The organism is Steroidobacter denitrificans, assembly GCF_001579945.1.
GTDB classification, from domain to species: Bacteria; Pseudomonadota; Gammaproteobacteria; order Steroidobacterales; family Steroidobacteraceae; genus Steroidobacter; species Steroidobacter denitrificans.
In genome coordinates, this window is record NZ_CP011971.1 from 2,434,770 (window position 1) to 2,492,440 (window position 57,671).

Here is a 57,671-nt window from a genome sequence, read left to right on the forward strand (position 1 = left end):
ATATTCACGTGCGCGCGGCGGCAGGGTCGCATGAAACGCCGTATCGAAAACCGCCACATGGGGCAACTCCGGCAGCAGTTCACGGCAGATACGAATCGCCGCCGCCGCGGGCGGATTGTGCAAGGGCGCAAGTGCGGCTATCGAATCCAGCGTACTCAGCGAAGTTTCGTCGATCAGCGTCGGCCGCACCAGTTCGCCGCCCCCATGCACGACCCGGTGGGCGACCGCCTGCACCGTATCGCGTATGCGCGCGCGCCCGCCGGCCTGTTCCAGCAACTCGCTCACCGCGGCGCGCAGCGACAAACCCTCACACTCACGAATCTCGCCATCGCGGGTATGCACGCGGCACGATGCTCCGCCCATACCCTCTACGCGGGCATCGAACATCCGCCGCGCATGCGCACCGACCGACCTCGGCTCGACCTCGATCAACGCCATTTTCACCGATGAACTGCCGCAATTCAGCGCGAGAACGAGCATAGTGTCTCCATGATGCAAACCGAAGGCCGAACCGCGTCGTCAGGTCGGACGTCGGTCGCACTGCACCGCCAGGTCGTGCTGCCTCGCGGACACCTTGACCGGAGAATGACAGCCTCGTTCCAGCCCCCGCAGCACCAGCGGCAGGCTTGCGAGTTCCTCGGCGCAGTGCCGCCGCACCTGCTTCAACGAGGGAGAGGGAGTGGTACGCCGACCGTTCACCATGACTTCCCGCAGCAAGGCCCTGCCTTCCATGACTTCATCGGCGCAGGCCAGAACATCCATGCCGATACGGCCACGAGGATCGTATTGCCGATAGACCTGGCGGGGGCCCGGCCAGCTCTCCTTCCATTGAGAGCGCTTGCGGGAAGGCCGGTCTGCGTACTGTTGCAGCGTGTAGACGCAGTCAAGCGCGGGTGCGTCCATCGAGACGCTCAAGCGGGTTCCGACGTAATAGGCATCGATCGGCGCACGGGCCGCCTGCAGTGTTTCGATGGCGTGCTCATCGAGATCACCGCTGACGAATATGCGCACATCGCTGCATTCGTTGCGATCCAGGATCTCGCGCACCCGCCGGGTCTCCAGCGCCAGTTCGCCGCTGTCGATACGCACAGCCTCGACACGCCCTCCCGCGGCACGCAATTCGCGCGCCAACGCCGCCGCACGCAGTGCGCCACGCGTGATGTCATAGGTATCGATGAGCACGACCAGATCCTGCGGCCGATACGCGGTAAAGTTACGGAAAGCCTGCGCTTCCAGGTCATGCGCCTGCACGAAGGAATGCGCCATGGTGCTCGAAATCGGTATGCCGAACAGTCGCGCAGCCTCGACGTTCGAGGTGGCATCGAAGCCGGCGATATAGCTGGCACGGCTCCCATGGATCGCAGCTTGCGCACCATGCGAGCGCCGCAGTCCGAAGTCGATCAGCATGCTGTGCGGTGCCGCCAGCCGGCAGCGGGCCGCTTTGGAGGCGACCAGTATCGGATGATGCATCAAATTGATGATGCGGCTTTCCACGAATTGCGCCTCAGGCAGCGGCGCCACGATCCGCAATAACGGTTCGCTGGCGAAAAATACCGTTCCCTCCGGCATGGCGAATACATTGCCCGTGAAGCGAAAGTGCTCCAGGCGGGCCAGCAGCTCATCGCTGAAGCGTTGCGTGGAGGCCAGCCAGTCGAGTTCCTGCGGTGTGAAGCGCAACGACTCCAGATAATCGAGCGCCAGCTCCAGGCCCGCGGCAACCATGAAATTCCGGGTATCGCGCTGGCGTCTGACAAAGAACTCGAAAACGCCGATCCGCTCCATGCCCAGCCGATAATAGGCATCCAGCATGGTGAGCTGGTACAAATCGGTGAGCAATGCGCCGACCCCGGATGTCTGCGTGCGGACCGGTTCGCGTCTCGTCGCTGATCGCCGGCTCATGCGCCTGACCCTCGAATTGCCATGTGTCCGACGAGGCCGCCAGGCCGACCCGCATCGGTATCGCATCGGGCAGGTGCCGCCTGCCCGGTGCGAAGGACGCTCACTTGACTTCGATAGAGACCGGCTTTCGCTGGGTCGGCTCCTTTTTGGGAATGCGCACCCGCAGTACGCCGTCCTTGGATTCGGCCTGAATGCCCTCGGTATCGATATCATCCGGCAGGGCAAAGCTGCGCGAAAACTTCCCATAGGAAGTTTCGACACGAATCTCGTTCTCTTCCTTGTACTCTTTTTCGCGACGGCGCTCCCCGGTGACGGTGATCACCCCGTTATCCAGGGAAATCTTCACATCCTCCTTCTTGACCTCCGGCAGATCAGCCTTGATCACATATTCCTTGTCCGTTTCACTGATATCGGCCAGCGGCGTCCAATCCATTCCATAGGCGCCACGGCGCAGGCCACGACCACGGCCGAAGAAGGGAGAATAGTCCCGCAGCATCTGATCGAACTCACGAAACGGTTCCCAACGCGTAACGTTCATTGCGCTCTCCTGAATCGGTTGATCGACGGTGAAGTACTCCACAAGTGTTCACCAGTTCGGCCCGGACAACCATTCGGGGAAGGCCGTAATCGATTCCCGGCTTCACCGGATGCCCTGTCGGATGCCGGGAGCGGCGCTGTCGCGGCAACCCCGCCCCCCTTCTGCACGGCACCGTTCCTTCATTCCCCGCGCGAACGTGCGCCGTTGTGCGTATGTGCCCGAAGGCCCCGGCGCGTCAATATCTCCCAGGCTTCCTCGGCGGATTCGGCGAAGTCGAACAACGCCAGATCAGCGGCTGAAACCATGCCTTCTTCGACCAGGACGTCGAAATTGACCAGACTGCGCCAATAAGCCTGGTCGACGAGCACGATGGGAACGGACGGCGCCTTGCTGGTCTGGCACAAGGTCAGGATTTCGAACAATTCATCCATGGTGCCGAAGCCGCCCGGAAAAATGGCCAGCGCATTGGCCCGCATCGCCAGGTGCATTTTGCGCATCGCGAAATAATGAAACTGGAAAGTCAATGCCGGCGTACTGTAGGCATTCGGAATCTGCTCCTGGGGCAGAGTGATATTGAAACCGATCGTGGGGGCGCCCGCCTCCCGTGCGCCGCGATTGGCTGCTTCCATGATGCCGGGGCCGCCCCCGGTGGCGATCACGTTGTCGCGCCAGCGGTGCTGAGGCGCAAGCGCGCCGCCGCGCTCGGAAGCGATCCGCCCGAACTCCCGTGCCGCCTCGTACCAACGTGCCTGGCGTTGCCAGCGGGCGGCGATTTTCCGTTCCTGTTCGTCACGGGCTGCCGCGACCGCTGCCTGCGCCTCTTGCTGGCTGCGTACGCGCGCGCTGCCGAACACGATGATGGTCGAGCGTATGCCCCAGTCTTTCAGCAGGAGATCGGCCTTGGCGTACTCCAGCGCAAAGCGCGTCGCCCGCATTTCGTCGCGCAGCAGAAATTCGGTGTCCTGCACCGGCAGCAAGTAGCTGGGCGAGCACAGCTGCTGACGGCTATCGGGCGGCGTTCCCATCGCCAACGGCTCGGCGCAAACGCCCTGAGCGCCGGCGCCGTGATCGACGCCTGCCTTGCCGAAAAACGACTGTCCGCCAGGCTGCTCCGGGTCAAGTAATTCCTGAGCAGGCTGCCCCTGAACGGATTGATCCTGGACAGATTGATTCCGATCAGGCGCTCGGGTATCCGGATGCTGCGGGGAAACGGGTCGAGTGGGTCTCTGGCTCATCGTGATCCATTGAAAAACAGGCGCTCTTCGCCCGACGCAAAGTGTAAGTGCTGCGATGACATCGCGCAGCGCTCCGCGTGTCCGCAGCGTCCGCTCGAACAGGCCGGAACCCAGACCAGGCTTCGCCCACCCCCTGGCCCCGGGCCACGCCGTGGTGCAGTTCATCGGAATACGCCTAACGGCCACGGGGTTTCTCGGATGGAGCAGGGCGGATCCGCGACTCATCCTTGGCTCAAGCTCATTTTTCCCACCCGCGTACCTTAGGAGTCGAGCGCCCCGATGCAAAGCCCTCTACGCCTTACGTTTCGTCACGTGGACCGCTCGCCGGCTCTGGAAGCCCGGGTACATGATTTGATCGGTCGCCTGGAAAAATTTCATGATCGCATCACTGCCTGTCATGTCGTCATAGAAGCGCCCAATGCGCGCCCGGGCAAGGGGCGCCCCTTCGATGTCAGCATCGAACTGGCGATTCCCGGCGGCTTCATTCACGCCCATGGCACCCACGGCAATGCGAACGAAGGCCACGCGGACGTCTATGCTGCATTGAGCGACGCTTTCGACAGCGCCAGGCGGCAATTGCAAAACGCCGACCCGACGCACTGACGAATCGGTCTGCGGATATGGACCTCACCTCCCAGGTTTCATGCCCGCAGTGATCATCCTGGCGAACCGTCCTTGGATCCGCGGGCAGCCCGCTTCCCAGAGCCCCGCTCGATGGCCGGCTATCGGTTTGCGGGATTGCGTTCGGCCGCGGGTCCGAGCACGACCGAATCGCGATATTCCGGAACGCTGACGGACCAGCCCAACTCCCGCTTGATGCGCACCCGCAATGCCTCGCTGGCCGAAGGTTCCCCATGGGTGATGAACGTATGTTTCGGGGCCCGCGGCAGCTTGCGCATCCAGGCGATGAGTTCATCGGCGTCCGCATGCCCCGACATGGAGCTCAATTGCATGACCTGGGCGTTGATCGGCACGTCCTGGCCATGGATGCGGATCGTTTTCGCCCCGCCGATCATGGCTGCGCCGCGCGTGCCGCCCGCCTGATAGCCGGCGAACAGAATCAGGTTGTTCGCATCCGGTGCGAACACCTTCAGATGATGGATGACCCGGCCGCCGGTCGCCATGCCGCTGCCCGCCAGGATGATCATGGGACCGCCTCGCCGATCCAGCGCCTTGGACTGCTCCACGCTGCGCACCATCCGGGTCGCCCTGAACACCTGCGCGCACTCCTCGTGGGACAATCGATGTTCGTCCGCGAACACCCGATACAGCTGCGTCGCGTCGGTCGCCATGGGACTATCCAGGTAAATCGGCACGTCCTGAAGCGCGCCCGCCGCCTTGAGGCGGGCGATGAGCAGCATCAACAGCTGGGCCCGCCCCACTGCAAAGGTGGGAACCACCACGACGGCGCCGCGGGCGATGGCAGTCCGTAAAATCACACCCAACTGCGCCTGTAGATCGAGCACCTCGTGCCGGCGATCCCCGTAGGTCGATTCGATCACCAGGCAGTCCGCCGCGGGGGGAGACTGCGGCGCGTTCATGAGCGGATCGCCGCTGCGGCCCAGATCACCCGAAAAAATGATCGAATCCTGGCCGTTTTCCAGGTGTACGCTGGCTGCGCCCAGCAAGTGTCCCGCATGACAGAACCGTGCCGTCAGGCCCGCCAGCGGCTGGAACGCCTTGCCGAACCTCACGGTCTCGAATAGCTCCAGGCAGGCTTCGGCATCGGCCCGGGTATACAGCGGCAGCGCCGGCTTGTGGATCGAGTAGCCGTGACGATTAAGAAACCGCGCCTGCTCTTCCTGCAGAAAGGCACTGTCGGGCAACAGGATCCGGCACAGCTCGAAGGTCGCAGGTGTGGCAAAAATACGGCCGCGAAATCCCCGCCGCAGCAGCGCCGGAAGAAAACCGCTGTGGTCGATATGTGCATGCGTCAGCACCACAGCCTCGATGGAGGATGCTGCGAACGGCAGTTCCGACCAGTTTTTCAGGCGTAGCTGCTTGTAGCCCTGATATAGGCCGCAATCGACCAGCATCCGCCGTTCATCGCATTCCAGCAGATAGCGCGAGCCGGTCACCGTGCCCGTAGCCCCGAAGAATCCCAGCCTCATCGTTCGACCTCGCATAAAAAAGAACCCCCCGTGCCTGGGCGCGGAGGGTCGATGGGGATCCATGAAGTCACGAGCGCGAATGCTCATCGGAACAAAACGGGGCGTATGGCGCCATGCGAATTGCCCGTAGCCCGACCCCGGTATTCACCACGATCGCTATCGTACCAGGGCGTTGCCTGCGGATCCGAATATGTCTAGCATGCATGTGAAGGCCCACCGGTTGCGCCCCTTCCGCCGGCAGACACGCCGCAGCTGCTGCTGATCCAGATCATGGCGAAGGAAACGCATCGCAATGCATACTGGGTCATGAGCGTCTTTCCCTCCCCTTCATTCGACTCGGAGCTGTTGCGCCGTTACGATCGACCGGGGCCGCGCTATACCTCCTATCCGGCCGCACCCCGATTTCGAACGGATTTCAGCGAAGCCGACCTGCGCGAACATGCCGGCCGCAGCAACGCCGATCCCATTCCACGCCAGCTGTCGCTGTATCTGCATATCCCCTACTGTCTCAGCCCCTGTTTCTACTGCGGCTGCAACCGCATCATCACCCGCGATCGGACCAAGGGCAGCCGGTACGTGGAACGCCTGATCCGCGAAGTCGAAGCAATGGGCAAGCTATTCGACCGTGATCGCGACGTCATCCAGGTGCACCTGGGCGGCGGCACCCCCAATTTCCTGGGCGTGGATGAACTGCGGGAACTGCTCGAGAGCGCCGGCCGGCACTTTCATTTCAGCCTGGCGCCAAACCGGGATTTCTCCATCGAGATCGATCCGCGGTTCGTCACGCCGGAGGACATCGCCGGCTATGCGCAACTCGGCCTGAACCGCGCCAGCCTGGGCGTGCAGGACTTCGACCCGCAGGTACAAGAAGCGGTCAATCGTATCCAGAGCGTCGAGCAGACTCTGCAGGTCATCGAGGCCTGCCGTGCGAACGGACTGCGCTCCATCAACGTGGACTTGATCTACGGGCTGCCCAAGCAGACCCTCGAAGGATTCGGCCGCACCCTGGACACCGTGATCGAAGCGCGGCCGGACCGCCTGGCCGTGTACGGCTATGCCCATCTCCCGGAGCTGTTCAAGCCGCAGCAGCGCATCGACGCCGCCGAACTGCCGACGCCGGATACGCGCCTGCGGCTGCTGCAGCTGGCCATCGACAAGCTCTCCGCCGCCGGTTATCACTACATCGGGATGGATCATTTCGCGCTGCCCGGTGACGATCTGGCGCAGGCTCAGGAGGCCGGCACCCTGCATCGTAATTTCATGGGCTATACGACCCATGCCGACAGCGATCTGATTGCCATGGGCATGAGCGCCATCAGCCATATCGGTGACAGCTTCAGTCAGAACCCTCGCGATCTGGCCGGCTGGGAAATCGCCCTGGATCACGGACGGCTGCCCGTCTGGCGTGGTCTGCATCTGGATGCCGACGACCTGTTGCGAGCCGACATCATCCAGCAGCTCATGTGCCAGGGCACGATCGACATCGCCGCGATCGAAAAACGTCATGGTATCGATTTCCAGGACTATTTCAGCGAATCTCTCGCACAATTGCACGGTCCCATCGACGACGGGCTGGTCGAGATGGATCGGCAGAGGATCACCGCCACTTCGCGCGGCAGGCTGCTGTTGCGTATCATTGCCATGTGCTTCGACCGCTATCTCACCCAGACGCCCCCCCCCGACGCCGTGAAACCGCGATTCTCGCGCGTCATCTGACCGCCGCCGGGAATGCCCGGCAGCACCACACGGCGGCGCCCGGCATCCGCATGCGGCGTCATCTGTACCTGGATCACCACATAGGGAGTCTCGCATGAGGGCGCTGCCCAGCCGCCTGTCGCGCATACCTGCCGTCGGGAGCGACGAGCCGATGCCTGCGGATGGAAACGAGTACAACTTTTGCGACACCTGCACCTTCTCGCGTACCTGCCTGCAAAGCGGCTACGACAAGGGCCGGCTGCGCGATCTGCATGTATTGATCGACCACGTAGGTCCTTTCCGGGAAGGCGAACACCTGTTCCGGGAAGGCGATCCTTTCACCGCCATCGCCGCCGTGCGCGCCGGTGTAGTCAAGACCTACGTCAACGATGCCGATGGGCGCGAACAGGTACAGGGATTCTTTCTGCCCGGCGAGATCGTCGGCCTGAGCGCCATCTCGCATGACCGCTATCCCTGCAATGCGGTGGCCCTGGATACCGTCCAGCTGTGCCGCTTCTCGTTTCCGGACATCGCCGCGCTGGCGACCCGCATACCCAGCCTGCAGCAACAGCTGTTCCGGCTGCTCAGCCAGGATATCGGCAAGGCGACGCTGCTGGCCGGCAACTATTCCGCCGACGAGCGCATGGCGGCATTCCTGGTGTCGCTCTCGCGCCGCTACGCCGCCCGCGGCGGCAACCCCGACCGCTTTCACCTGGTGATGACCCGCACCGACATCGCCAACTACCTGCGGCTTGCCTCCGAAACCGTCAGCCGCGTTTTTCGGCGCTTCCAGGACGAAGGACTCATTCAGGTCGACCGGCGCGATCTAAGATTGCTGAACCTGTCCCGGCTGGAAACCCTGGCGCGCAGCGTGCTGAGGGAATGATCCCCGCTGACCTGGATCAGGGTGGCACCGGAATACCGGTGGCAGGATCGCCGGCACCGCCTGGCGCATGAATTCGTCCGCACGCGACGCTGACGCGCCGCCGAATCAGGAGCCCTCGATGTCCGCCCCCGATGCCGCCTTGCCCGCCTTACCCGCCGGCGTCTTGCGTCAAGTGGCTGCCGCGCCGCATCGTCTGTTGTTTTTCGTGGGGGCTACGAATGTATTGCTGGCCATGTGCTGGTGGGCCGTATGGCTCGCCGGTATGCGCTGGCTGCCGGCCGGCGTAGTGCAACCACCGGTTCCTGCGGGCTGGTTGCATGCGATGTTGATGCAGTATCAGGTACTGCCGGCATTCATGTTCGGATTTCTGCTGACCGTCTTTCCCCGCTGGATGAATCAGCCGGAGCTCGGCCGCCGGCACTATATGCCGGTCGCTGTGGGCATGCTGGGAGGCCAGGTGCTGACGCTGGCGGGCCTGTTCGGCGGTATGACGCTGCTGCAACTCGGCGCCGCGTCCACGACGGCCGGCTGGGCGATCGGAACCTTCATCCTGGCACGCCTGGTATGGATCGACCAGGGCCGTACCTGGCATGCGGTGAGCTGTCTGGCCGCACTCATTTTCGGCCTGCTCGGCCTGGGGCTGTACAACACCTACCTGCTGAATCTCGATGCGCGCTCTTTGTTCACCGCCATCAAGCTCGGCAGCATGGTCGTACTGCTGCCGATCTTCCTGACCATATGCCATCGCATGATACCCTTCTTCGCCAGCATGGCGCTCCAGGGCGGCTACCGTGTCGTGCGGCCGATGTGGGTCCTGGCCGCAGCATGGGCCCTGCTGCTGACCCATACCTGGATGGAACTGCGGCATGCCTACGCCTGGCTATGGTGGGTCGATCTGCCGTTTGCGGTGCTGAGCGGCGGACTTTTATGGGCATGGTGGCCACGCAGGCAGGCCATGCCGGCACTGTTGCGCGTGCTGTTCGTCGGCTTCACCTGGCTGCCGATCGCATTCTTGCTGTACAGCGCCCAAAGTCTATGGTTCTGGCTGAACGGCGAATTCATCCTGGGACGCGCGCCGGCACATGCCTTGTTCGTAGGCTGCTTCGGCAGCCTGCTCGTGGCGATGGTCACCCGGGTCACACAGGGTCATGCAGGCCGGCCGCTGATCCTGGGGAATATCGCCGCGTTCACCTTCATTTTCATTCAGGCAGTGGTGCTGGTGCGCATGCTCGGCGAGATCCTGCCCGACGCAATGGCATGGCAGGCGATGGCGGCTTGGGGCTGGGTCCTGGCGTTCTTGCCGTGGGTGCTGCGTTCAGCCTGGCTTTATCTGACCCCGCGCGCCGACGGCCGCCCCGGCTAAGAATCTCCGGCTGAGAATCCTTTGGAGGATATGCATGGCGTTGATCGAGTTCTATCCACACATCCGCAGCGTGCACATCGCCTCGATCCTGGCCAGCGGCGCACTGTTTCTGGTGCGCGGGGCAGCACTGCAAGCCGGCGCTCGTTGGGTGATGGTCGCGCCGTTACGCTATCTCAGCTATGCGATCGACACGGTGCTGCTCGCCAGCGCCATTGTACTGTGCGTGATCCTGGGGCAATACCCGATCGCACAAGACTGGCTGACCGCCAAAGTAGTACTGATGCTGGCCTACATCGTCCTTGGCAGCTACGGGCTCAAGCGCGGCCGCACGCGCGCCACACGCATGGGATTTTGGCTGGCTGCGCTGGCCGTCTATGCCTTGATCATCAGTATCGCCCGCACCCGCAATCCCCTGGGTGTGTTCGCGATGTAACCGCCGCCTTTATGCCCTGGCCCGCACCGCAATCCTTTCCTTGGGTCGTGCCCTGCGGACGGCAGGATTTCCCAAGCTATGGTTTCACGGTCTTGCGGTCCGATGATGCCTCCGCCTGCAGATTCACGATCCTCGCCGCCACGCGCGCCGCGGCCCCGGGGGCACGCGTATCGACCTCGATGACGGCCCCCCGCTCGAACTCGGCGAACGGCTCCCAGGCATGTACCTGCCGGAGCATCACCGCCTCATCGGCTTCCGAGGCATCCTTGCCCGCGCGCTGACGCGCCGATAGCCGCCGGCCGAGTTCCTCCGCCGGCGCCACGCAATGCAGCAATACCAGGGGCACATCGAGTTCGTCCGCGAGCGCGCTGAATCGGTGCCGCTCGGCCTGCTTCAAAAACGCGGCGTCGACGATGACGCTCTGGCCGGCACGCAACTGCTCGCCGGCCAGATGCAGCAGGCGTTCATAGACACGATCATTGAACGCCGAAGTATAGATATCGATCCCCGCCTGTAGCGACGACTGGTCGGCCTGCAATCCCGCCATACGCTTTCGTTCCACGTCGGAGCGGATGCGGATCGCGCCCGCTGCGGCCATCACCCGTTCGCTCAGCCACGTTTTCCCGGAGCCCGACAGGCCGCAGGTCAACACCAGAACCGCGCGCGAGCCCTGGACCAAGATCCGTGCCGCGTCCAGGTAGCGGCGAGCTTCGCCCGGCTCGCCGCCCAATAACAGCACCTTGACCCGCACCAGCGCACGATGCACGAAAAAATAGCCCAGCAGCCCGATCGCCTCATAATCGCCGGCCCTCTCGAGCCAGCCGTTCAGGAATGCATAAGCCAGATCACGACGGCCCCGGGCGACCAGATCCATGAACAAAAAGGCGGCGTCATCCAGCACATCGATACGCCGCAGGGAAATATCGAATTCCAGGCAATCGAAGGCGGTCAGGCGTCCCTCGAAGCGCACCACATTCCCGACATGCAGGTCACCATGACACTCACGGACACGACCCAGTGCCGCCCGCCGCTCCAGCGCGGCGGCGCAGCCCGCTGCCCAATCCCGCAGCCACCGCGCCACCTCGGCCAGCGGTTGCAGTCCACCAGGATCCTCGGGACGAGCGCTTGTTTCGGCGAGCAGCTCATCCAGATTCGCCGCCACGGTCGCCTGACTGCGCTGCGCCATGCCAGCCGTGCTATACACCGGACAGCCTTCCTGCAACTGCGCCAGTTGCTGTCCGAACACGTTCAGCTCCTCGCACGTCACCGCGTCGCGCGCCAGCAGCGCACCGAGTTCCTGTTCGGTGTCGAACCGGTGCAGCCGGACGGCATACTCGATCGGCGCGCTCCGCGGCTCGAAAATAGGCCGCGCTGCCGTACCGTGGATGGCGACGACGTCCACGTACAAGGTCGGTGCGAATCGGCGGTTCAGTCGTAATTCATCCTCGCAAGCCTGCCGGCGCCGCTCCAGGGTGGAAAAATCGACGAAACCGAAGCGCACCGGCTTCTTGATCTTGTACGCGTACGTCCCGGCCAGCAGCACCCAGGAAATATGGGTCTGCTTCACGACCACGGACGCCACCGGATGCGGATAGCATGCGGGTTCCCGCAGCGCCTCGATAAGCTCGCTCACGGTGCCGGGCCGGGAAACCGGGAAAATTCCCGCGCAATCGGCTGGCCAAGCAGGGTTATTGACCGCATCATGAACGGTATCATAGGCCGTATCATAGGCCTGCATGCCCGGGATATTCGCGGGCGGCATGGAGAACGCATTGGCATTGATTGACGTCACCGGGACCGACGTCACCGGTATCGGCGACGAATCGACTCGTTCGCCGGCGCGGCGACGGGATGAGGATAGCTGCGTGAGCGCCACCGCAGCAACGTCCTGCTTTCATTGCGGCGAGCCCCTCGGAGGCTCGACCTTGACGGCGCACATCGGCGCCGATGTGCGCCCCGTATGCTGCAACGGTTGCCTCGCCGTGGCCGAATTGATCGCCGGCACCGGCCTGGGCGATTTCTATCGCTTCCGCAAGACCCCCTCCGCACGACCTGCCGAGATGACCGAAGACGTATGGGCCGGCTTTGCACACCCGGATGTTGCAGCGCAATTCGTCCGGCATGCGAATGGGCGGGATTCGGTCATCCTGATCCTCGACGGGTTGCGCTGTTCGGCCTGCGGCTGGCTGGTGGAGCAGATTCTACGCCGCACGCCGGGCGTGCACGAAGCCAGTGCCAATACCACGACAGGACGGGCACACATCGTCTGGGATCCTGCACGCGCCAATCTCGCCGATATCATGCGAACCATCGCGCAGCTGGGCTACCAGCCTCATGCGCTGAACGATACCGACCGCGTCCGCCTGCAACAGCAGGAACATCGCAATGCGCTCAAGCGCCTGGCCGTCGCCGGCTTCGGCATGATGCAAGTCATGATGTTCGCAGTGTCGGTCTACGCCGCCGATCTCACCGGCGAAGTCATGGACGCAAGCCTGCTGCATTTTTTCCGCATCATCAGCCTGTTGATCTCCACACCGGTGATGTTCTATGCCGGTGCGCCGATTTTCGCGGGTGCCTGGAGCAGTCTGCGGCTGCGCACCGTCGGCATGGATGTCCCGGTAAGCATCGCACTGGTTCTCGCCTATGCAGCCAGCGTCTGGAACACGCTGCAAAACCACGGTGAGGTGTACTTCGATTCCGTCACGATGTTCGTGTTCTTCCTGACCCTCGGGCGCTTCGTGCAAATGAGTGCGCGGCATCGCACCACCGATATCACCGACGCGCTGGCACGCCAACTGCCGCCGTTCGCGCACCGCATATACGAGAACACCGTACAGGATGTACCGGCATCCAGCCTGAGTCGCGGTGACGTGGTCCTGGTGCGCAGCGGAGAAATTCTACCCGTGGATGGTGAGCTCATCGATGCGCAGGCGTATCTCGATGAGGCCATGCTGACCGGAGAATCCATGCCGGTGCTGCGCCGCGCCGGCGAGCAGCTCACGGCGGGCACGCTGAACGTGCAGGATCCGATCCGGATCCGGGCCACACAAATCGCCTCCGGCACGGTCATGTCGCATATCGTAGCGCTGCTGCGACGCGCACAAGCGCAGAAGCCGGCCATCTCCCGGGCAGCGGACGCCGCGGCGGCGCGCTTCCTGCGCTATGTGCTGCTGGGCGCCGGCCTGACCTGCGCCGCATGGCTGGCGATCGATCCGTCGCGCGCATTCGAGGCAACCCTTGCCGTCCTGGTGGTCGCCTGTCCCTGCGCATTCGCGATCGCCACACCCGCAGCCATGTCCGCCGCGACGGCACAACTGGCGCGCCGCGGTCTGCTGGTCACCCGGCCCGATGCGCTGGAAGCGTTGGCGAATATCGATATCGTCGTATTCGACAAGACAGGCACGCTGACCTCGGCCGAGCTGAAACTCACCGAGTGTACGACGACGGGTACCCTGGACGAATACACCTGCCGGCAGATCGCGGCCTCGCTGGAGCAGGCCTCGGAGCATCCCCTGGCGCGGGCGTTTTCCGGTATCGCACCGCTTGGCGAGGCGCGCGAGCTTCGCTGCGTGGCCGGAGCAGGCGTCGAGGGCATCGTGCAAGGACGCCACTATCGCATCGGTTCGCCCCGGTTCATTGAACAGCTGCGCTCGGCACCCTCCTCACAAAAGGATCTGTACCGCCCGGAAGACGGCACAGATCCGCTGGCCAGACCGGATGCCCCCGGCGAAAATCCCGCCGGGAAACCCGCGGCTACGACGCTGTGGCTGGGCGATGAGCAGCAGATACTCGCCCGCTTCCAACTGCACGACGCCGTGCGCCCCGATGCGGCAGAAAGCGTCGCTGCCCTGCACGAGGCCGGCATCGACAGCCGGATCCTCAGCGGCGATGGCGAAGCTGCCGTGGCTTCGGTCGCCGCAAGCTGCGGCATTACCGAATTCAGCGCTCGCTGTTCGCCGGCCGACAAACTGGCGGCCGTCCAGGCCATGCAGGCTGAAGGACGACGCGTCGCGATGATGGGCGACGGCGTCAACGATGCACCCGTGCTGGCGGCGGCGGACGTGTCGCTGGCCATGGGCCGCGGTGCCGCGCTGGCCCATGCCGGTGCAGACATGCTGTTGATAGGCGAGCGCATGCGGGCCTTGCCGGAAGCGGTGGCACTATCGCGCAAGACACTACGGATCGCCCGCCAGAATCTGTTGTGGGCGGCGACGTACAATCTGGGCTCACTGCCGCTGGCGGCGCTGGGATTCATTCCGCCGTGGCTCGCCGCCCTGGGCATGTCGCTCAGCTCCATCGGCGTGGTACTCAATGCCCTGCGCCTGCTTCCCTCTAAAACCACGAGCCGCTCGGGATCCGGTACGGGCCTCGAATGGTCCGGCACCCACACGCGCGACGTTCCCGCCGGCGCCGCCGGTGCGGATTCCGCGGCATCAGCGACCTCCGCGCCATGAACATCCTGTATGTCATGATTCCCTTGAGTCTGGTGCTGGTCGTGGCCGCCGGCTGGGCATTTTTCTGGGCGGTCGGCAGCGGCCAGTTCGACGACCTGGAATCGCCGGCCTGGGAGGTGCTGCGCGAACCCTCCGATACCGGCACCACCGATGTCTCCGCCGGCGAACAAACGGCAGAGATATCCGCTGCGGCCGACGCGGATCGTGTCCGGACGGGTGCCCGCAAACGGGTACCGGACGACACGCTCGCCGGTTGAATCAATGTTGATTTGACATCATGACGTCCATGCGTTTCCACTCCATGGCCGGCCGGCGCTGACCGCCGTGCGGATACCTTCATGAGCCTGGACACGAGCGGCATGATCAGCTTGTGGGCGGCATTGATCGCCGGGCTATCGGGCAGCGCACATTGTTTTGCGATGTGCGGCGGGCTGGCCGGAGCGCTGGGCATGCGCGCTCGTGCCGCCTCCCCCGGACGCAGCGCCGGGTTGAATGCCTTGGCGTATCATCTGGGCCGCATCGGCGGATACATGCTCGCGGGTGCCTTGTGCGGCGCGTTCGGTGCAGGCTTGCAATCGGCGCTGGATCTGACACGGCTAGCGGTGAGCCTGCGTATCGCCAGCGGTGTACTGCTGATACTGGTGGCGATACGCCTTCTGTCCGCTCGAAACCTGCTGGCCTGGCTGGACGGGCTGGGAGCGCGATTCTGGCGCCGGCTGCAACCGGCGGCGCACCGGGCAGCGCGTTCGAGTGGCCTGGGCTCGGCCCTGGCCCTAGGGTTGATGTGGGGCTGGCTGCCATGCGGCCTGGTGTATTCCATGCTGCTATTCGCGGCGCTGAGCGGCACTGCCCTGCATGGCGCGACGATCATGGCCGCCTTCGGCGCCGGCACCTTACCGTCGATGCTGGGCAGCACGCTGCTCGCCTCACGCCTGCAAGCCTGGGTGTCGAAACGATGGCCGCGAGTGGTCAGCGGTACCGTATTGCTGATATTCGGCATGTGGATGGCGCTTGCCGCCATCGACCATGGAGGACATGGCCACGGCGGACAAGAAGGCCATGCGCCGGACAACGGACATGCGCATCCCCTTGCGCACGACCCCGTAGATGCGGCGGGACATCCTCATTGAGCGGAGAGCACTGAGCAGGGGTACCTGAGCAGGGGTGCCTGAGCAGGGGTGCCTGAGCAGGGGTGCCTGAGCAGGGGTGCCTGAGCAGGGGTGCCTGAGCAGGGGGACGACTCGGGCAACGCCCACCGCCGCCGCACGATGTGCCGCTTACTGCCCGCCCCCGTGCCGTGCCGTCCATCATTCACCGCGCGCGGCGCCGATGCCCCCGTCCGCGTCGACAGGCCGCATCAAAGTACTCTTGCCGAACAGCGATTCGACCAGATCCACCGCCAGCATCGCCGTCCGGTTATGCATGTCGAAGGCCGGGTTGAGCTCCATGATGTCCAGCGAACAGAGCTGCCCCGTATCGGCGATCATTTCCATGCACAGCTGCGCCTCGCGATAGGTGGGACCGCCGGGCACCGTCGTACCCACGCCAGGCGCAATGACGGGATCCAGAAAATCCACATCGAAGCTGACATGCAAGTGCGTGCGCTCATCCATGCCGGACAGCGCTCCCCGCATGGCGCGCCGCATTCCCATCTCGTCGATGTAGCGCATGTCGAAAACATTCAATCCCTGCTCATGCACAAAGCGTTTCTCCGCCGGATCCACGCTGCGGATGCCGATCTGGCGCACGGCGCGCGGTTCGATGGCGGGCACCTGCCCGCTGAGCTCCACCAGTTCCCGAGGTCCGAATCCGCACAGACAGGCGACCGACATGCCATGGAGATTGCCGCTGGGAGACAGCTCGCGGGTATTGAAATCGGTATGCGCATCGAGCCAGAGCACACGCAGCGTTCGATTCTTTTCCCGGCAATGGCGTGCCGCCGCGCTGATCGACCCTATCCCGAGACAGTGATCCCCACCGAGCAGGATGGGCAGACGCGAGGCTTGCAGCTGAGCATACACCGCGTCATGCACCTGGCGGTTCCAATGCACCACTTCATGGAGGTGGCGATAGCCGTCGACAGCCGGCCGCCAGGGATTGCCGGGACCGTTGAGATTACCCCTGTCCAGCACCTCGAGGCCGCGGCCTGCCAGCGCCTCCTGCAAACCGGCGACCCGCAGCGCCTCGGGCCCCATGGAAGCGCCTCGATCCGCCGCGCCGACATCGGTGGGCGCACCGATGAGCGCCGCCACACGCACACTTTGAACCATTTTTACCGCCTCCTCCTGCTCATAAACGACGCCACCGGTCTGCAGCGTCGTAATGTTTTAGCCAGTGTCTTGGAGCCCGGCAGCAGATGAAAGCCGATGAACTGTTCAAAAATTGTTCTGCTTTGCGCAAATCACCATAAAATACTGGCGTTCTGTATGCAGAATGGAAGCGGAAGGCCTGATGGACGATATCGACCGCCAGTTGATCGCCTTGCTGCGCGACAATGCGCGCACCTCGATCGCCTCGCTCGCCAAGTCGCTGCGGGTTGCGCGAGGGACGGTGCAAAATCGCCTGGCACGCCTGCAGGCTGCGGGCACGATCGTCGGCTACACCGTGCGTCTGCGCCCGCAGGTGGAGGAACAACGCATCCGCGCCTTGATGACGATCGCCGTCGAGGGCAACAGGACCGACGCCGTCATCCGTGCGCTGCGAGGCGACCCGGCCGTCTCCGCGTTGTTCAGCACCAACGGACGCTGGGATGTGGTTGCGGAGTTGCGCGCCGAAAGTCTGGAAGTATTCGACCGGGTACTGGGCCGGATCCGCCTGATTCCGGGTATTTCCAATACCGAGACCAGCCTGCTGCTATCGGTACACAAGCTCTGAGTCAGCGGATCTCCGCAACGGCGCGGCATACTCCGGCACACACGCGATCGATATCCGGAATCGCGCCCATGAAGGTCCACCGGTATGAGCGCACCCCCTTCGGCCCGCACAGCCACCCTGCTCCACGCATCCGCGCCGGCCGGCATATTCCAGGAAGGCCGCGTCATGCAAATGTGGCCGAAATCCACTCACGCATGACGTAAATACGGGCATACTTGCGCGCGCCGGCGATTATTCGCCTGTTTCGATTCAAAAAAATCAACCAAGGAACACCTTGCGATTCATTACCGCAAACACGCCGCTTGCCTGGCTGGCCATGATCCTGTCGATTCTGTCACCGGCCGCACTGGCCGCTGGCGCACAGCGCCCGGCGCCCGATGTGCGCTCCGAAGCCGTGCTGGTCATCGATGCCGCCGACGATTCCGTACTGCTGGCAAGAAATGCCGATATCCCCGTGCCGATCGCATCGATCACAAAGCTGATGACAGCGCTGGTGGTACTCGAAGCCGGCCTGCCACGGGATGAAGAGATCAGGATCACCACCGAGGACCGCGCCACGAACGTCGGCGGGCCGTCGCGCATCGTCATCGGCGCCAGCCTGACGCGCGGCGAGTTGTTGCATCTTGCTCTGATGTCCTCCGAAAACCGCGCTGCGCATGCGCTGGGCCGCAGCTTTCCGGGCGGTATGCCCGCCATCCTGCGCAGCATGAACGCCAAGGCGGCGACGCTAGGCATGACACGCACCCGTTTCGCCGATACCACCGGCCTGTCCAGCAGCAATGTCGCCAGTCCCGCCGATCTGGCAAAACTCGTCAGGGAGGCTGCCCGCCATCGGCTGATCCGCGAATACTCGACCGATCCGGATGAAACTGTAACGGTCATCCGCCATCAGGTGGAGTGCCGCAACACCAACCTGCTGGTACGCAAGCCGGAATGGGATATCCAGATCCAAAAAACAGGCTATACACAGGCGGCCGGACGTTGCCTGGTCATGCAGGCGACCATCGATGACCGCCCTATCGTGATGGTGCTGTTGAATTCCTTCGGCAAGTACACTCGTACGGCGGATGCGATTCGTATCCGCCGCTGGATGGAAGAAAGAGCGCATCAATCCGTACAACTCGCCAGCAGTCACCACGCTACCTAGCCGTCCGACAGTTGTCCGGCTGTCCTCATCGATCGACTATTCCGACAGTATTTCCCAGGCAGGTATTCCGGATACAGTGGGTACCGCCCGGCGTTCGGACGCGGTGGGTACCGTCCGGCGTTCGGACGCGGCGGTGTCCGGGCGCTCGGACCGGACTTCACCGGAGTCAGCCCTCGCCGCTTTCCTCCCGTGCGACATATTCCTGAAGCTGCGGAAAAAACTCGATGAAATCCGCGATGAAACCCTGTTCCTGCGCACGCAGGATCGCAATACTGCGCGCCAGCGCGAATTCGCGGCCCCAGCGCCGTGACAAATACGCGCTCAGCCGCGCCAGGGCGCGTTCCACGCCGGTAAGGTGCTGGTAGGATCCCAACAGGTCATTGTGCAGGATATGTCCCAAGGTCAGCTGCGCCTGTTCCGGCAGCGGCATGCCGCGGCGCTGAACGGCTGTGTAAAAGTCGGCGGTGAAGCGATTCAAGGGAACCGCCGCATATGCGCCCCAGCGGGTGGCCAATAAATGATCATAGAATATGTCGACCAGTACACCACTGAAGCGCCGGTATTCGCCGCCGATGCGTGCCCGGCTGCGAAGCACGACCGGATGCGCATCGGTATAGCGGTCGATCGCCTTGTGGCACTGGACGCCACGCAGGAATTGTGCGCTCATGCCGCGGCGCTCGTCACCGCGCACCAGGTCCGCGAGCAAATTGCCGAGTTGGAAATCGATCTCCGCCGGCGGTGACAGGAAGACGTGCGCCAGCCAGTTCATGGATCCAAATCGAAGTTCGCCGGACTACTGGATGCGAACGGATCCAGACCGGATGCGCCCGGTTCCGAATGCACGGCCCCGAAGTCGGGCCGCGCGTAGCGCGCGGCTGGATCGAACCAAGGAATCATCTCTTCAGCATTCCACCAGGAAGCATCTTCCGATAGCGTCTTTCGTGTTCAACGCGGCCCGTCCGCGGGCTGCCTGGCGGCGCCCGATCATTGAAGACTAGGACCTGGATGTTGCAAGCGTCAATGTCTCCACACCGCCGTCTCTCCACGCCGCCGTGGGTGGGTGGGCGCTCCGCATCGGCCCTACGCAAGCTCCCTTCGTATTGGCCGCGGACGAACGCCCTTCCTATTGGCCATGGACGAGCGCCCTTCACACCAGCCGTGGGCGAGCTTCCCCTTCGTACCGGCCATCCGCGAGCGACCGCTGATAGCCAGAAGGCATACCCATAAAGCCAGATGCTCTTTTTTTAATCATGTTGCGGAATGCTATCGTTCCTGCCTTCGAAGCCGCGCCTGCGGCGAGTATTCTCCCAGGAGAACGACCATGAGCTTGCAGAGCGGCGATAAAGCACCGGATTTCAGCGCGGGAACGCCGCCGGGCTCTACCCGGCCCCATACCCGGCGGATCGATTGCCGGCCAGTATCGGCGATATTCCAGTAATCAACCCTCACTTGAGTGACTCATCCAGACTCATGTCGGCCGTCATAGACACTGTCTCGCCCCTCCATGCTCTGCCTGCGGCGCCGGCACAGTCGCCGGCATGGGCGGCCGCACCGTTCGACCCGGCACTGGCCGCAGACCTGCGTCAGCTGATCGCGCGGCTCGACGGATCGCAGCGACTGTGGCTGAGCGGCTATCTGGCCGGCAGCCTGGCCCAGGCTCCGGCCGAACTGGCAACGGCTCCTGGGAGCGCACCCGCCGGTCCCCCGCTCGCAACCATCCTGTACGGCTCGCACAGCGGCAATTCGGAATCGGTGGCGCAACAGCTCGGCGAGACCCTGACGCGCCGCGGCCTGAGCTTCCGGATTCTGGACATGCTCGACTGCCGTAAGAATCATCTCCAGGAAGCGAGCAATGTCCTGGTCATCGTGAGCACCCATGGCGAGGGCGACCCGCCGGAGCGTGCCGTGCCGCTGCATGAACTATTGCATGGACGCAAGGCACCACGGCTGGATCATGTGAATTATTCCGTTCTGGCGCTCGGCGACTCCAGCTATGAGCGTTTTTGCGAAACCGGCCGGCAATTCGATGACCGCATGCAATCTCTGGGTGCCAAACGCCTGCATGATCGGGTCGAGTGTGATGTGGACTTCCAGGCACCTGCACAGCGCTGGGTCGATGCCGTCGCCGACGCCCTGGCAGCGGCCCATCCAAGCGCCGCTCCACAGGCTACGGCTTTCTTCGCCGGCTCGGCCGGCACGGAACGCGCTGCAAGCCCGATCGCCAACGCCTACACGCGCAAAAATCCGTTCCTGGCGCCGGTATTGCTGAATCAGCGTCTGACGGCCGGGAATTCCAGCAAAGACGTCCGCCATATCGAACTATCGATCGAGGGCTCGAATCTTCATTACGAACCTGGCGATGCACTGGGTATCGTGCCCCGCAACCAGGCGCGTGAGGTGGATGCGGTTCTGGCGGCGCTGGAGTTCGCAGCAGAGCAGCCTGTCACGGTTGGCGGCACGGAAACCAGCCTGCGCCAGGCGTTGCTGGAACATTTCGAGATCGGTCTGCTCAGCCGCACGTTCCTCGATCGCTATGCCAAGGCCGTATCCGCGCCGGCACTGACCCGCCTGCTTGCCGCACAGCAGCCGGAAATACTGCAGCGCTACCTGCACGGCCGGCATCTGATCGACCTGATCAAGGAACATCCGCCCCAGGGTCTGGATGCCTCCGCGTTCGTCCAGTTGCTGCCGCCGCTTGCCCCGCGCCTGTATTCCCTGGCCTCCAGTCTGCAGGCAACGCCGGACGAGGCGCACCTCACGGTCAGCATCGTGAAATATCATTCACTTGGGCGGCAGCGTCAGGGCGTCGTCTCGGGCTGGCTTGGCGCACTCGAGGATGAGGATGCGCACGCCCCGATTTATCTACAGCGCAATCCGGCTTTCCGGCTGCCGGCCAGCCACGACACGCCGATCATCATGATCGGCCCCGGTACCGGTGTCGCACCGTTCCGTGCCTTTCTCGCCGAGCGTGAAGCGCTCGGCGCTCAAGGTGCGAACTGGCTGTTCTTCGGCGATCGCAACTTCCATTACGACTTCCTGTATCAGACCGAGTGGCTGCAATGGCGCAAGAACGGTCTATTGAACCGTATCGACGTTGCATTCTCACGCGACAATGAGCGCAAGCAGTATGTTCAGCATCGTATGCTGGAGCAGGGCAAGGAATTGTTCGCCTGGCTGCAGGAAGGAGCGCACCTGTACGTGTGCGGTGACGCACAGTCCATGGCTCCGGACGTGGACCGCGTCCTGCACCAGATCATCGAACATCATGGGGCACTGTCCAGCGACCAGGCTGTCGAACAGGTGCTCGACTTGCAACGCCAGCGCCGTTACCAGAAGGATGTCTACTAGGTGGACCTGCCACGCCGTTTCGATCTATCACGCCCACTGTCCGAACTGCATCCCAACGAACAGCTGAAATTCGACAGCCGGTATTTGCGCGGTACCTTGGAGCAGAGTCTCGAAGATGCCATCACCGGCGCCATTGGCGACAACGATACGCAGCTCACGAAATTCTTCGGCATCTACCAGCAGGATGACCGCGAGTTACGCGAGGAACGCCGTCGCGCCCGGCTCGAACCACTCTACCAATTCATGGTGCGGGTACGACTGCCCGGCGGAGTATGTACGACCGAACAATGGCTGGCGCTGGATGCGCTTGCGCGCGAGAACGCCAATGGCACGCTGCGCCTGACGACTCGCCAGACCTTCCAGTTCCATGGCGTGTTCAAAGACAAGCTTAGACGTCATGTGCAAGGCATCTACGCGTCGGGACTCGATACCATCGCCGCCTGCGGCGACGTCAACCGCAACGTCATCGCCACTGCCAATCCATTACTGTCGAGCGCCCGCCGGGAAGCCACGGAAACGGCGCAGCGCATCGGTGCGCATCTGCTGCCGCGCACCGGCGCCTATCGCGAAATCCTCCTGCAGCAGTCCGGCGCCGGCGAGCATCCAGCAAGCCCGCCGGCCGGTAGCTCGGCTGCGGCCAGTACCGCGACCAGTGAAGAGCCGCTGTATGGCCACACCTATCTGCCACGCAAGTTCAAGATCGCGATCGCCGTTCCGCCGCATAACGACATCGACGTATACGCCCATGACCTGGGCCTGATCGCCATCGTCGAAAACGGTCACATCGTCGGCTACAACGTGCTGGTCGGCGGCGGCATGGGCATGACCCACCGGCAAGTCGCGACCTATCCTCGTCTGGGCGATGTCGCCGGCTTCTGTGAGGCCGCCGACGTCATCGAAGTCGTCGAACACACCATGTGCATCCAGCGCGACTACGGCGATCGCCACGATCGCTACCATGCTCGTTTCAAATACACGATCGAGGATCGTGGCATCGACTGGTTCAGGGAGGAATTGGCGCGTCGGGCAGGCAAGCCGCTGCAGGCCGCACGCGATTTTCATCTCGACACCTCGGGCGATCACTACGGCTGGCAGCAGGGCGAGGATGGACGCTGGCATTACACCCTGTTCATCGAGAATGGCCGGGTGGCCGATACGCCCGGGCGTACATTGATGAGCGGCTTACGGGAAATCGCCGCATCCTTCCCCGGTTTTTTCGCACTCAGCACCAACCAGAACGTAACGATCACGGGAATCGACACGGCCGATCGCGAGCGCCTGGAGGAAATATTACGTCGCCATAACATCGAGAACGACGTCAACCACACGGGACTGCGCCGTCATTCGATGGCTTGCGTCGCCTTCCCGACCTGCGGCCTGGCGATGGCCGAGAGCGAACGCTATCTGCCGTCGCTGATCGACCGGCTCGACGAGGCATTGCGCAATGCGGGGCTGGCTCAGGAACCGATTTCCATACGTATGACCGGCTGTCCGAACGGTTGCGCACGTCCCTACCTCGCGGAGATCGCACTCGTAGGCAAGGCACCGGGCAAGTACAACTTGTATCTTGGCGCCAGCGCCAACGGCGATCGCATGAACGCCCTGTACCGTGAAAATATCGACGAACCCCAGATCCTGGCGGCGCTGATCCCGCTGTTCGATGCCTATGCCGCGGAACGTCAGCCACAGGAACGCTTCGGCGACTTCGTGATTCGCAAAAACGTCGTCCCGCCCATGCTGGCGGGCAGGGATTTCCAGAAGATCGAAGCCGGCACGCCGGATTAAAAATCTGCCCAAGCGCAGAATCACCGCTCGGCCCGCTTCGCCAGGACTCCGGCAATCCAGCTTCACGGATGATCGACTGACTTCGTCGCTCTCATTCTGGCAGACTGACAGCATGCCGACACTTGCAGAACTTGCCCGACGACTCGATTCGGGCGCCACCAACGCACGCAGTCTGGTCGAGGAGGCGCTGGAGCGGATCCAGGATCCGGCGGGAGAAGGTGCCCGCGTCTTCATCCATGTCGGTGCCGACACCGCACGTGCACGTGCCGACGAAATCGATCGTCTGCGTGCCGCCGGACAATCCCTGCCCCCCTGGGCCGGCATCCCGATCGGCATCAAGGACCTGTTCGACGTCGAAGGTGAAGTCACACGCGCCGGGTCGCGCATCCTGGAGAACGCACCGGCCGCACGCGAGGATGCTCCCGCCGTCGCCCGCTTGCGCCGGGCGGGATTCATTTTCATCGGCCGCACGAACATGACGGAGTTCGCCTATTCCGGGCTCGGTCTGAATCCGCACTATGGCACGCCGCTCAATCCGTTCGACCGCGCGACGGGCCGCATTCCCGGCGGCTCGACCTCCGGCGGCGCGGTCGCGGTCACCGACGGCATGGCTGTCGCCAGCCTGGGCACCGATACCGGCGGTTCCTGCCGCATCCCCGCCGCACTCACCGGCATCGTGGGCTTCAAACCCACGGCCGATCGCGTACCGCGCAACGGCACGATTCCTCTCTCGCCCACCCTGGATTCGGTGGGGCCTTTAGCCAACAGCGTAGCCTGCTGTGCGACACTGGATGCGATCCTGCGTGACGCTCCCATGCAACTCCATGAAACGCCGCCGATGGTCGCCATGAAAGACCAGCGTTTGTTGCTGCCGACGACATTCGTACTCGACGATATGGACGATACCGTCGCATGCACCTTTGAACGAGCCGTCGACGCGCTTGCGCGTAGCGGCGCCCTGATCCAGCGCGCGCCGGTGTATGAGTTCGAGGTGATTCCCGATATCAACTTCAAGGGAGGCTTGGCCGCCGCCGAAGCCTACGCCTGGCATCGACAGTTTCTGGATCGGTACGCCGAGCGCTATGATCCACGCGTGATCGCGCGCATTCTCAAGGGACAGGAGCCCAGCGCCGAGGATATCCGGCAAATGCGCCAGGCGCGCCGCCGGCTCATCGAATCCTTCCATGCCGCAACCCGGGAATGGCATGCGCTGATCATGCCCACGGTACCGGTCATCGCACCGCCGCTATCGGCCGTCGCGCTCGATGCGGACTATGTCAGGCTCAATATGCTGATACTGCGCAATCCCGCGCTGGCAAACTTCCTGGATGGCTGCGGCGTTTCACTGCCCATCCATGCGCCCGGGGACGCGCCCGTGGGCCTGATGCTGATCGGCCGCCAAGGCGAGGACGCGCAACTGCTGGCGCTCGCAGCCACCATCGAGCAGGTATTGGCGCGCAGCGCCCCGTCGGTCACAGCCGCATAAAATAATTCTCGCTGCACCCATACCTCGTCCACGCCGCCTCGCCCACACCGTGCGCTCCAGCATCGAGAGCACCCTCGGCATCCTCATTGATAACGAGTATGTTGCCGCCCAGGCGACGACGATCCTTCCTCGGTGACACCTCACTTCATCAAGACCAGCTCCTCGGCCATGGTCGGGTGAATGGCCACACAATCGTCGAATTGCGCCTTGGTCATGCCGGCTTTCACCGCGACGGCGACCATCTGCAGTATCTCCGGGGCTTCGGGGCCGATCATGTGGGCGCCCACGATCCGGTCGGTCGCCGCATCGACGATCATCTTGTAGAGCGCCCGCTCGTTGCGTCCGGCCAGGGTATTTTTCATAGGCCGAAAATTCGACGTGTAGACCTTGACGGATCCCAAGGTATTGCGCGCCTGCGACTCGGTCAGGCCCACGCCCGCCAGCGGAGGATGACTGAACACGGCAGCAGGAATGCAGCGATAGTCGACGCGGACGGGCGTGCGGCCGAAAACGGTATCGGCAAAGGCCTGGCCTTCGCGTATCGCAACGGGCGTGAGCTGCACCCGGTTCGTAACGTCACCGACGGCATAGATCGACGGGCAGCTGGAACGGTTGTCCAGGTCGACCTGCACGGCACCCTGCTCATCGAGATCCACACCGGCTTCCTGCAGACCCAGTCCCTCGGTGTTCGGCAGACGCCCGGTCGCGAACATCAGCGCATCCGCCTCCAGGACCGAACCATCGCGCATACATATTTCCAGAACGCCGTCCGCACGCTTGTCGACTCGTTCGATCGCCGCGTTGAACAAGAACTGGATGCCCTTCGCCATGGAGATCTGCAACAACCGCTCGCGCAACTGCTGATCGTAGGCGCGCAGGATCTGGTCGGAGCGATTGATCAAGGTGACGCGCACGCCGAACTCGTTGAAGACACCGGCGAATTCGTTGGCGATATAGCCGCCGCCGGTAATCACGATGCGGGCAGGCAGACGCTCCAGATGAAACACCTCGTTCGAGGTGATGCCGTATTCGTATCCTGGAAAGTCGGGTATATGCGGACGTGCGCCGCTTGCCACCAGGATGATACCGGCCTGTACTTCCCGATCACCGATCCTGACGCCATGCGCTCCGGTCACCACCGCCCGTCCCGACAGGATCTCGACCTGATGACTCTCCAGCGTCTGGGTATACAGGCCGCTCAGGCGATCCACTTCCGCCAGCACATTGTCGCGCAATATCGGCCAGTCGAACTTCATACCCTGCAGTTCCCAGCCGAAGCGCCGTGCATCCTCCAGATCCTCGGCAAAATGCGCGCCATAGACCAGCAGCTTCTTGGGCACACAGCCACGGATGACGCAGGTGCCGCCGATGCGGTGCTCCTCCGCGATCGCAACTTTCGCACCATGCGCGGCGGCGACACGCGCGGCGCGCACGCCGCCGGAGCCCGCACCGATCACCAGCAGGTCGTAGCTATGTTCAGAAGCATTCATCACTCAGTCTCGACACGTTTGAAATTCGAGTATGGCGGCAGTCACGAGCCGCGACGCCGGATACAGCATCCCTCCAGGACGACAGCCGTCAATTTAAACATACCGTACAATGCCCGCTCATGAGCGACCTGACGTCGGTAATCGTTACGCTGTTCATGATCATGGATCCACTGGGAAACGTCCCGGTCTTCCTGTCGATCCTGAAGGGAGTCACACCGCAGCGCCGGCGCGCGATCCTGTGGCGTGAAGTGCTGATCGCCTATGTCGTACTGCTGATCTTCCTGTTCCTGGGCAAGTATGTTCTGCAGATACTACAGCTCGATCAGGAAACGATCAGCATTGCCGGGGGCATCGTCTTGTTCCTGATCGCGCTGCGTATGATCTTCCCTGCACCCGGTAGCCTGTACCAAGATACGCCCGATGGCGAGCCGTTCGTGGTACCGCTCGCCATTCCCCTGATTGCCGGTCCTTCGACCCTGGCGGCGCTGATGCTGCTGCAGCGGTCCGATCCGGGTGCGAGTCTGCAATTGCTGCTGGCGGTCACGATCGCCTGGGCCTTGACGGCAATCATCCTGGTTGCCGCGCCATTCCTGTATCGGGTCATGGGCCGGCGAGCACTGATCGCAATGGAACGCCTGATGGGCATGGTGCTGGTCATGATCAGTGTACAAATGACCATGAACGGGATCAGCACCTTCCTGCATCGCTAACCGTCTCGACACCATCGAGCGGCGACCGCCCATACCGCCCATGGTTTCGCCCGCCATGCATTCCTCTTGATGCACGGCGGGCGAAACCATGGGCGGTACATGGCAACCCTAAATAAATCGACATCCAGACACGACCACCCCCAATGCATCGCGATGCTGGCCGGAATCCAGTACATTGCAGCTCCCTTGTGCATCACCAGATCGAACGCCCGATGAGCCAAGACAGCTCCTTGTCCGCCGACAATCCCAGCAATCTGCGGCAAGCCGCACTCGACTATCACGAGCATCCGATCCCCGGGAAGCTGTCCGTCACACCCACCAAGCAGCTCTCCAACCAACGCGATCTGGCGCTTGCCTACTCCCCCGGAGTTGCCGCCGCCTGTGAAGCGATCGCCGCCGATCCCCTCGCCGCGTATCGCTACACGGCACGCGGCAACCTGGTCGCGGTCGTCACGAATGGCACTGCGGTCCTGGGCCTGGGGGCGATCGGTCCACTGGCCGCCAAGCCGGTCATGGAAGGCAAGGCGGTACTGTTCAAGAAATTCGCAGGTATCGACGTGTTCGATATCGAACTCGACGTGCGCGATCCGGATCATCTTGTGGAAGTGATCGCCGCACTGGAACCCACCTTCGGCGGCATCAACCTGGAGGATATCAAGGCGCCCGAGTGCTTCATGGTCGAGCGCAAGCTGCGCGAGCGCATGAAGATTCCGGTGTTCCACGACGACCAGCACGGCACGGCGATCATCGTCGGCGCCGCGGTACTCAATGGGCTGCGGGTCGTCGACAAGGACATCCGCACGGTGAAGTTGGTCGTGAGCGGGGCGGGTGCTGCCGCGCTGGCCTGTGTCGACCTGCTGGTCGACCTCGGTCTGCCGATCGAGAACATCTGGCTCACGGATCTGGCCGGCGTCGTCTATCGAGGCCGTACCGAATTGATGGATCCGCAGAAGGAGCGCTTCGCGCAGCCAACCGACTTGCGACAGTTGGCGCAGGTCATCCCCGATGCCGATATTTTCCTGGGCCTTTCCGCCGGCGGCGTGCTCAAACCGTCGATGGCGGCGGCGATGGCGCCGAAGCCGCTGATTTTCGCGCTGGCCAACCCCACGCCGGAGATCCTGCCCGAGGAGGTCGCCGCCGTGCGCGATGATGCCGTGATGGCCACCGGCCGCACGGACTATCCGAACCAGGTCAACAATGTCCTGTGCTTTCCCTACATCTTTCGCGGTGCACTCGATGTCGGCGCCACGACCGTCACGCGCTCCATGGAAATCGCCGCGGTTCATGCCATTGCGTCACTGGCCCACCAAGAACAAAGCGATATCGCCGCCAGCGCCTACGACCTGGCCGGCCTGTCGTTCGGACCGCAATACCTGATTCCCAAGCCCTTCGATCCGCGTCTGATCCTCAAGATCGCCACCGCGGTCGCCCGCGCTGCGATGGACAGCGGCGTGGCCACCCGCCCGATCGCGGATTTCGAAGCCTACGAACAAAAACTGCTGCAATTCGTTTTTCACAGCGGTACGTTCATGCAGCCGGTGTTCACCGCCGCCCGGCGCACCGCAAGCCAGGAGCGCACCCGCATCATCTTCGCCGAAGGCGAGGAAGGCCGTGTCCTGCATGCCGTGCAGATCCTGGTGGATGAAAAGCTCGCCCGTCCCGTGCTGGTCGGCCGGCGCCATGTGATCGACAAACGTATCCAGGACCTGGGTTTGCGCCTGCGCCGCGAGGAGCATTTCACCCTGGTCGATCCGGAATACGATCCGCGCTATCGGGAATACTGGGAAGACTATCGGCGCCTGATGGCCCGCCGCGGCGTCACCGGGCGCTATGCCCGCCTCGAACTGCGCCGCCGCACCACCTTGATCGGCGCCATGCTGCTGAAGAAGGGCGAGGGCGACGGCATGATCTGCGGCACCATCAGCGCCACTACACGGCATTTACGATACATCGACCGGATCATCGGCCGCCATCCCGGCGCGAGTGCCTACGGCGCGATGAGTGCGCTCATTCTACCGGGACGCCAGCTGTTTCTGGCGGATACCCATGTCAACCTGGATCCCACCGCCGAGCAGCTCGCGGAAATCACCCTCATGGCCGCGACCGGCGTGCGCCGCTTCGGCATCGAGCCGAAGATCGCACTGCTGTCGCATTCCAACTTCGGCACCAGCGACGCACCTTCCGCGCTCAAGATGCGCAAGGTGCTCGAACTGGTGCGCCAACGCGCCCCTGAACTGGAGATCGACGGAGAAATGCACGGCGACTCGGCACTGGACGAGACCGTGCGCAAGACCGCGCTGCCCGAGACCACACTGAGCGGCGCGGCCAACCTGCTGATCCTGCCCGATCTCGCCGCCGCCAATATCGCCTACAATCTGCTCAAGACCGCCGCCGGCAACAACGTGGCGATCGGCCCCATCCTGCTGGGCTGCGCCGCACCGGTGAACATTCTCACACCCCAGGCGACGGTACGGCGCATCGTCAACATGGCGGCCCTCACGGCCACACAGCACCTGAATCCGGCGCGCTGATTTCCGCTCTCCCGCGGCTTGTCGCCTCAGGCTGCCTCTCCGGCGCGACGCGGACTTCCGCGACGACGACGCTGCACCGCCAGAGCCAGCCGTTCGAGCACCTGGACGGAGCTGTCCCAGTCGATGCAGCCGTCCGTGATGCTCTGGCCATAGCGCAACGGCTGCCCGGGACACAGATCCTGGCGACCGGCGACCAGATGACTTTCCACCATGACTCCGGCGATGCGCTGTTCACCGGCCTCGACCTGGCGCGCCACCTCGTCGATGACGGCGGGCTGATTCTCGGGCTGTTTGCGGCTGTTGCCATGGCTGACGTCGATCATGATCCGAGGCGGCAAACCCGCTCCCACGAGCGAGGTACACACGCTCTGCACGCTCTGCGGATCATAGTTCGGCGCCTTGCCGCCGCGCAGGATCACATGACAGTCCGTATTGCCCGCCGTACTGGCGATGGCGCTGCGCCCCTGCTTGGTAACGGCCAGGAAATGATGGGCATGCGAGGCCGCCTGAACGGCATCGATCGCGATCTTGACGTTGCCGTCCGTGCCGTTCTTGAAGCCCACGGGACAGGACAGGCCGGAGACCAACTCGCGATGCACCTGACTTTCCGTGGTGCGCGCTCCGATCGCGCCCCAGCTGACCAGATCGGCGATGTACTGCGGCGTGATCATGTCCAGAAACTCGCAGCCGGCCGGAAGCCCCATCCGGTTGATATCCACCAGCAGCCCGCGCGCCAGGCTCAGTCCCTTGTTGATATTGAAACTGCCGTCCAGATCCGGATCATTGATCAGCCCCTTCCAGCCGACGGTGGTGCGCGGCTTCTCGAAATACACCCTCATGATGATCTCGAGCGTATCTCCCAATCGATCACGCTGTTCCTTGAGGCGGCCGGCGTAGTCGCGCGCGGCGGCGACATCATGGATCGAGCAGGGGCCGATGACGACCGCGAGGCGGTCATCGCGTGCATGCAGGATATCCTGCAGCGCGCGCCGCCCCCGGTCCACCGTGGCCGAGGCGTCCTCGACACAGGCATGTTCACGCATCAATGTTTCAGGGGTGCTGAGCTCCCTGATGTCGCTGATTCGAAGATCGTCGGTGCGAATTGTCACAATGGCTCCGGTTGTTTGCCTTGTCTACCTTCGCCGGGGCCAAAAAAAACCGCCAGCGGAGGCGGTTTTCCTGGGAATGCTTGCTTGTTACTGGATCTTCAGATCGAGTGCAGCCCCGGCTCCGCCCTTGAGGGGAAGGCCCAATACGTAAAAAAATAATAGCGGCTGGACGCGATCATGGTGGAATAAGAAATATCACACTCTCCCGGTCGAATACAACCACGGACGCGACATTCGCACATTTCAGCGCTCATTTCTCGAGCCGATACTCGATCCCGGCGCGAGTTTCGCTCGAACCCCGAGCCGTCTGTACCGATAGTGCCTCGGTGAGCCGGTAACGCAAGGTGATGACTTCGCCGGGATCGAACAGACCCACGCCATAGCTCAGGTACAGCCTGGGCGACAGATACTGGCCCACCGTGAAGGTGGCTCCACCCACCATGTCGTTACTTTCGATGCCGACCTCATCGAGGCCCAGCCGGCCGCCAATGCTTTTGGCCAGCAGGCCTCCACCCGCCGTACCGATCGAGCGTGCGGCGCTATGCAAGGCGTCGGCATCCCCCTCGCTACTGCCGATCCGCTCCAACGGCCGCCCCGTGACCAGATAGGCCAGCGCCTCGGACTGGGTCATGACAGGGTCGGAAAACACGGACAGCTGGGGACTGCGGGCGGTGCCTTCCACCTTCAAGCCGGCGGTGACCTGCTCCACCTTGCGCACGGCAACGATATTGAGTCCGGGATCATCGAGCGGTGTGCTGGCGAACAACAGCTGTCCGCGCTGAATGCTCAAATCCTGTCCGTAGGCCTTGTAGGCTCCCTCGACCTTGATATTGCCGGTGCCGACCGTCGGCGAGTCGGGACGCTCCTGAATGTTCAGCCGGCCGCCTACCCTGGCATCGAGACCGAATCCGGCGAGTTTCACCGCATCGCCCAGGATGATCGTGATGTCGGCCTGCAGCGGCACCGCCTGTGCCTCCTGTACGGCATCTTCATCATCGAGCACCACCACATCCGGTGAGGCCCGCCGGCCGCCGGCACCCCCTGCAGGAAGCTTGCTCAGATCCACATCGGCGCGGGGAATACTCACTTCACCGCTCAGGCGCATGCGCTGCTCGTCACGCTCGAAGGCCAGCTCCGGCGCCACGATGACATGTGCCGCGGGAATGTCGGCGGCCAGGAAATCCCGGCCCTTCACGTTCGCCTGGATCCGCCCCTCGGGCGTCAGGCGCCCGGTGAATGCCAAGGTGCCCGTTCCTGAATGGATCTCCCCGTCGAGGCTGATCACGCCCTCCGTATCCGGAGTGGCGGATACCCTGCCATCGGTGAGCTTCAGCCCCAGCTCGGGAATCTGAGCCGCCAGCTCGCTGGCCTGTAGTTCGCCGCTCAGCCGCGGCGCTTCCAGCGTCCCCGCGACGCTGGCACGCAAATCGACGCGTCCCGCGACCTCCGCAAGCTGGGGGATGAATGCCGCCAGCGGCGACAGGCTGGGAATCGACACGAACAACTCGCCATCGAGTTCCGATGTCGGCTGTTCCAATCCCCGCAGCCAAACACGGCCCTCAAGTCTCCCGTCCTCCGATGGACGGTCCTGCGCAACCTCCCCCAGGCGTCCGGAGAGCGTCGCCCGCGCCTCGGCACCGGTCAGTTCGGCCTGGAGCCGCAGTTGCGCATATTCCAGCAGCGTCTCCCCGGCCGGTGCGTCCGGCGGCGTTTGGGCCGGGGTGATCCTGCCGCCGGGCAGTTCGATGCCGGCCTGCCCGAACAGTTCGCCCTGCGCCGTGCGCCGCAACTCGCCGCGGCCTTCGATCGTGCCGCTCACAGCCACCGGCAGCGCCGGCACCAGCGCATTGGCGAGCGCCAGCCGCAATCCTTCCAGGGCATAGCTCGCCTGCAGAACGCCATCCGCCTGCCGGGTCAGTGCCGCGCAAAACCGCATTTCATCGCCGGACAGGCAGGTCTGCCGCAGCTCCATGGCGCCCTGTGCGTCGATCTCGAGCGCCGCCGGCGCCTCCAGCGACAGGCGCGCCACTTCGGGAACCGTCAGCTGCAATCGTTCGATCGAGCCGGACCAGCCGGCCTCGGACTGTGTACCCCTCATTTCCAGATCGGTGTTCAGACGCTCGCCCAAGGCCGTCAAGGTCAGCCGATGCATCTCCTGGTCGCCATCCACCCGCAACTGCAGGCTGCCGAACTCGAATCCCGCCGCGCCGACGCCGGACAGATCGAGGCGCACCTGACCGGAAGGCTTCGAGACATTCCGGACCTGGAGCTGCAGATCGAGCGCGTCGCTGCGCAGCTGCGCCAGTTGCAGCGCCTGGCTTTGCGCCGCCACCTCCAGATCCAGTGCCGGCCAGGTGCCACGCACCTCGGCGCGGGCACGCAGGCGACCCCGGGCGCCCGGCATCCAGTCATCGAGGCTGCACACATCCAGCTGCGCACTGGCCTCCAGGGTACCCGCTCCTCCCGCGGGCGCGGCATGCAGATCGATACGGCTGTCGCCGGAACGCAGCGCCACACGGCCCCTGAGAGTCGGCTGCCCGGCAGCGCCCAGACCGCTGAAATCCATGTCGGCGCGCCCTTCGACCGGGCGGTCGCGCAAACGTCCGCGCAGGTTGCGCAGCACCAGAGTACCGTCTGCGCCCCGTTCACCCATGCGCCCTTCGGTATCGAGCTGGAAACTCACCCGCCCCGGCCAGTCGGCCGCCAGCGCACCGGGATCGAAGGTTTTCGCCGCCGCGGCGAGGTGCCAGCCGATCACCGGCTTCAGTGCCACCCGCCCCAGGGCCGTGAGTTCACCGGCGGATTGTCGCAGCGCGAGCTCCTTGACCTCGATCGCAGCATTGCTGCCCGTCACATCGAGCGCGATATCGACCGGAGCGCGGGGCGGGCCGATCTGCAACTGTCCCAGCGCCGTATAGGCATCCATATTGCCACGCACCTGCAGCCGTCCCCGGCTGTGCAGCTGCTGCCCGGCCCAGCGCGCGGGAATCTGCAGATCCTGCCAATCCACCTCGGCGCTCACCCGGAGCGCCGGCGCGGATGACAGCACGCCGCGCACCACCAGGGTTCCAGCCGCGGGCGAACCCTCGGTATCCTCGGCCCCGGCATCCCCGGTTCCAGGCCCCTCGGCTTCGGCATCCTCGGTTCCAGAGTCCCCGGCTTCGGAATCTTCGCCTCCGGAACTCCCGCCTAGGAAAATCTTCAAGGGATCCAGGGTGATCTCGTCTTCATCGCGTGTGAAACGCAGCGGCTCGATCCGCACGGGGACACCGTCCAGATCGATCCTGCCGCGCACTTCGCCCGCAGCCGAGTTGCCTTCGCCACGCAGGGAAGCCGCCAGACGCCGCATGCCGGACTCCGGCAAGACCGTCTTTCGGGGATCGAATGCCGGTACATCCAGCACGAATCGCCAGGGCCAGTCGCCTGCTTGGCGCAGCGAGGCATCGAGCCGCGCCGGCAGCGGCGCACTGAGCTGCAACACCAGGTCCGCGCGCTCCTGCTGCGTCACCGCCCGCAGATCGCCCGTCAGGTGCTGCTGCCCGGCCTGCCAGTGGAACCGGCCCTGCGCCTCACCCTCGTAGACATCGCGCTGCGCCAGCCGTCCGCTGAAATGCAGCTCGCCCTGGGCCGCCAGGACATCCAGCTGTCGCAGCACGATAGCCGCTTTCGTCCATTCACCCGCCAGCTCGGCGTGGATGAGCTCGAGCAATGGCGCGGGCGATGATGCCGACGGGGACGACACCACCGCATCCTCCAGCCGCAAGCGATCCATGCTGATGTCGATCGGGGGTTGCAGGGAAAAAGGCGTCGATTCGGCTTCGGCGGAAGACGGCGACGATGCGCCGAGCACCACTCGCACGCCGCGCAACCGCGCATCCCCGATCCGCACCACACCGCGCAACAGTGCCAGCCAGCGCAGATCGACCTGCAGTTGCTCGATCTCGACCGTCAGACCGCTGAGCGGATCCATATAGCGCAGCCCCTCCAGCGTCAAGGGTCCGGCCAGCGTGCCGGCCGGTGCCTGAATCGACAGGCGCTCCTGCAGCAGACCGCCGGCAAGCTCCGCCGCCCAGCGCGCACCCTGCTGGGTATTCACCAGCCATAACAGACCGCATAGCACGGCGGCCATGATCACCGCCGCACCCAGCCCCATCCAGCGCAGCAGCGCACGCACCGGACCGCGTGCCATTCCAGCCGTGGCGACATCGGCGCCGCGCATGCCGCCGGGTGCCTTGCCCGAGGTGCTCTCGGCATACGATTCGTTCATGCCGCTCACAGATCCGGCCCCACGATCACGTGGATGCGAAAGCCGTCGCCGAGTTCAGTCACCACCGGCTTGGCGACGTCCAGGCGCACGATGCCGATCGGCGATTTCCAGCGCAAGCCCACACCGACGCCGAGATTCAAATCGAAATCCGTATCGAAGGCGTCGCCTGCATCGGCAAAGACCGCGGCACCCCAGTTCGGCACAAAGTAATGCTCATACTCGGCACCGGCGTAGGCCAGGAATTTGCCGCCGATCACCCCACCCGCGGCATTCATCTCACCGATCTCCTTGAAGTCGAAGCCGCGCACCGAACGATCGCCCCCAGTGAAAAAGCGCAGCTCGGGCGGCAGCGCCCCGAAATCATCAACCAGCATCGCGCCCGCGCCGCCGTGAACGATGACACGGCCCTTGTCGCCCGCGCGGCGTATCCATTTGGCGTCCATGCTGATCTGCGCGAAGCTGGTATCGGCCAGCAAAGTCTCGAGCGCGCCGCGCGCCGCGAAGGTCAGCGAATAGCCCCGGGTCGCAAAAAAGAAATCGTCCGCCCGCTTGCGGCTCAATACGCCCTCGGCAAACAACAGGCTGGAGTTGTGTCGTTCATCGGCGATCTCGAAATCGCCCGCCAGATACTGCAGTCCAAGGGTGCGCACGAAGCCGCGCCAGTCGCGCGAGTCGTTCGCCGCCAGCCGCAGCATGCGCGAGCGGCTCGAATCCGTCTCTTCGTCGCGATATGCCGCACCGAAGTTGTAGCTGCGGTTGTCCGGCCCTGGCCGCGGGATCGTGTACTGGGTGCCGATCCCCTGGACGCGCTGTGAATACTCCATGTCGGCCTTGAACTTGTGACCCTTGCGGTTGACCCAGCGCCGGTCGATGCCGAAGCGCACGCCCGGCCCGGTGTCGGTACTCATGTAGACACCGGCGGTGTACAAGGTGCGCTTGGCGGGGATCACCAGTACATCGACCGGCACCCGGCCATCCGCCGCCGCCTCGATCACGGGCTGGACGCCGACACTGGAAAAATAGTCCGCATCGACCAGGCGCTGCTGGAACACGAGCAACTGATCGGCCGAATAGAAATCGCCTTCCTCCCAGGGAATGTAGCGCTCCAGGAAACCCTCGCGGAACTGTGCGGGCGAGAAGCGCACCTCCGAGAACCGATAGCGCTCGCCCGTTGCCCATTCCAGGTCGATGTCCGCCGTGGCATCGCGACGGGACACGCCGACACGATGTGTGATCAACTGAACATCCAGGAATCCCGACTCGCGCAGGGCGGCGTCGATCCGAGCCTTGCTGGCCTCGTACAGACCATGGTCCAGTATCTCGCCGATACCGGGCTCGAACGCCTGGATGGCGGCCTGTACGGAGGGCAGCTGCGCCGCGGGGAAGCCGGCACCCGTCCGGCCTTGGTTCGCGCCGTCCGGCGCCGAGGAGTCTGCGCTCATCCGGATATCCCGCTGCACGACCTTCACCGGAGCGCCTGCATCGACCACGAAGAGCGCCCTGAAGAGCCCCCCGTCCGCAGCCTTCAATTCACTCCTGACCTGCGCCTGATAGTAGCCGTACGGCTCCAGCGCCTTGCGGATCTGTTCCTCGCCACGAATGAAAAGCCGGTGTATCTGGGCCGGTGAGGGGTCGCGTCCAATGTACTGGGTGAGTTCCAGACCGGCGCGGGCCGCCGCATCGAGTTCAGCGGGCAGCCCTTGGATATCCACACCGATTCCCGCACCCTGCGCTTCCAGAGTACCTGCCAGCAACAGGATCGCGAGGCGCGTATTGTAGAACCGGAAAAAGTCGAGCATGGACCGGCGCGAAACCTGGAACGATGTCTGGGGAATGACACCGAGCCCCGGCAATCCCATGGGCAAGCGGCGAGAGGTTCGAAGAGTACCTGAGTTGCCGCGGCCGATTCCAGCAACGTCCGCTCAGGGACGATGGGGCAAGACGCTGTACCGCTGCCGGCAAGCGGCACTAGATCCTTCCGGCCGTCCGCACGCGCAAGCGTGCCGACCATGTTCCACGTCGGGGTCGGGGCAAACACGCCTGGAGCCGTTCGCCCCATCCAGCACGGCCGGGAAAAGAGTTGCTCAGTCATCCCCCAGGCGCAGCAAGGTGATATTGCCGCCCGTCGCCGCGGTATTGACCGATAAGACCCGCTCGGCGGCGAAGCGCGGTAGATACAGCGGCCCGCCCGCCTTGGGCCCGGTGCCCGACAGGCCGTGCCCGCCGAAAGGCTGCACACCGACGACCGCCCCGATCATATTGCGGTTGACATAGACATTCCCCGCCATGGACGCATCGAATATCCGGCGCGACATGGCTTCGATCCGGGTGTGCACGCCCAGCGTCAGGCCAAAGCCGGTGGCGCGCAGCTGCGCCAGATGCTTCTCCAGATCGCGCAGGCGAAAGCGCACCACGTGCAGCAGCGGACCGAAGTGCTCCTGCTCGAGCCGGCGGATGGAGTCGATCTCGAACAAATGCGGAGCGACGAACGTACCGCGCGCGCAGGCTTCGCCCAGGCGCGAGACATGCAGCAGCCGCCCCTCCGCCTGCAACGCCTCGACATGCGCCAGCAGAGCCTTGCGTGCCGGCTCGTCGATGACCGGTCCGACATCGGTCGACAGCAGCCCCGGATCGCCGACGCTCAGTTCATCCATGGCGCCCGTGAGCATCTCGATGATGCCGTCGGCGACCTCGTCCTGCAGATACAGCACGCGCAAGGCCGAGCAGCGCTGACCGGCGGAGTGGAAGGCCGAGCGCACGACATCGTCGACGACCTGTTCCGGCAGCGCCGTGGAATCCACGAACATGGCATTCTGGCCGCCGGTCTCCGCGATCAGGGGAATGATCGCACCGCGCCGCGCCGCCAGCGTCTTCGCGATCAGCTTGGCCGTCGCCGTCGACCCTGTCAGAGCCGCTCCCGCGATGCGCTCATCCGCCACCAGCGCCGCGCCGACCATCTCGCCCGTGCCCGGCAGCAGATGCAAGACGTCGTACGGCACACCGGCGCGATGCAGCAGCTCGATCGCCTCGGCGGCGATCAGCGGCGTCTGCTCTGCGGGTTTGGCCAGCACCGCATTACCCGCAGCCAGGGCGGCCGTCACCTGGCCCAGAAAGATGGCCAGCGGGAAATTCCAGGGACTGATGCAAACAAAGGCGCCGCGCCCATGCAGACTGTACAGGTTCTGCTCCCCCGTCGGCCCCGGCAGTAGATGCGCCGCACCGAACCGGCAGCGCGCCTGCTGCGCATAGTAACGACAGAAATCCACCGCCTCGCGGCACTCGGCCAGCGCATCGTCCACGGTCTTGCCCGCCTCGCGCACCAGCAGCGACAAGAATCGCTCGCGGCCGGCCTCCAGCGCATCGGCGGCACGCTCCAGCACCGCGGCACGTGCCTCCGCCCCCTGGGCATCCCAGGCGGCATAGTTGCTCACCGCGGCATCCAGTGCCCGGTCCAAATCGGCGGATGTCGCATCCCATACATGGCCGACGATATCGGTATGATCGGCTGGATTGGTGATGGCCAGGCGGCCTCGCCCGGTGACCGCACCCGAAACGATCGGTCCCGCCGCCCACTGCCGATTCTTCAGCGCACCCAGCTTCGCCAGCAGCGCAGCCGTTTCCTGCGGATCGTTCAGATCCAAACCTGTCGAATTGCGCCTTGTTGACAAGTTATCGGACAGGAATGGATTTTCCGCATTGATATCCTGGCCGCAGGGCGCTTCTGCAGACGCTCCCTCATAAAGCGCGCAAGGCAGCGGGATCTTCGGATTCGGGAGTGAGGGCAGCGAAAGAATCCGGGCGACCGGATCCTCGACCAGCCGCTCGATCGCAGTGCGTTCGTCCATGAAGCGATTGACGAAGGAACTGTTCGCGCCGTTCTCGAGCAGGCGGCGGACCAGGTAGGCCAACAAATCCCGGTGAGCGCCGACCGGCGCATAGACACGCACCTGCGGTAGATCCGGCACCTGATCGCGAACCGCCGAGTACAGCAGCTCACCCATGCCATGCAGGCGCTGGAACTCGAAGTCGCGGCGTTCGCCCGCCATCTGCAGCACGCCGGCGATGGTGTGCGCGTTGTGGGTGGCGAACTGCGGATAGAACACCTCCGGATGTGCCAGCGCCTTGCGGGCGCACGCCAGGTAGCATAGATCGGTCGACATCTTGCGAGTAAAGACCGGATAACCCGCCACGCCCAGTTCCTGGGCACGCTTGATCTCGGTATCCCAATAGGCGCCCTTCACCAGGCGCAGCATGAAGCGCCGGCCGGTATCGCGCCCCAGCGCGATCAGCCAGTCCAGCAAGGCCGGCGCGCGCTTGGAATAGCATTGCACTGCCAGCCCGAGCCCCTGCCAGTGCGCCAACTCGCGATCCCGCGCCAGCGCTTCGATGAATTCCAGCGATAGATCCAGGCGCGCAGCCTCCTCGGCATCGATCGTCATGGAGATGCCGCCGGCGCACGCCTGCAGCGCCAGCCGGCGCAGCCGCGGCAGCATCTCCCGCAGTACACGTGTTTGATTGGCGTAGTCGTAGCGAGGATGCAGCGCCGACAACTTCACGGATACGCCGTGTGCGGCATAGACATCACCGCGGGCCGCCGCTGCCGTCACGTCGATGGAACGGCTGTAGGACTCGAAGTAGCGCTGCGCATCCGCCGCCGTGCGCGCGCCCTCACCCAACATGTCGAACGACGCCACGCAGTGCGTCTGCTGCGCCTTGTCCAGGGCTTCCTCGATCGTTCGTCCCAGTACGAACTCGTTGCCCATGATCTTCATGGCCTGGCGTGTCGCGGCGCGCACGACCGGCTCGCCCAGTCGATTGACCAGCGAGCGCAGCAGACCGTTGTCCTGACCCGATAGGCGCGTATCCAGCGCCACGATGCCGCTCGACAGCATCAGTGCACGAGTCGCCGCGTTGACGACGGTCGAATCCGATTGCGAGCGATGTGCCGACCATGCGCCCGAGCGCAACTTCTCGGCGATCAGATTATCGGCCGTCTGGGCATCAGGGACACGCAGCAACGCCTCCGCCAGGCACAGCAACGCGATACCCTCATCGCTCGACAAGCCGTACTCCTGCAGAAAGACTTCCAGCACGCCACGCTCTCCTTTGCGCGCACGTGTCCGGCTCACGAAGCGGCTCGCCTGCGCCACCATCCGCGTACGGTCGGCCTGCGACAACTGCACGGCCGCAAGCAATGCGTTCACGGCCTGCGTCTCCTCCGTATACAACGCCGACCGAAACGCGGCCCGCAAGGCAGCCAGATTTCCGGGACGTGGGTGTTCGGACGGCGGCGGCACCGCAGGATGCAGTGCCGCAGGGACAGAAGAGACGGGGCGCACGGGTGATGACGGCGGCGGCGGAGTTCGAGGAGGAGGCGTATCCATATCGAAGTACCTGGGTCGAGATGCCTGGATCGAAATGCATCGTTAAGATGCCACCAGTCACAGAGAATAGTTCTCCATTTAATAATCTTGAGTAGTCATTTATCCTATAAATACACTCGAGAAAGGGAATCATTCCAATGAAGCGGGAACCGCGGCTGGATCTCATCGATCGCAAAATTCTGCAAATCCTGCAACGTGACGGACGGATCGCCAACGTGGACCTGGCGCGGCACATCCACCTGAGTGCTACGCCATGTTTCGAACGGGTGCGGCGGCTGGAAGACAGCGGCTACATTCAGCGCTACGTCGCCCAGCTCGACCCGCGGAAACTCGGTCTGGGGCTGCTGGCTTTCGTCGAAGTATCCCTGGACAAGACCAATCCCGAGGCGTTCGCCGCCTTCGGCAGAACCATAGCCGACATGCAGGAAGTCCAGGAATGCCACATGGTTGCCGGCGGGTTTGACTATCTGCTGAAGCTGCGTGTGACGGACATGTCCGCCTATCGCCGTTTTCTCGGCGAGCGTGTTTCCTCACTGCCCGGTGTGAGCCGCACCCATACCTATTTCGTCATGGAGGAAGTCAAGGCCACACAAGAAATCGCCATAGCGGCATCGAACCCGAAACCGCTTCCGGCGGCGGGATGAAACTTCCGGCAGCGCGTCGACCGGCAGCGCGTCGATGCTCCCGGCAGCAGATCGTTACTCCCGCCGGCTGACCAAAAATCGACGACCCTTACAGCAGGTCGATGATCCTCGTATCTATCCTTACAAGATCAATTGACGAATCAATCGACACTCAAGACGATCTTGCCGATATGCTGGCCACTTTCCATGTAGGCATGCGCCTGCGCGGCCTGCTCCAGGGGAAAAACCTTGTCCACCACGGGCCGCAGCCTGCCGTCGGCAAGCCTCGGCCAGACATGCTGCAGCAGCTGCGCCTTGATCTCCCGCTTGAACGCCGCCGGACGCGGCCGCAGGGTTGAACCGGTAATCGTCAAGCGCCGCTGCATGACGCGCAGCACATCGACCTCGCCCTTGATACCCCCCTGGGTGGCAATCATCACCAGGCGGCCTTCATCCGCCAACACCTGTACATTGCGCGACAAATAACTGCCGCCGATCATGTCCAACACCACATCGACGCCGCGATTCGCAGTCAGAGCGGCGATCTCGGCGACGAAATCCTCGCTTTTGTAGTTGATCGCGCGTGTCGCACCCAGTTGTTCGCAGTATCGGCAGCGTGCATCCGTGCCCGCCGTAACATAGGTCGTATGCCCCATCGATGCCGCCAGCTGGAGCGCCGTCACCCCGATGCCGCTGGCGCCGCCATGAATCAGCAGGCTCTCCCCCTGGCGCAGCCGGCCGAACATGAACACATTGCTCCAGACGGTAAAGTAGGCTTCCGGAAGACTGGCCGCCTCGATCATGCCGAGCGAACCTGGGACGGGCAGCACCTGGCCGGCATCCACGGTGCAGTACTGCGCATAGCCGCCGCCTTGCAGCAGCGCACATACCGCATCGCCAGCGGTGAATTCCGTAACTGCATCACCCACCGCCACGATCCTGCCCGCCGCTTCCAGGCCGGGATTCGCCGGCGCGCCCGGCGGTGGCGGATAGCGCCCGCGCCGCTGCAAAAGATCGGCGCGGTTCAGGCCCGCAGCCGCCACCCTGATGAGCACCTCCGTCGGCTCCGGGGCGGGTACCGGGCGATCGAGAAACTCCAGCGCTTCCGGTCCACCCGGTTGCGGCGCATCGATCACCTTCATGCTCATCGGCAAGTCGCTCACCACTATGCTTCCCTGTATTTTCCAACGCCGCGAATATTACATTCGAGCGTTTGACGTAAAACTCAACCTATTTCTTTCCTGGGATATAGAGATCCGTCAACACGCCCTCGAAGGCTTCCGCCGCGAACATGATCGTCTCGGACAAGGTCGGGTGGGGATGAATCGTCAGGCCAAGATCGTGGGCATCGCTGCCCATCTCGATGGCCAACGCCACCTCGGAAATCAAATCTCCGGCATGAGGCCCCACGATGCCGCCGCCGATGACCCGGCGCGTCACCGGATCGAACAGCAGCTTGGTGCTGCCCTCCTCGCGCCCCAGCGACAAGGAACGGCCGCTGGCGGCCCAGGGAAAGCTGGCCTTTTCATACGGAACGCCCTTCGCCCTGGCATCCGTTTCGGTCAGACCCACCCAGGCGATCTCGGGATCCGTGTAGGCCACCGATGGAATCACGCGCGCATCGAAGGCGCGCTTTTCGCCGTGGGCCACTTCGGCGGCGATCTTTGCTTCATGGGACGCCTTGTGAGCCAGCATCGGTGGACCGACGATATCCCCGATCGCGAAGATATGCGGCACGTTGGTGCGCATCTGCAGATCGACCGGGATGTAGCCGCGCTCGTCCACATGCACGCCTGCGACCTCGGCGCCGATGTTGCGGCCGTTCGGACTACGCCCCACGGCGATCAGTACCTTGTCGTAGATCTCGGGCTGCGGCGCCGACTCGCCTGCGAACGTGACTCGCAGACCTCGCTTCAACGCCTCGATCTTGGCGAGCTTGGTCTTCAACAAGATGCGTTCGTAGCGTTTCTCCAGGCGTTTCTGTAGAGGCCGCACCAGGTCGCGATCGCAGCCGGGTATCAGCCCGTCCGTCAGTTCCACGACGCTGACATTCACGCCCAACGCCTCATAGACCGTCGCCATTTCCAGGCCGATGATGCCGCCGCCCACGACCAACAGACGCTTGGGCAGATCCAACTCCAGCGCGCCGCTGGAATCGATGATACGAGGATCATCCGGCAACCCGGGCAGGCGGATCGGCTCCGAGCCCGCCGCGATGATGCATTGGCCGAAGCTCACGCGGCACACGCCGTCCGCGGACCTGGCTTCCTGCGGCGGTGTCGCGCCCGTGGGGAGATGATCCTCGGCAACTTCGATCTCATGCGCCGACACGAATCGCCCGCTGCCGCGGATCACCTGCACCTTGCGCTGCTTCGCCAGCCCCGCCAGGCCGCCGGTCAGACGCGCGATGATCCCGTTCTTCCAGTCCCGCAACTTGGATGCATCGATCTTCGGCTTGCCGAAAGTGATACCGGCACGCTCGATCTCCCGCGCCTCCTCGATCATCTTCGCCGCATGCAGCAACGCCTTGGACGGGATACAGCCGACGTTCAGACATACACCGCCCAGCACCGGCCAGCGCTCGATGAGCGCCACCTTCATGCCTAGATCCGCGGCACGGAATGCAGCCGTGTAGCCGCCCGGTCCCGCGCCCAGCACCACCAGATCATAATCATGGCTCGTCGCGTGATGCCCCGCATCTGATACCCCCGCGCCCCTTGCAAGCGCATGCTGCGTACCGGCGTCAGGCACGGCAGCGGTCGAAGATGCGGCCAGCGCCGGCGGCGACGCCTCCAGGATCAGAATCAGGCTGTCCTTCGACACCCGGTCGCCTTTTTTCAGCTGGATCGATTGCACGATGCCGGCTACCGGCGAGGGCACGTCCATCGCGGCCTTCTCGGTTTCCAGCGTGATCAGCGGGGTTTCCGCAGCAACCTGATCTCCCGGCTCTACCAGCACATCGATGACTTCGACATCCTTGAAATCACCGATGTCGGGAACGCGGATTTCACTGGTCATGAGAACTCGATCACAATCACCGTAATGACGATCTAGGGAACCGCTTCCAGCAGGCCATTCACATCGGCGAGCTTGCGCGCCAGAAAACTGGTGAAACGCGCACCGGCCGCGCCATCGATGACGCGATGATCGTAGGCCAATGTAAACGGCAGAATCAGGCGCGGCACGAACTGCCCCTCCTGCCAGACAGGTTTCATGCTGGCGCGCGCCACGCCCAGGATCGCAACTTCCGGCGCATTGATGATGGGCGTGAAGGAGGTACCGCCGATGCCGCCGAGACTGGACACCGTGAAACTCGCACCCTGCATGTCGGCGGCCGACAGCTTGCCCTCGCGGGCCTTCTGCGACAACGTGCCAAGCTCGCGTGCCAGTTCGTAGATATCCTTCTTGTCCGCATCGCGGATCACCGGCACCAGCAGCCCTTGGGGTGTGTCCGCGGCAAAGCCCAGATGCATGTACTTCTTGAGCACAAGATTGGCGCCCGAGGCATCCAGCGAGCTGTTGACGAACGGAAACTCCTGCAGCGCCTGCACACAGGCACGCAGAATGAAGGCGAGCGGCGTGAGTTTGATGCCGGCATCGAGCGCCTTCTGCCTCGATTCGATGCGCGCCGCATCCATCGCGGTGATGTCTGCCTCGTCCATCTGCCAGACATGAGGAATATTGAGCCAGCTTGCCTGCAGGTGCGGTCCGGAAATCTTCTGGATACGGCCGAGCGGCTGACTCTCGATCGGACCGAACTTGGCAAAATCGATCTCGGGGATCTTGGGCAGCGCACCACCACCGGCCGAAGAGACGCCCGAGGCCAGGGTGCGCTTCACCCAAGCCTTGACGTCGTCAGGCGTGATGCGGCCTTTCAGGCCGGAGCCTTCGATCTGCGTCAGATCGACGCCGAGTTCGCGCGCAAAGCGGCGCACCGAGGGACTGGCATAGGCACGCGCGAAACCGGCTTCGCCCATGACGAACGAGGATGCGGCGGTTAAAGACACCGGCGCCTCGCCCTTCCCGTCCTTGTCATCCGGCACGACATCCGCCCCGACAGGCGAGCGGCTTGCAGCCGCCGGCGAAGTTGCCGTCGGGGCGCCTGCATCGCCGAAGACCGCTGCCGGCGGCTGGAGCGCCGAGGGCGACTCGGCCGAGGCCGGTTGAGCTGCTGCCGGCGAAGCCGCCTGGGATACCGTCTGGGATACCGTCTGGGAGGCTTCCTGGATCCGCTCGGTCGAAGCCGCAGGCACGCCGGCTTCGAACTGCGCAATCAAGCTGCCCTTGGATACCCGATCGCCTTTTTTCAATGCCACCGCGGTGATCGTACCGGCCACCGTCGAGGGCACATCCATCGTCGCCTTTTCGGTTTCGATGGTGATCAGCGGCGTATCGACTTCAATGACATCGCCCGGCGTGATCAGCACGTCGATGACTTCGACGTCCTTGAAGTCGCCCAAATCAGGAACGGTTATGTCTTGCGCCATGCTCTGCCATTCATTCGCCATGAGCCGGACACCGTGCCCGGCCCTTCGATCGAATTCGTCTGCCTGATTCCCTGACGCCGTTTACTGGGTCACTGGATTGGGACTGTCGGGATCGATATGAAACTTCATCATGCAACTCTTGACGGTCGCCATGTCGAGCTTGCCTTCGTCCGCGAGCGCCCGCAGCGCGGCGACCACGATGTGCTGATGATCGACCTCGAAATGCCGGCGAAGTTGCGCGCGCGAATCCGAGCGGCCGTAGCCATCCGTACCCAGCACGATGTAACGTCCTGGAACCCACTGCCGGATCTGGTCCGGCACGATCTTCATGTAATCGCTGGCGGCGATGAAGGGACCGGTACGATCCCCCAGGCACCGGCGTACATAGGGCTGCTGCACGGCGGCGTGTACGCTCAATATATTGCGCCGCTCGACATCGAGTGCTTCACGGCGCAGCTCCGAATAGCTCGGCACGCTGAAAACATCCGCAGGCACGCCATAGTCCCTCTCGAGAATACGTGCTGCCTCCAGCACCTCACGCAGGATCGTGCCCGAACCCAGCAGATTCACGCGTACCTTGCCGGGTCCGCCCGGCTGCAGCAAATACATGCCTTTGAGGATGCCCGGTGCGGCGCCTTCGGGCATGGCGGGATGGCTGTAGTTTTCATTCATGCAGGTGATGTAATAAAACACATCCTCCTGCTCGGCATACATGCGCCGCAGTCCGTCCTGCACGATGACCGCCAACTCATACGCGAAGGTCGGATCGTACGAGATGCAATTGGGTATGGTCGTGGAAACCAGGTGGCTATGCCCGTCCTGATGCTGCAGTCCTTCACCGGCGAGCGTGGTACGGCCGGCCGTGGCGCCGACCAGAAAGCCGCGCGCCTGGCTATCGCCCGCAGCCCAGATGAAGTCGCCCACTCGCTGGAAACCGAACATCGAATAATAAATGTAGAACGGCACCATATTGACGCCGTCGGTGGCATACGCCGTCCCCGCCGCGATGAACGAGCACAGTGCACCGGCCTCGTTGATGCCTTCCTGCAGAATCTGTCCCTTTTTGTCTTCCTTGTAGAACATGAGCTGATCGGCATCCTGCGGCGTATATAGCTGCCCCACCGATGAATAGATACCGATCTGCCGGAACAGCCCTTCCATGCCGAAGGTGCGCGCCTCGTCGGCGACGATGGGCACCACATACGGTCCCATGTTCTTATCCTTGAGGAGCGCCTGCATGATGCGCACCAGTGCCATCGTGGTCGAAAACTCGCGCTCGCCGGAGCTCTCCAGCAGCGAGGCGAAGGCATCCAGCCCCGGCACCTTCAGCGGCGGCGCCTTGCTGCGCCGCTGCGGCAGATAGCCGCCGAGCATCTGGCGGCGCTCCTGCAGATACTTCATCTCCTCACTGTCGGGAGCCGGCTTCTTGAAGGGCGCGTGCTTGATCTCCTCGTCCGAGATTTCGATGAAGATACGATTGCGAAACTCCTTCAGCGCCTCGTCGTCGAGCTTCTTCTGCTGATGAGTAATATTCTGGCTCTCGCCCCAGCGCCCCATCAGGAAACCCTTGACGGTCTTGGCCAGAATCACGGTCGGCTGTCCCTTGTGATTCACGGCAGCCCGATAGGCGTTGTAGACCTTCTTGTAGTCATGACCGCCGCGATTCAGACGCCAGATATCGCTGTCGGTCATGTTTGCGACCATGGCCTTCAGTTCGGGATGCTTGCCGAAAAAATGCTCGCGTGTGTAAGCGCCGCCCTTGGCCTTGTAGTTCTGGTATTCGCCGTCCACGCACTCTTCCATTACGCGCTGCAGCAGACCCTTCGTGTCCTTGGCGAACAAAGGATCCCAGCGAGATCCCCAGATAATCTTGATGACATTCCAACCGGCACCCAAAAAAGCTGCTTCCAACTCCTGGATGATCTTGCCGTTGCCACGCACGGGTCCGTCCAGGCGCTGCAGGTTGCAATTGATGACGAACACCAGATTGTCGAGCTTCTCGCGCACCGGCATGGTGATCGCGCCCATCGACTCGGGCTCGTCCATTTCGCCATCGCCCAGAAATGCCCAGATCTTGCGATCGCCGGCAGGCGCCAGACCACGGTTCTCCATGTAGCGCTGAAAACGCGCCTGATAGATCGCCATCATCGGACCCAACCCCATGGACACGGTCGGAAATTGCCAGAAATCCGGCATCAGCCACGGATGGGGATAGGAACTCAGACCATGCTCGGGGCTGAGAACCTCCTCGCGAAAGTGTTTCAGGTGCTCCTCGGACAGCCGGCCCTCCAGGAATGCCCGCGCATAAATGCCGGGGGATGCGTGTCCCTGGAAGTAGACCAGGTCGCCGGGATGCTGCTCGGAGGGTGCGCGCCAGAAATGATTGAAACCGACTTCGTACAAAGTCGCGGCGGACGCGTAACTGGCAATATGCCCGCCATACTCGGAACTTTGCCGATTGACTTGCACGACCATCGCCATCGCGTTCCAGCGCAGATATGCCTCGATACGCCGCTCGATCGAGCGATCGCCCGGGTATTCCTCTTCATGGCCTGCAGAAATGGTATTGACGTAGGCCGTATTGGGCTTGAACGGCAGGTAGGTGCCGGAGCGGCGTGTAAAATCGATCAGCCGCTCGAGCAGAAAATGTGCCCGCTCCGCGCCATGGCTCCTCAGAACCGAATCCATCGATTCCAGCCATTCGCGAGTTTCCTCGGGATCGAGATCGTCGAATCGGGAAGCTTCAGACATGTGCGTGTGCTGTTGGAGTAGGCCGCGTATCATCGGAGTTTGAAAATTGCCGGTCAAGGAATCTCACCTGGTGGAACTGCTTCCCGCACAGCGCAACATTCGTATCCTGCAGGAACGTGCGGAATTCACGGACAATATGCTGCGGACACATGATGCAGCCATCATGGTCTGTGAACATGAGCACGCAGAAATACTACTCGAGAAGCTGCCTCTGGGTTCCACCTGGCGCCAGTTGTACCGGCAGGCCAAGGCTGCCGGCCCGGTCGGCGTACTGGTCACATCGCTGACAATCGCGAACACGCCATCCACGCGCGGCAGCGCGCGCGCGGCCGGTAGCGCTCGGGCCAACGGCCGAGCACCTGGACAGGCACGCGTGCTGCCGCTGGTGCTGGCGTTCGCGAAGGCCGATTTGTCCGCCTTCGAGCGGCTGAACCTGGCCGCCCGGGCCTGGAAGGCACTGGCCGCTCCATCCGGCGCTCGCATCGTGCTGAGTGCCCACGGACTGGCGCCGGCATCCGCCGCCGGAATGCTCGAAGCCCTGCTGGCCGCTGCACTGGCCGGTTCCGCCCCCATGCCGACATGCAAATCCCAACCTCGAGACAAAAACACTCCATCACGATTCATACTGGCCGGCGCCACGGCCGAGAAGGTGGATACGGCACGCTGCAATGCGATCGACCGCGGCAATCATCTGGCGCGCTGGCTCACGATGCTGCCGCCGAATGTGCTGGATTCCGCCAACTACCCACGTATTTTGCGCCGGTTGGCGCGACAGCACGGCTGGCAGTGTTCCTTCCTGGACGAAACCGCACTCAGGCGTTTGGGCGCCGGCGCCTTCCTGGCCGTCAGCCGGGCGAATCGGCATCGTCGTGCAGGTATCGTACGCTTGCACTACCGCGGCACCGGCAGGCGCGCCGCAGCTGCCGAAACGCTGCGATCCCTGGCGCTGGTCGGCAAGGGCATCTGCTTCGACACCGGCGGCATCAATCTCAAGACCCATAAAGGCATGTATCGCATGCACGAGGACATGCAGGGCAGCGCCGTCGCCGTCGGCACCTTGCTCGCACTCAGTGAACTGAAAGTTCCCTACGACATCGACTGCTGGCTGGCAATCACCGAGAATGAGATCGGTGCACATGCCTTCAGACCGCAAGAGGTCGTACAGGCGGCCAATGGCACCAGCATCCAGATCGTGCACAGCGATGCCGAAGGGCGCATGGTGCTGGCCGATACGCTGGCGCTGGCCGCCGGCGCCCGGCGTATATCGCGTACCGGCATGCCGGCTGCAAGGCGACCCGATCTGCTCATCGATTTTGCCACGCTGACCGGAGCCTGCATCGGCGCGCTGACCGAGCGCTACAGCGGTATTTTTACGAATCGTGCCGACTGGAACGGCGTGCTGGAACGGCATGGGCGCGATTGCGGCGAACGCGTCTGGCCGTTTCCAATGGACGAGGATTTCGACAGCGAACTGGAATCCCCGATTGCCGACATACTGCAATGCGCAATGGACGGCAAGGGCGATCACATCCTGGCAGCCCGCTTCCTGAACCGCTTCGTACCGGCCGAAATCCCCTGGATCCACCTGGATCTCGCGGCTGCCAATCGTACCGGCGGATTGGGGCATATACCGACGGACTGCACGGGTTTCGGGGTACGCTACGTCACCACGCTGCTGCTGGAACGGAGTCTATGGCCGCCGCACGGTACAGCGCGCCGCCCGCGCACCCGCCGTGCGCCAGCCACAACGAGCAACACACGGATCGGGGCGAGCACATGACGACGTTGAGAATTCTACGGCCGGACGACTGGCACCTGCACGTGCGCGACGGTGCTCATCTGACCAGTATCGTGCCGTTCACCGCCAAACGGTTTGCGCGCGCCGTGATCATGCCGAATCTGAAGCCACCGGTGACCCATGTAGACATGGCTCGCGCCTACCGAGAGCGCATCCTCGCGGCCGTCCCCGCAAACCTGACGTTCGAACCTCTGATGACTCTCTATTTGACGAACACTACTTCCGCCGCCGACCTGCGGGCAGCGCGAGACAGCGGTTTCGTCATCGGCGCCAAACTATATCCGGCGGGCGCCACGACCCATTCGGATGCCGGCGTCAGTGCGATCGAACGCATTTATCCGGCGCTCGAAGCCATGCAGGAATACGATCTGGTGCTGCAGGTGCACGGTGAAGCGACCGATGCCGCAGTCGATGTGTTCGATCGGGAAAAAGTATTTATCGAGCGCGTGCTGGCGCCGCTGGCGGAGCGCTTCCCGGCGTTGCGCATCGTGTTCGAACACATCACTACACGCGAGGCCGTGCAATTCGTGCACTCGGCACGCACGGGCGTAGCCGCGACGCTCACGCCGCAGCATCTGCTGCTGAACCGCAATGCACTATTCCAGGGCGGCATTCGTCCGCATCACTACTGCCTGCCGGTGCTCAAGCGCGAAGCCGACCGCCGCGCCCTGATCGACGCGGCAACCAGCGAGGATGCGCGCTTTTTTCTGGGTACCGACAGCGCACCGCATGCCCGGCACACCAAGGAAAACGCCTGCGGCTGCGCGGGCGTCTTCTCGGCACACGCCGCTATCGAACTCTATGCGGAGGCCTTCGAGGAGGCCGGCTGCCTGGAACGCCTGCAGGCATTCGCCGCGGAGCGAGGCGCCGATTTCTATGGTCTGCCGCGCAATACCTCCTTCATCACGCTCGAACGAGCTACATGGATGCCGCCGCCCGCATATCGCTTCGACCAGGACGAACTCGTGCCATTTCGCGCCGGCGAATCGATCCGCTGGCGCCTCGTCGAGGAATCATGATCTTGAAGGACCTCAGTCCGACTCCGCCGTTCGTTCATGGCAAAATGCCGATGGCACACCGTTTCCGAGGATTCCTGCCGGTCGTCATCGACGTGGAATGCGGCGGCTTCAACCCGAATACCGATGCGCTGCTGGAAATCGGCGCAGTGCTGGTCGAGATCCAGGCCGACGGCACGCTGCTGCCCGGGGAAGGCTGGCGCTACCACGTGAAACCCTTCGAGGGCGCCAATATCGAGGCCGCATCGCTCGCGGTGAATGGCATCGATCCCTATCATCCGCTGCGTCCGGCGCTGTCCGAAAAGGAAGCGCTGACCCGCATGTTCCAGGAGGTGCGCAAGGCCATGAAGGGCAACGATTGCACCCGCGCCGTCCTGGTCGGGCACAATGCCATGTTCGATTTGAATTTCCTCAACGCCGCCGTTGCACGCACCGACATCAAGCGAAATCCATTTCATCCATTTTCGAGTTTCGACACGGCGACGCTGGCAGGCGTCGCCTACGGCCAGACCGTACTGGCGAAGGCGCTGCAGGCCGCCGGTATCGAGTGGGATTCCAGCCAGGCCCACTCGGCGCTTTACGACGCGCAGCGCACCGCCGAATTGTTCTGCAAGATCTGCAACGCGTTTCGTAGAAAAACTACTTAGTGCCGCTGACGAGCTTCTGCAGTTCGCCGCTATTGTACATCTCGATAATGATGTCCGAGCCGCCGATCAGTTCGCCGTTTACATAGAGCTGTGGATATGTCGGCCAGTTCGAGTATTGTTTGAGCGCCTCGCGCAGTTCCGGTTCCTCGAAAATATTCACATGCGCATAGCTGGCGCCCACTGCGCTCAGCGCCCGCACGGCTGCCGCAGAAAAGCCGCACTGCGGAAACTCCGGCGTGCCTTTCATGTACAGCACGACAGGGTTGGAAGACAGCTGCGACTTGATGCGTTCAATGATGTCCACGACTCTACCTCTCGACTCTTGCGTCTTTGCAATCCGTATCCCGGCACCGTACCCCGGAAACCGTGTCTCTCGATCTATGGCTCTGAATCTGCCTTGGGAGCGCCTCGCCAGGGGAGCGCCTGCATCCGCTGCGCCGCATTCCATCGGATCCCGGGCACTGCTCGACCGTTATGCCTGAGCAAACCGTGATCTCGCCCGGGAACCATCCGCAGTCAATGCATATCTGCCCGGCATCGAGCATGCACGGTGGCACAGGAGAATTCGACCGGCTCGGTACGCCATCGATGGCCTCATGGGCGAAGGCGTCCAGAACACTCTCGCAGGAGCCACTCCAGCCGGGATGCTCCCGTCCAGGGCTGTCTGAATCGAGGGTCGTCCGGTCGGGAAAATCTGCTCTGGATCGATGGAATCCGGGATCATTACGGTCGGGCGTCGGCATGACATTATGCGGACCTCGCGACTATTCTTCAAATGCTTTCCAGTCCTGCCTGCAGGATTTGATGATCCTGCCGGGCACACACCGAGCGCCGTTATCGCATGCCTGACGCCACGCGTGATCTTGCAGCTGCTCCGTTTTCTTTTTGAGCACAGCACGCCACACTTCACCACATGGACGCCTTACTTCGTGATCATATTACCCGGACCGTCAGCCTGGCCTTGCAGGAAGATATCGGCGACGGCGATCTGACCGCGGCGCTGATACCCGAGCGGCACCGGGCCAGTGCCATCTTGATGACCCGCGAGGATGCCGTGCTGTGCGGCTCCGCATGGGTGGATGAGGTGTTCCACCAGCTCGATGCCCGAATCGATCTGCGCTGGACGGCCGGTGACGGCGAGTGGGTACGAGCCGGGGAAACCCTGTGTCATCTCGAGGGGCCGGCGCGCGCGCTGCTGACCGGTGAGCGCACAGCCCTGAATTTTCTGCAATTGCTGTCGGCAACCGCCAGCGTGGCACGCCGGTATGTCGAGGCGCTCGCAGGGACCGGCTGCCGCATCCTGGATACACGCAAGACGATTCCCGGGCTCAGACTGGCACAAAAATATGCCGTGCGCTGCGGCGGCGGCGTGAATCACCGCATCGGCTTGTTCGACGCCATTCTGGTCAAGGAAAACCATATCGCAGCCGCGGGCTCGATCGCTGCCGCCGTCGGCGCGGCGCGCCAGCTCGACCTGCGCAATGGGCCGGTCATGGTCGAGATCGAAGTGGAAAATGCCGAGGAACTGCGCCAGGCGCTGGATGCCGGCGTCGACCGGATCCTGCTGGACAACTTCCCACTGGAAAATCTGCGCGCCGCCGTCGCAACGCGCAACGCTCATGCCCACTCATCCACCGAGCTGGAGGCTTCCGGCAACATCTCCCTGGAAACGCTGCTCGATATCGCCCGCACCGGCGTGGACTTCATTTCAGTCGGCGGTCTCACCAAGCACTTGCGCGCGATCGACTTGTCGCTGCGCTTCGGCTGACGGATGGGAAGACGGGCGGAGGTTCCTCAAATCGCCGCGCGCAATACGCGCTGCGGCGTATCGATTCCATAGCCCTGCGCGTAATCCACTCCCAGGCTGCGCAGCATTTCGATGATTTCGCCGTTCTCGGCGAACTCCGCGATGGTCTGCTTGCCGGTCAAATGGCCGATTTCATTGATGGAACGCACCATCTCCCGATCGATGGGATCGCGCAGGATTTCCTTCACGAAAGAGCCGTCGATCTTCAAAAAGTCGACCGGAAAATGCTTCAGATAGCCGAACGACGACAACCCGGTACCGAAGTCGTCCAGTGCAAAACGGCAACCCAGCTCCTTGAGCGCATGTATGAAGCGATTCGCCTGGGAAAAACTGGCGATCGCAGCAGTCTCGGTGATCTCGAAACAGATCTTCGAGGCATCGATGCCGCTGCGATGGAAGTGATCGATGACGAACGGCAGGAACTTGTCATCACCGAGGCTCTGGCCCGACAGATTGATCGAGCACATCTCGAGTTTCTCGCGTTCGTCGGCTTCCGAAACCAGCCAGCGCAGCGCATGCTCGACCATCCATCGATCGATATTGGACGTCAGCCCATAGCGTTCGGCTGCGGCAATGAACTGATCGGGCGTGACGATCTTGCCGGCCTCATCGCGCATACGCAGCAACAACTCGTAATGCAGGCCCGTATGTTGCTGCTGTAGAGGATGAATGATCTGACGAAAGATCTCGAAGCGCCCGTCCTCGAGCGCGTTATTGATGCGCGCCGCCCACTGCATCTCCCGCCGCCGACGCATCAGATCGATATCGTTTTCCTGGAAACTGTAAATGCGGTTGCGTCCCCCTTCCTTGGCTGCGGCACAGGCGCTGTCCGCGGCGGAAATCAGGGCCGCGACATCCTCATTATCCGGAGAGATCGGCACGACGCCGATGCTGGCGCCGAGACGGAAGGTACGCTCTTCCCACACGAATTTATAATTGCGGATCGCCTCACGCAACGATTCCGCATTGCGCACGGCTTCCTCCAGCGTACAGCTCTCCAGCAGCACGCCGAATTCATCCCCACCGAGCCGTGCAAGCGTATCCCGCCAGCGAATCTTGGATTTCAGCAAGGCGCCGACCTGCCCCAGCAATGCATCGCCGGCACTGTGGCCACAGTTGTCATTGATGATCTTGAACTGATCGAGATCGATATGGCACAGCGCATAGGATGCTTCCCGCGCCCGCGCGCTCTTCAGCGCGCGCTCCAGCCGCGCCTCGAACTCATGACGATTGACCAGCCCCGTAAGGATGTCGTGACTGGCGTGGTAGGACAATTTCCGATTCAGCTCGCGGCTTTCGCTCACGTCATGGAATACCAGTACGCCGCCGCTGACCTCGCCGGAGCCGTCGCGTATCGGCGATGCACAGCTTTCGATATAGAGTTCATTGCCGTCGCGCCGGATCAGCAAGGTCGGGCGTACCGACTTGATGGCGCGAGTGCGGCGGATTGCCACGGCCAGAGGGTTTTCCAAGGGCTCGCAGGTTTCTTCATGAAAGCTGCGGAAGATCTCGTCGATCATGCGTCCTTGGGCGTGCTCCAACCGCCAGCCCGTCAGTTGCTCGGCGACCGGATTCAGGTATTCGATTCGACATTTGGCATCGGTCGTGATGACCCCATCACCGATCGACTGCAGAGTGATCTGGGCGCTCTCCTTCTCCTTGTGCAAGGCATCCTCGAACAGCTTGCGCTCGGTAACGTCCAAGTCGACGCCGACGATACGGCGTGCCCGCCCCCCCTCGTCGGTTCTTGCCTTGCCGCGGCTAATGACCCAGACCCAGGCGCCGTCGCGATGCCTGAGACGGTGTACGTTCTCGAATATCGGATTCTTGCCGGCAATATGCTCACGCATTGCCTGGCGCAGGCGTTCGCGATCGTCCGGATGGACCAGGCTTTGCCAGTCCGACGAGTCGAGACTACCCTCATCGTAGCCCAGCATCTCCAGCCAGCGCGGCGAAAGATAGGTACTGCGCCGGTCCAGGTCGATATCCCACAAGCCGTCGTTCGCGCCGAATAGCGCAAGCGCATTGCGCTCCTCGATCACGCCGAAATAACGCTGATAACGCAGCCGCTCGATGCCGGTCACGTAGCTGGAACCGATCAGCTTGAGCATCAGATGCAGATTCGCATCCCAGCTGTCGCGCGGCAGGCTGGAGCACAATGCCATGAAGCCGCGAATACGGCCCTGAATGGCGATTCCCATGATCAGGGCCGCACCGACGTGCAGACTGGCCAGACGAATGGCCTCCGGTGTCAGATGACGACGGGGCTGGGACGTATCACGGATCTCCACGATACGCAGATGTTCGAGACGTTCATGCAGATACGGCAGCCGGTCGAGCGCATCACCGCACAGGGCTCGTGGATCGAAGGTGCTGAACAGGCTGGTCGCCGCGATCACGCTGTCGATCGTGGTATCCGCATCATCGAAAAGGGCGATCAGTACACAATCCAGTCCGGTAGCGTCCCGCAAGGACTCCAGGATCCGTACCAATCCGGGATCATCCTGCTCCTGGCCGAGATTCTGCAGATCGATGACGGCCTTGGTGAGCAGAACGTCGAGGCCGATCTTGGACTTGCGCGCCGAGAGCATCCGCGAAGAAAACGAAGAAAACAAGGATGTACCGAAGACGGATCCCGGTCGTTCGTCAGGGGTCTCGGAAGAGCGGCTAGCCACGAAACATCGATCCAATCGGCCACCGCGGTACAGCGCGTCTGCCCGACAGGGAGGCCTGGCCGATATCCGGGCAGGCGATACCGGAACAGGTCCCGCGAGCAGGTGCCTTCCGGCGAACGATGACAGCCGAGGTGGCACCCCGGCCAGTGGCGGTCATTCCGACATCCTCCCGTAGCCGCCGATTCCCGATACGGCGGAATCAAGCAAGGGCGTGAGTCGATTGTGGCACAGCAATATTGACCTTTGAAGTATGGCCTGCCTGCCCAAGCGATGCCAAGCGATCATTAATTTATCACTTTGCGATAGCGCAAAAATCACCAAGATTAAATCCATGGCGCCAAACCATGATGCCAACGCCAAGACAGCGCTCCGGAGGCCGACCCGGAGCCCCTGCGGTGCTTGTATTGGCCCTGCAGGGCCTTATGCTGGTCATTATGAACGCTCCCAGGGTTCCGATGCGGGACAGGCGTAGCCCTCACTATGACCATCATCATGATCATGTTCACGATCATGGTTCGAGTTCCAGCCGCATACTAGGCTTTGCGCTGGCGCTGACCAGCATCTTCATGGTGGTGGAATTCACCGGCGGTCTGCTGGCGAACTCTCTCGCCTTGCTGGCCGATGCCGGGCATATGCTGACGGACGCTGCCGCGCTGGCGCTGGCTTGGGCGGCAATCCGCATCGCGGCGCGGCCTGCCGATACACGCCGATCCTTCGGCTACCAGCGTCTGCGAGTACTGGCGACGTTCCTCAACGGCTGCGCCTTGCTGATCATCGTCGCCTGGATCGCGGTCGAGGCCGTACAGCGGCTGCTCAATCCATCACCGGTCAACGCCTGGGCCATCCTGTGGATCGGTAGTATCGGCTTCGCGGTCAATCTGACTGTATTTGCACTGCTCCGGAGCAGCGATCGCCATGACATGAATATCGCCGCCGCCACCTTGCATGTCATCGGCGATCTGCTGGGTTCGATGGCGGCGATCATCGCCGCCGTCGTGATCCTGGTCACCGGTTGGCTACCGGTCGATCCATTGCTGTCGATCCTGGTGGGTGCGCTGATCGTGCGCAGCGCACTGGTGCTGGTACGCCGGTCGGCGCATATATTGATGGAAGGAACGCCGG

The 57,671-nt window shown here is 63.2% G+C and carries 40 protein-coding genes (2 of these 40 cut by a window edge); 21 read left to right on the forward strand and 19 right to left on the reverse strand.

What is annotated here, in order from left to right; genetic code table 11:
• The 4 genes from ACG33_RS11040 to ACG33_RS11055 form a co-directional block, all read right to left on the reverse strand.
• Nucleotides 1-480, reverse strand: the 5' portion of a protein-coding gene (locus tag ACG33_RS11040) for an acetate/propionate family kinase (protein ID WP_066921191.1). Its footprint begins 1,356 nt before the window's first position; 480 of the gene's 1,836 nt are visible here — the first part of the coding sequence; it begins with the start codon at nt 478-480; its stop codon lies off the left edge, out of view.
• A 39-nt stretch (nt 481-519) separates the two neighbouring features.
• A complete protein-coding gene (locus ACG33_RS11045) occupies nt 520-1,899 on the reverse strand; it encodes a nicotinate phosphoribosyltransferase (protein WP_066921193.1) in 1,380 nt (459 codons plus the stop codon).
• Between the two features lie 100 nt (nt 1,900-1,999).
• On the reverse strand, nt 2,000-2,437 hold the full coding sequence (locus ACG33_RS11050) for an Hsp20/alpha crystallin family protein (protein WP_066923258.1): 438 nt from the start codon (nt 2,435-2,437) through the stop codon (nt 2,000-2,002).
• Between the two features lie 179 nt (nt 2,438-2,616).
• Nucleotides 2,617-3,462 (reverse strand): LOG family protein, encoded by an 846-nt coding sequence (locus ACG33_RS11055; RefSeq protein ID WP_066923261.1) that lies wholly within the window; start codon nt 3,460-3,462, stop codon nt 2,617-2,619.
• 489 nt (nt 3,463-3,951) lie between these two features.
• On the opposite strand from ACG33_RS11055, the gene ACG33_RS11060 reads away from it, so the two are divergent.
• On the forward strand, nt 3,952-4,275 hold the full coding sequence (locus tag ACG33_RS11060; RefSeq protein WP_066921195.1) for an HPF/RaiA family ribosome-associated protein: 324 nt from the start codon (nt 3,952-3,954) through the stop codon (nt 4,273-4,275).
• Nucleotides 4,276-4,394: 119 nt separating this feature from the next.
• Here ACG33_RS11060 and ACG33_RS11065 read toward each other — a convergent pair whose 3' ends face one another.
• Nucleotides 4,395-5,783, reverse strand: a complete 1,389-nt coding sequence (locus tag ACG33_RS11065; RefSeq protein WP_066921197.1) for an MBL fold metallo-hydrolase RNA specificity domain-containing protein — start codon at nt 5,781-5,783, stop codon at nt 4,395-4,397.
• Nucleotides 5,784-6,089: 306 nt separating this feature from the next.
• Here ACG33_RS11065 and hemN point away from each other — a divergent pair, with 306 nt between their 5' ends.
• The 4 genes from hemN to ACG33_RS11085 all read left to right on the forward strand — a co-directional run bounded on the left by hemN (nt 6,090) and on the right by ACG33_RS11085 (nt 10,160).
• Nucleotides 6,090-7,499, forward strand: a complete 1,410-nt coding sequence (gene hemN, locus ACG33_RS11070) for an oxygen-independent coproporphyrinogen III oxidase (RefSeq protein WP_066923263.1) — start codon at nt 6,090-6,092, stop codon at nt 7,497-7,499.
• 94 nt (nt 7,500-7,593) lie between these two features.
• Nucleotides 7,594-8,364 (forward strand): helix-turn-helix domain-containing protein, encoded by a 771-nt coding sequence (locus tag ACG33_RS11075; RefSeq protein ID WP_066921200.1) that lies wholly within the window; start codon nt 7,594-7,596, stop codon nt 8,362-8,364.
• Nucleotides 8,365-8,482: 118 nt separating this feature from the next.
• Nucleotides 8,483-9,727 carry an NnrS family protein gene (locus ACG33_RS11080; RefSeq protein ID WP_066923266.1) on the forward strand — a complete coding sequence of 415 codons (1,245 nt, stop codon included), beginning with the start codon at nt 8,483-8,485 and terminating at the stop codon, nt 9,725-9,727.
• A gap of 34 nt (nt 9,728-9,761) precedes the next feature.
• Nucleotides 9,762-10,160, forward strand: coding sequence for a SirB2 family protein (locus tag ACG33_RS11085; protein WP_066921202.1), 399 nt, complete (start codon nt 9,762-9,764; stop codon nt 10,158-10,160).
• A 76-nt stretch (nt 10,161-10,236) separates the two neighbouring features.
• Here ACG33_RS11085 and ACG33_RS11090 read toward each other — a convergent pair whose 3' ends face one another.
• Nucleotides 10,237-11,793 carry a bifunctional aminoglycoside phosphotransferase/ATP-binding protein gene (locus ACG33_RS11090; protein WP_168160075.1) on the reverse strand — a complete coding sequence of 519 codons (1,557 nt, stop codon included), beginning with the start codon at nt 11,791-11,793 and terminating at the stop codon, nt 10,237-10,239.
• Between the two features lie 103 nt (nt 11,794-11,896).
• Here ACG33_RS11090 and ACG33_RS11095 point away from each other — a divergent pair, with 103 nt between their 5' ends.
• The 3 genes from ACG33_RS11095 (at nt 11,897) to ACG33_RS11105 (ending at nt 15,744) form a co-directional block, all read left to right on the forward strand.
• On the forward strand, nt 11,897-14,614 hold the full coding sequence (locus ACG33_RS11095) for a heavy metal translocating P-type ATPase (RefSeq protein ID WP_066921205.1): 2,718 nt from the start codon (nt 11,897-11,899) through the stop codon (nt 14,612-14,614).
• The gene (ccoS, locus tag ACG33_RS11100; RefSeq protein ID WP_083536797.1) at nt 14,611-14,871 is read left to right on the forward strand and encodes a cbb3-type cytochrome oxidase assembly protein CcoS; all 261 of its coding nucleotides are present in this window, start codon (nt 14,611-14,613) and stop codon (nt 14,869-14,871) included. Before ACG33_RS11095 ends, ccoS begins: the two co-directional genes overlap by 4 nt.
• Before the next feature lie 81 nt (nt 14,872-14,952).
• Nucleotides 14,953-15,744, forward strand: coding sequence for a sulfite exporter TauE/SafE family protein (locus ACG33_RS11105; protein ID WP_066921207.1), 792 nt, complete (start codon nt 14,953-14,955; stop codon nt 15,742-15,744).
• A 177-nt stretch (nt 15,745-15,921) separates the two neighbouring features.
• Here ACG33_RS11105 and rocF read toward each other — a convergent pair whose 3' ends face one another.
• Entirely contained in the window at nt 15,922-16,884 is a 963-nt protein-coding gene (gene rocF, locus ACG33_RS11110; protein ID WP_066921209.1) for an arginase, read from the reverse strand.
• A gap of 181 nt (nt 16,885-17,065) precedes the next feature.
• On the opposite strand from rocF, the gene ACG33_RS11115 reads away from it, so the two are divergent.
• A complete protein-coding gene (locus ACG33_RS11115; RefSeq protein ID WP_066923269.1) occupies nt 17,066-17,488 on the forward strand; it encodes an Lrp/AsnC family transcriptional regulator in 423 nt (140 codons plus the stop codon).
• 274 nt (nt 17,489-17,762) lie between these two features.
• Nucleotides 17,763-18,635, forward strand: a complete 873-nt coding sequence (locus tag ACG33_RS11120) for a serine hydrolase (protein ID WP_210399026.1) — start codon at nt 17,763-17,765, stop codon at nt 18,633-18,635.
• A 166-nt stretch (nt 18,636-18,801) separates the two neighbouring features.
• Here the strand turns inward: ACG33_RS11120 and ACG33_RS11125 are convergent, their stop codons facing one another.
• Nucleotides 18,802-19,404, reverse strand: coding sequence for an acyl carrier protein phosphodiesterase (locus tag ACG33_RS11125; RefSeq protein ID WP_066921211.1), 603 nt, complete (start codon nt 19,402-19,404; stop codon nt 18,802-18,804).
• A gap of 701 nt (nt 19,405-20,105) precedes the next feature.
• On the opposite strand from ACG33_RS11125, the gene ACG33_RS11130 reads away from it, so the two are divergent.
• The 3 genes from ACG33_RS11130 (at nt 20,106) to ACG33_RS11140 (ending at nt 25,254) form a co-directional block, all read left to right on the forward strand.
• On the forward strand, nt 20,106-21,983 hold the full coding sequence (locus ACG33_RS11130) for an assimilatory sulfite reductase (NADPH) flavoprotein subunit (protein ID WP_066921213.1): 1,878 nt from the start codon (nt 20,106-20,108) through the stop codon (nt 21,981-21,983).
• 6 nt (nt 21,984-21,989) lie between these two features.
• Nucleotides 21,990-23,768: an NADPH-dependent assimilatory sulfite reductase hemoprotein subunit gene (locus ACG33_RS11135; protein WP_066923275.1), complete on the forward strand. Its 1,779-nt coding sequence runs from the start codon at nt 21,990-21,992 to the stop codon at nt 23,766-23,768.
• A 112-nt stretch (nt 23,769-23,880) separates the two neighbouring features.
• Entirely contained in the window at nt 23,881-25,254 is a 1,374-nt protein-coding gene (locus ACG33_RS11140; protein ID WP_066921215.1) for an amidase, read from the forward strand.
• A 140-nt stretch (nt 25,255-25,394) separates the two neighbouring features.
• Here ACG33_RS11140 and gorA read toward each other — a convergent pair whose 3' ends face one another.
• Nucleotides 25,395-26,744: a glutathione-disulfide reductase gene (gene gorA / locus ACG33_RS11145; protein ID WP_066921217.1), complete on the reverse strand. Its 1,350-nt coding sequence runs from the start codon at nt 26,742-26,744 to the stop codon at nt 25,395-25,397.
• 119 nt (nt 26,745-26,863) lie between these two features.
• Between gorA and ACG33_RS11150 the strand changes: the two genes are divergently transcribed.
• Both ACG33_RS11150 and ACG33_RS11155 read left to right on the forward strand, forming a co-directional pair.
• The gene (locus tag ACG33_RS11150; protein ID WP_066921220.1) at nt 26,864-27,454 is read left to right on the forward strand and encodes a YhgN family NAAT transporter; all 591 of its coding nucleotides are present in this window, start codon (nt 26,864-26,866) and stop codon (nt 27,452-27,454) included.
• A 212-nt stretch (nt 27,455-27,666) separates the two neighbouring features.
• Entirely contained in the window at nt 27,667-29,985 is a 2,319-nt protein-coding gene (locus tag ACG33_RS11155; RefSeq protein WP_066923278.1) for an NADP-dependent malic enzyme, read from the forward strand.
• 26 nt (nt 29,986-30,011) lie between these two features.
• Here the strand turns inward: ACG33_RS11155 and ACG33_RS11160 are convergent, their stop codons facing one another.
• From ACG33_RS11160 to putA, 4 genes are all read right to left on the reverse strand, one after another.
• The gene (locus ACG33_RS11160) at nt 30,012-31,094 is read right to left on the reverse strand and encodes a 3-deoxy-7-phosphoheptulonate synthase (RefSeq protein WP_066921222.1); all 1,083 of its coding nucleotides are present in this window, start codon (nt 31,092-31,094) and stop codon (nt 30,012-30,014) included.
• Nucleotides 31,095-31,344: 250 nt separating this feature from the next.
• Nucleotides 31,345-35,361, reverse strand: coding sequence for a translocation/assembly module TamB domain-containing protein (locus ACG33_RS11165; RefSeq protein ID WP_066921225.1), 4,017 nt, complete (start codon nt 35,359-35,361; stop codon nt 31,345-31,347).
• Nucleotides 35,362-35,366: 5 nt separating this feature from the next.
• Nucleotides 35,367-37,160 carry an autotransporter assembly complex protein TamA gene (locus ACG33_RS11170; RefSeq protein ID WP_066921227.1) on the reverse strand — a complete coding sequence of 598 codons (1,794 nt, stop codon included), beginning with the start codon at nt 37,158-37,160 and terminating at the stop codon, nt 35,367-35,369.
• A gap of 285 nt (nt 37,161-37,445) precedes the next feature.
• On the reverse strand, nt 37,446-40,745 hold the full coding sequence (gene putA / locus ACG33_RS11175; RefSeq protein WP_083536806.1) for a bifunctional proline dehydrogenase/L-glutamate gamma-semialdehyde dehydrogenase PutA: 3,300 nt from the start codon (nt 40,743-40,745) through the stop codon (nt 37,446-37,448).
• 137 nt (nt 40,746-40,882) lie between these two features.
• Here putA and ACG33_RS11180 point away from each other — a divergent pair, with 137 nt between their 5' ends.
• Nucleotides 40,883-41,389: an Lrp/AsnC ligand binding domain-containing protein gene (locus ACG33_RS11180; RefSeq protein ID WP_066921229.1), complete on the forward strand. Its 507-nt coding sequence runs from the start codon at nt 40,883-40,885 to the stop codon at nt 41,387-41,389.
• Nucleotides 41,390-41,529: 140 nt separating this feature from the next.
• On the opposite strand, the gene ACG33_RS11185 is transcribed toward ACG33_RS11180, so the two are convergent.
• The 4 genes from ACG33_RS11185 to aceE form a co-directional block, all read right to left on the reverse strand.
• A complete protein-coding gene (locus ACG33_RS11185) occupies nt 41,530-42,510 on the reverse strand; it encodes an NAD(P)H-quinone oxidoreductase (protein ID WP_066923284.1) in 981 nt (326 codons plus the stop codon).
• Between the two features lie 88 nt (nt 42,511-42,598).
• The gene (lpdA, locus tag ACG33_RS11190; protein ID WP_066921231.1) at nt 42,599-44,386 is read right to left on the reverse strand and encodes a dihydrolipoyl dehydrogenase; all 1,788 of its coding nucleotides are present in this window, start codon (nt 44,384-44,386) and stop codon (nt 42,599-42,601) included.
• Nucleotides 44,387-44,418: 32 nt separating this feature from the next.
• Nucleotides 44,419-45,855 (reverse strand): 2-oxo acid dehydrogenase subunit E2, encoded by a 1,437-nt coding sequence (locus ACG33_RS11195; protein ID WP_066923288.1) that lies wholly within the window; start codon nt 45,853-45,855, stop codon nt 44,419-44,421.
• An 81-nt stretch (nt 45,856-45,936) separates the two neighbouring features.
• Nucleotides 45,937-48,606 (reverse strand): pyruvate dehydrogenase (acetyl-transferring), homodimeric type, encoded by a 2,670-nt coding sequence (gene aceE, locus ACG33_RS11200; protein ID WP_066923291.1) that lies wholly within the window; start codon nt 48,604-48,606, stop codon nt 45,937-45,939.
• 70 nt (nt 48,607-48,676) lie between these two features.
• On the opposite strand from aceE, the gene ACG33_RS11205 reads away from it, so the two are divergent.
• The 3 genes from ACG33_RS11205 to rnt are packed head-to-tail and all read left to right on the forward strand — an operon-like array spanning nt 48,677 to nt 52,067.
• Nucleotides 48,677-50,386: a M17 family metallopeptidase gene (locus ACG33_RS11205; protein ID WP_157071765.1), complete on the forward strand. Its 1,710-nt coding sequence runs from the start codon at nt 48,677-48,679 to the stop codon at nt 50,384-50,386.
• Nucleotides 50,383-51,423: a dihydroorotase gene (gene pyrC / locus ACG33_RS11210; protein ID WP_066921235.1), complete on the forward strand. Its 1,041-nt coding sequence runs from the start codon at nt 50,383-50,385 to the stop codon at nt 51,421-51,423. The genes ACG33_RS11205 and pyrC overlap by 4 nt, the downstream gene beginning before the upstream one ends.
• Nucleotides 51,420-52,067, forward strand: coding sequence for a ribonuclease T (rnt, locus tag ACG33_RS11215; RefSeq protein ID WP_066921237.1), 648 nt, complete (start codon nt 51,420-51,422; stop codon nt 52,065-52,067). The genes pyrC and rnt overlap by 4 nt, the downstream gene beginning before the upstream one ends.
• On the opposite strand, the gene grxD is transcribed toward rnt, so the two are convergent.
• Entirely contained in the window at nt 52,060-52,371 is a 312-nt protein-coding gene (gene grxD, locus ACG33_RS16770) for a Grx4 family monothiol glutaredoxin (protein WP_066921239.1), read from the reverse strand. The genes rnt and grxD overlap by 8 nt on opposite strands.
• Nucleotides 52,372-52,980: 609 nt before the next feature.
• Between grxD and nadC the strand changes: the two genes are divergently transcribed.
• Nucleotides 52,981-53,835: a carboxylating nicotinate-nucleotide diphosphorylase gene (gene nadC, locus ACG33_RS11225; protein ID WP_066921241.1), complete on the forward strand. Its 855-nt coding sequence runs from the start codon at nt 52,981-52,983 to the stop codon at nt 53,833-53,835.
• 26 nt (nt 53,836-53,861) lie between these two features.
• Here the strand turns inward: nadC and ACG33_RS11230 are convergent, their stop codons facing one another.
• On the reverse strand, nt 53,862-56,549 hold the full coding sequence (locus ACG33_RS11230; protein WP_157071766.1) for an EAL domain-containing protein: 2,688 nt from the start codon (nt 56,547-56,549) through the stop codon (nt 53,862-53,864).
• Nucleotides 56,550-56,944: 395 nt separating this feature from the next.
• Between ACG33_RS11230 and ACG33_RS11235 the strand changes: the two genes are divergently transcribed.
• A protein-coding gene (locus ACG33_RS11235) for a cation diffusion facilitator family transporter (RefSeq protein ID WP_210399029.1) crosses the window boundary here: on the forward strand, nt 56,945-57,671 show its 5' portion. 284 nt of this gene lie beyond the right edge of the window; the window shows 727 of its 1,011 coding nt (coding positions 1-727); the start codon lies at nt 56,945-56,947; the stop codon falls past the right edge of the window.

Excerpts from the sequence above, each read along its gene's own strand:
- ACG33_RS11045 (WP_066921193.1), bottom strand. The coding sequence starts at position 1,899 with ATGAGCCGGCGATCAGCGACGAGACGCGAACCGGTCCGCACGCAGACA.
- ACG33_RS11115 (WP_066923269.1), top strand. The coding sequence starts at position 17,066 with ATGGACGATATCGACCGCCAGTTGATCGCCTTGCTGCGCGACAATGCG.
- ACG33_RS11170 (WP_066921227.1), bottom strand. The coding sequence starts at position 37,160 with ATGCTCGACTTTTTCCGGTTCTACAATACGCGCCTCGCGATCCTGTTG.
- nadC (WP_066921241.1), top strand. The coding sequence starts at position 52,981 with ATGGACGCCTTACTTCGTGATCATATTACCCGGACCGTCAGCCTGGCC.
- ACG33_RS11165 (WP_066921225.1), bottom strand. The coding sequence starts at position 35,361 with ATGAACGAATCGTATGCCGAGAGCACCTCGGGCAAGGCACCCGGCGGC.
- ACG33_RS11075 (WP_066921200.1), top strand. The coding sequence starts at position 7,594 with ATGAGGGCGCTGCCCAGCCGCCTGTCGCGCATACCTGCCGTCGGGAGC.
- ACG33_RS11050 (WP_066923258.1), bottom strand. The coding sequence starts at position 2,437 with ATGAACGTTACGCGTTGGGAACCGTTTCGTGAGTTCGATCAGATGCTG.
- ACG33_RS11080 (WP_066923266.1), top strand. The coding sequence starts at position 8,483 with ATGTCCGCCCCCGATGCCGCCTTGCCCGCCTTACCCGCCGGCGTCTTG.
- ACG33_RS11060 (WP_066921195.1), top strand. The coding sequence starts at position 3,952 with ATGCAAAGCCCTCTACGCCTTACGTTTCGTCACGTGGACCGCTCGCCG.
- ACG33_RS11195 (WP_066923288.1), bottom strand. The coding sequence starts at position 45,855 with ATGGCGCAAGACATAACCGTTCCTGATTTGGGCGACTTCAAGGACGTC.
- putA (WP_083536806.1), bottom strand. The coding sequence starts at position 40,745 with ATGGATACGCCTCCTCCTCGAACTCCGCCGCCGCCGTCATCACCCGTG.
- ACG33_RS11065 (WP_066921197.1), bottom strand. The coding sequence starts at position 5,783 with ATGAGGCTGGGATTCTTCGGGGCTACGGGCACGGTGACCGGCTCGCGC.
- ccoS (WP_083536797.1), top strand. The coding sequence starts at position 14,611 with ATGAACATCCTGTATGTCATGATTCCCTTGAGTCTGGTGCTGGTCGTG.
- lpdA (WP_066921231.1), bottom strand. The coding sequence starts at position 44,386 with ATGACCAGTGAAATCCGCGTTCCCGACATCGGTGATTTCAAGGATGTC.
- rocF (WP_066921209.1), bottom strand. The coding sequence starts at position 16,884 with ATGGTTCAAAGTGTGCGTGTGGCGGCGCTCATCGGTGCGCCCACCGAT.
- rnt (WP_066921237.1), top strand. The coding sequence starts at position 51,420 with ATGATCTTGAAGGACCTCAGTCCGACTCCGCCGTTCGTTCATGGCAAA.
- ACG33_RS11185 (WP_066923284.1), bottom strand. The coding sequence starts at position 42,510 with ATGAAGGTGATCGATGCGCCGCAACCGGGTGGACCGGAAGCGCTGGAG.
- hemN (WP_066923263.1), top strand. The coding sequence starts at position 6,090 with ATGAGCGTCTTTCCCTCCCCTTCATTCGACTCGGAGCTGTTGCGCCGT.
- gorA (WP_066921217.1), bottom strand. The coding sequence starts at position 26,744 with ATGAATGCTTCTGAACATAGCTACGACCTGCTGGTGATCGGTGCGGGC.
- ACG33_RS11095 (WP_066921205.1), top strand. The coding sequence starts at position 11,897 with ATGCCCGGGATATTCGCGGGCGGCATGGAGAACGCATTGGCATTGATT.
- ACG33_RS11180 (WP_066921229.1), top strand. The coding sequence starts at position 40,883 with ATGAAGCGGGAACCGCGGCTGGATCTCATCGATCGCAAAATTCTGCAA.
- ACG33_RS11140 (WP_066921215.1), top strand. The coding sequence starts at position 23,881 with ATGCCGACACTTGCAGAACTTGCCCGACGACTCGATTCGGGCGCCACC.
- ACG33_RS11085 (WP_066921202.1), top strand. The coding sequence starts at position 9,762 with ATGGCGTTGATCGAGTTCTATCCACACATCCGCAGCGTGCACATCGCC.
- aceE (WP_066923291.1), bottom strand. The coding sequence starts at position 48,606 with ATGTCTGAAGCTTCCCGATTCGACGATCTCGATCCCGAGGAAACTCGC.
- ACG33_RS11155 (WP_066923278.1), top strand. The coding sequence starts at position 27,667 with ATGAGCCAAGACAGCTCCTTGTCCGCCGACAATCCCAGCAATCTGCGG.
- ACG33_RS11130 (WP_066921213.1), top strand. The coding sequence starts at position 20,106 with ATGTCGGCCGTCATAGACACTGTCTCGCCCCTCCATGCTCTGCCTGCG.
- ACG33_RS11105 (WP_066921207.1), top strand. The coding sequence starts at position 14,953 with ATGAGCCTGGACACGAGCGGCATGATCAGCTTGTGGGCGGCATTGATC.
- ACG33_RS11150 (WP_066921220.1), top strand. The coding sequence starts at position 26,864 with ATGAGCGACCTGACGTCGGTAATCGTTACGCTGTTCATGATCATGGAT.
- pyrC (WP_066921235.1), top strand. The coding sequence starts at position 50,383 with ATGACGACGTTGAGAATTCTACGGCCGGACGACTGGCACCTGCACGTG.
- ACG33_RS11125 (WP_066921211.1), bottom strand. The coding sequence starts at position 19,404 with ATGAACTGGCTGGCGCACGTCTTCCTGTCACCGCCGGCGGAGATCGAT.
- ACG33_RS11055 (WP_066923261.1), bottom strand. The coding sequence starts at position 3,462 with ATGGGAACGCCGCCCGATAGCCGTCAGCAGCTGTGCTCGCCCAGCTAC.